The organism is Salirhabdus euzebyi (assembly GCF_014207435.1).
GTDB classification, from domain to species: Bacteria; Bacillota; Bacilli; order Bacillales; family Alkalibacillaceae; genus Salirhabdus; species Salirhabdus euzebyi.
Genome location: NZ_JACHGH010000002.1, coordinates 114,831 through 172,501 on the forward strand (window position 1 = coordinate 114,831; position 57,671 = coordinate 172,501).

The window sequence follows — 57,671 nt, forward strand, 5'->3', positions numbered from 1 at the left end:
TAATTTATTTTGAACCCATCCTTTTATCCCCATTTCATCTGCTTTCAGTTTTGTGTAATGACGAAATCCAACTCCTTGTACTCTACCAAAAACAATCAAATGGACATTTTTCATTTAAATACCTCCATCTTTATTTCTCTATTACAAGTATAACAAATGAAGGAGACAACCTCATTCGTAACGAATGTTAGTAAAAAAACGTCGTTTAGATGAGTAAGGTTAAAGGAGTGTTGTTGTTGAAAGTAATTTCTGTTCAAGACATAAATGGATTCAAAATTGGTCATAGTCAAGATGAAGAAGCAGCTACTGGTTGTACAGTCGTGATTTGTGAAAAAGGAGCTATTGCGGGAGTTGATGTAAGAGGTGGCTCTCCGGGAACAAGAGAAACAGATTTATTAGATCCTCGCAACTTGGTTGAGCATGTTCATGGACTCTTTTTATCAGGTGGAAGTGCTTACGGACTGAATGTTGGTGGTGGGATGATGGAGTTTCTGGAACAAAAAGGCGTTGGATTTGATGTACAAGTAGCCAAAGTACCAATAGTTGCAGGAGCTATATTATTTGATCTTTTTCCTGGAGACCCTACCGTTCGCCCAAATCATCAAATGGGGTATGATGCTTGCTTGAATGCTCTTGAACAAAAAGAAGATAAGAACGGTAACATTGGAGCGGGTACAGGAGCAACAATAGGAAAATGCTTAGGTCCAGAATTTGCCATGAAGGGTGGGCTCGGAACTTATGCAGTTCAGATTGGGGAATTCAAAATAGGTGCAGTTGTAGCCGTTAATTGTTTTGGTGACGTCATAGACCCTAGTAATGGTCAAATAATAGCTGGTGTGTATGACCGGCAGGCACAAGCTTTACTTGGATCAGAAAAACAGCTCTTAAAGCAATATAATCAAAAGGAAAAAACAAATCGATTTCAAGGGAATACGACAATTGGAACCATCCTAACAAATGCCTCACTAACGAAAGCACAAGCGAATAAAATAGCATCGATTGCTCATGACGGATATGCGAGAACGATGCGTCCATCTCATACATTAGTGGACGGAGATACCGTATTTACCATGAGTACAAATGAAGTAGACATAGAACTCAATGTGGTAGGTCAACTTGCTGTTACTGTAATGGAAAAGGCAGTACTTGCGGCAATAAAACAAGCAAAAAGTAGTTACGGATTACTGGCTTATCAAGATATTTGAAGTAGACTTCTCATAACTTTTCATCTATTTTTAGCAACATACTGTAAAATTCATGAAAATTTCAGTAAAATAACTATGGATGTGACAAACACAAAGGGGTTACAAAATGAAAAGTTATAGCGTGACAGAAAAAACTCAAAACAAACAAAATTTAGCACGTTTGTTTGAAGCGCTTGAAGGTAAAAACCAAATCCAAGCAGAAAAAGTTTTGGATCTTATTGATAAACGAGAAAAGGAAGAGTTAGTCATCGGTTTTGCTGGGCATTTTTCGGCAGGGAAATCAACGATGATCAATAACATTATTGGAGAAAATATTTTACCTTCTAGCCCAATTCCAACAAGTGCGAATTTAGTAAAAGTCAAATCAGGAAATGGTTATGCTCGGGTTTTCTACACGCATAACCCTCCTGTGGAATATAAAGAACCTTACGATCTAGATACCATTAAAGCTTTATGTAAAGATGGTGAATCTATCACTAAGATAGAAATCAGTAAACAAATGAGCGTTCTACCCAAACATGTGACCATCATGGATACCCCAGGAATTGATTCATCAAATGACGCAGACCGTGTCATTACAGAATCAGGTCTACATGTGGTGGATGTTTTGTTTTATGTAATGGATTATAACCACGTCCAATCAGAAGTAAATCTCTCCTTTTTAAGGGAAATGCAAAAGCGGGGAAAACGGGTATATATTGTTATTAATCAGATTGATAAACATCAAGAGGAGGAAATTCCTTTTCATGCTTATCAAGAAAGTATTCGCCATGCATTAAAAAGCTGGAAAATTGACCCGTTAGGTATTTATTATACGACACTCATAGAAACAAAACATGCGTTCAACCAATTTGAAGAATTGCAAAAACTATTCCTTCAGCTTACACAAGAGAAAGAGGAGATTATCGAACAAACAATAAGCCAATCCTGTCTCGTAATTCTAGATGAACTTAGTAAGCAGTTAAGGGAAGAAAAAGAAGCGGAAATAGAAGATTTAAAAGAAGACATGAACCATTTAAGAACGAGGTTAGGTGAGCTGGCATCAAGTAAAGGGTCAGTTGAAGATAAGATTAAGACTGTCACTGAATTCCCGAAGGAAGCAGAACAAACATTTAAAAAAGAATTGGATAGTATTTTTAAAAGTGCTTATTTAATGCCTTTTGAGAATAGAGAAAAAGCAAAAGCGTTCCTAGAATCGATGCAGCCTGGTTTTAAGATGGGTTTATTGTTTGCGAAGAAAAAGACAGAACAGGAACAAGAAAAACGATTAAATGAATTTTACAATGATTTAATGAAGACAGTTACATCACAGTTGGAATGGCACATTCGGGATTTATTTGTCAAATTGGCGAAGCGGTTTGATGTTGTCGAACCAAATCTCCTTCAGGAAATTCAACAGTTTACCGTGGACTATCCAAAAAGCGGTCTCAAGGACACAGTAAAAACGGGAGCTGAAGTGACTGGTGATTATGTTCTTGTTTATACGAATGATGTTGGAAATGATATAAAAGTGTATACAAAACAAAAAGCCTTACAAATTTGGTTCCAGATGAAATCGATTATGGAAAAACAATCAGAGGTAATAGCATCAGCTGAACAATCAACATTGAAATTACATGAACAATTAGAGAGTAAACAAAGAAGTCTAGAGGAAATTGAAAAGGACTTGACTAACACGATAGACAGTTTAAAAGACATTTTATTTGGATATTATTCTCATTCTGAACATGCAATGGAAAAAGTATATCTTGCTTTAACAGATAGAAAGAAAAGTATCCAGCAGAAGGTAATGAAGAAGGCAGAAAAGAAAGACATGACCAAGCAGGAATATGCTGTTTCTTCCCAGAAGGACATAATCGATGTGGATACTTCATTCTCTGTCGATGATATCATCAATCGCTTAGAAAAATCTGCGTCTACGTTGGCAGACGTGAGAGGATTTCAGACGATTAAACAAGACCTAATTGAAAAGCGGAATCGAATGGATAACCGTCATTTTACCGTTGCTTTATTTGGGGCGTTCAGTGCAGGTAAATCATCATTTGCAAATGCATTATTGGGAGAAAAGGTGTTGCCTGTTTCGCCAAATCCAACGACTGCAACAATAAATAAAATTAGTCCATCTTCTCAAGAAAATCCTCATGGGACGGTCGTTGTCCAATTAAAAGGGGAGCAACAATTAATAGAAGATATTTACCATGCTGCTGAGAAATTGCCAAAAGGTTTTACTAAATTGGCCGAGATAAAGACGTGGATGGATGCAAATGATGTATCAGAATACGTGCAAGATCAAGAATCTAAAAATGTATCCTTTTTACAAGCTTTTATCGACGGTTATGATGATGTTAAAGAGAAAATTGGTAAGCAAGTAACGGTTTCGATCAATGAATCATCCAGCTATATAGCAGAGGAAAAAAGAGCTTGTTTTGTTGAGTGGATGGAAATGTTTTATGATTGTGATTTCACCCAAAACGGCATCACATTAGTTGATACTCCGGGAGCTGATTCCGTTAATGCTCGACATACAGATGTGTCGTTTGAATACATTAAAAACGCAGACGTTATTTTATTTGTAACGTACTATAACCACGCTTTCTCTAGAGCCGACAGGGAATTTTTAATCCAACTCGGTCGGGTGAAGGATGTATTTAGCTTAGATAAAATGTTCTTCCTCATTAATGCGGCCGATTTGGCTAAGGATGATGAGGAATTACAGCTTGTCACGTCGTATGTCGAGGAACAATTATTAGCGTATGGTATTCGAAATCCAAGACTGTTTCCTGTTTCGAGTAAATGGGCTATGGAAGAAAAAGTGTCAAAAAAACTGTTTGACCAGAAATCAGGTATTCAGAAATTTGAAGAAGATTTCTACCACTTTATTGATGAGGAGTTAACAGGTTTATTTATTCAATCTGCACTTCATGATCTAAAAAGAGCAGCCAAATTGTTAGAGGAGCATGTGAAATCCGCATCCATGAATGCGGCAGAAAAAGAGAAGGTTAAAAATATTTATCAAGATGATTCCAAGAAAATGAAGGATTTTATATTAAACTTTGACATGGAAAGGCATGAAATTGCTGTTAAACAAGAGTTAGATGAACTCGTCTACTATATACAACAACGTTTATTTTTGCGTTTTATTGATATGTTTAAAGAAACGATAAACCCAGCTTATATAAAATCAAATGGCAAGAAAGGAAAAGAAGAATTAATTGGAGCGGTAAAACAACTTATCCAATATATAAGTCATGATTTAATTCAAGAAATTCAAGCAACTTCCTTACGAACGGAAAAATATATGAACAAAAATATAAAATCATTTACGGAAGAGTTAGAAAAACATGACTTGATGAAAAAATATCAGTTTTCTTTTCCTACAAAGGACGATTTTTCATTTGAGACGAAGAAGGGCCATAACGGGTTAGATTCTATTCCATTCTCGGCTTTTCATGGAGCCTTGTCTATTTTTAAAAACACGAAATCCTTTTTTGAACAAAATGAAAAAAATAAATTCCATGATGAACTTAAAGAGATTTTGCAACCTTTTGTTAAAGAATATTTAGACAATCAAAAAAGGGAGCTTATTACCTTCTATCTACCCCAATGGAATAAAGAAGTTGAACAGGTTAAGACGAAAATGATAAACGTTTTAGAAGAGTATTTCGATGGTTTACTATATAATGTTTCTACCGAAATAGATGTAGAAGAATTGAAAAGGAAACTAACAGAGGTTCAACAACTGGCAAATGAAAACTAGTGGTTTATCTCTCTATAAAAAAGGGAATCGAGTAATCCGAAGATGTCGGACTACTCGATTTTTTGTAATCATAGACTTTTTTGTTAAAATAAAACTAGCTTAAATAACCCAAATAGCTGTTTTTAACCTCATTTAGTTATTTTTTCTAGATTTTTCTTTCGTTTTCATTTAAAATTGCTAAAGTATGGAATAGCTACGGAAAAAAATTAGCTCACTTAATTTTTACTTGGCATGATGGAAAGTTGCTCACCAAAAAATATGGAATGAATGTTAAGTTGAAAAATTGGAAACATACTAAATGAAATTATAATTATAGATATAAGGAGATTGAGAAATATTGACTACGTTTAAAGAATTTGACATAAGTGAAGAAACAAGAAGTGCCATTTCGTCAATGGGCTTTGAAGAGGCTACTCCTATTCAAGCTCAAGCAATACCAGTAGGGTTATCAGGAAAGGATTTAATTGGACAAGCACAAACAGGTACGGGAAAGACAACGGCATTTGGTATTCCGCTCGTTGAAAAAGTAGATATAAAGGATAAAAACGTTCAAGGGATTATTTTAGCTCCAACACGCGAGTTGGCCGTTCAGGTTGCAGAAGAGCTAAACCGAATTGGAGGCAAAAAAGGTATCTTTACGCTACCTATTTATGGTGGTCAAGATATTAATCGCCAAATTAGAGCTTTAAAGAATAGACCACAAATTATTTCTGCTACACCTGGTCGTTTAATGGACCATATGAGAAGAAAGACCATTCGCCTAGATAATATTCATACAGTTGTACTTGATGAAGCGGATGAAATGTTAAACATGGGCTTTATTGAAGAAATTGAAGAAATCCTTGAAGCGGTTACTTCTGAGCATCAAACGATGTTATTTTCGGCAACAATGCCTGCAAAAATTGAAGCATTAGCACGTAAGTTTATGAAAGATCCAGAAATGATTAAAACAAAATCAAAGGAAATGACAGTTAAAAATATCGACCAACATTATATCGATGTGCAAGAGAAGCAAAAATTCGATCTTTTAACAAGACTTTTAGACATTCAATCACCTGAGCTAGCAATCGTTTTTGGACGTACGAAAAAGCGTGTAGATGAGCTAACAGAAGGTTTGAAAAAGAGAGGCTATTCTGCAGAAGGTATTCACGGTGATTTAACACAGTCGAAAAGAGATCACGTTATTAGACTTTTTAAAGAGCAAACAATCGATATTATGGTAGCTACAGATGTTGCTGCTCGTGGACTTGATATTACAGGTGTGACACACGTATATAACTTTGATATTCCGCAAGACCCAGAAAGCTATGTTCACCGAATTGGCCGAACTGGTCGTGCTGGTAAGAAAGGTTTATCCGTGACATTCGTGACACCTAGAGAACTAGATCATTTACGCGTAATTGAAAATGTTACGAAGAAGAAAATTGAGCGTAAATCTATCCCTACTTATAGTGATGTAATTGCTGGGAATAAAGAGTCAGCTATCGAACAGCTGAAATCAACAGCAAATAAGGATGATTTAAAAGAATATAAAATGGTAGCTGAGCAATTGTTAGAGGAAGTTGATTCTGTGACATTATTATCAGCAGCAATCAAGCTACTTACAAAAGAACCAGATAGAACACCAGTAAACCTTACTTCTGTAGCTCCAATCCGAGTGAAAAAAGGAAAAGGGGATGGAAACAGAAGAAGATCAAACGATCGAAAGCCAAGAGCTGGCGGCGACAGAAAGTTCAATGATCGGAAGCCTCGCGATAGAAGAGGAAAAGATCAACGCCCGAATGATCAACGAAAAAAACGTAATAACCGTAGTCGCAAAGAAAACTCATAATGATTAAAAAGCTGATGGATGATAACCATTGGCTTTTTTCATGTTTAGAACTATCATTTAGGTATAGAAAAATGTTATAATTTCTATTAGTGAATTTTTTAATGGAGGAAAATAAATGCTAAACGTAAATAATGTAAGTTTAAGATATGGTGATAGAAAATTATTTGATGAAGTAAATATAAAGTTTACACCTGGTAACTGTTATGGATTAATTGGTGCAAATGGTGCCGGTAAGTCAACGTTTTTAAAAATCCTTTCAGGTGAAATAGAATCCCAAACAGGAGATGTTCATATTACACCTGGGCAACGCTTAGCTGTTCTAAAGCAGAACCACTTTGAATATGAAGACCAAGAAGTGTTGCAAGTAGTTATGATGGGACACGCGCGCTTATTCCAAATTATGCAGGAGAAAAATGCAATTTATATGAAAGAAGATTTTTCTGATGAGGACGGAATGAAAGCAGCGGAGCTAGAAAGTGAGTTTGCAGAATTAAATGGTTGGGAAGCAGAATCTGACGCAGCAAGGCTACTAACTGGTTTAGGTGTGGATGAGAGCTTGCATTACAATAAAATGGAGGATCTTTCGGGTTCTGATAAAGTGAAAGTACTATTAGCTCAAGCTTTATTCGGTAAACCAGATATTTTATTACTTGATGAGCCGACAAACCACTTGGACATTAAAGCGATTCAATGGTTAGAAGAATTTCTAATTAACTTTGAAAATACCGTTATTGTTGTTTCACATGATCGTCACTTTCTAAACAAAGTTTGTACTCATATTGCAGATATTGACTTTGGTAAAATTCAACTTTACGTTGGTAACTATGATTTCTGGTATGAATCAAGTCAGTTAGCTTTGAAGATGCAAGAAGAAGAAAATAAGAAAAAAGAAGAAAAAGTAAAAGATTTACAAGAGTTTATTGCCCGTTTTAGTGCAAACGCATCTAAATCAAGACAGGCAACTTCTCGTAAAAAATTACTAGAAAAGATTACAATTGAGGATATTAAACCTTCCTCTCGTAAATATCCATACATTGCTTTCAAACCAGAGCGCGAAATTGGGAATGATTTATTAGTAGTGGAAGGATTAACGAAAACGATTGAAGGGGAAACAGTTCTCAACAATGTAAGCTTTACACTTAATCGAGATGATAAAGTAGCTTTAGTTGGTCAGAGTGAATTAGGAAACACAACTTTAATGAAAATCCTAATGGGCGAAATGGAACCAGATTCCGGTTCCTTCAAATGGGGAGTTACAACGTCACAAAGTTATTTTCCAAAAGATAACTCAAAGTTTTTTGAAAATAGTGATTTAAACCTTGTGGATTGGTTAAGACAGTATTCACCTGAAGATCAAACAGAAACATTTTTACGCGGTTTTCTAGGCAGAATGTTGTTCTCTGGTGAGGAAGCTAAGAAAAAAGCGAGCGTTTTATCTGGTGGAGAAAAAGTTCGTTGTATGCTTTCCAAAATGATGTTAAGTGGGGCAAACGTTTTACTATTGGATGAACCAACAAACCACTTAGATTTAGAATCTATCACATCATTAAACAACGGCTTGATCAAATTTAAAGGATCCATTATCTTTACGTCTCACGACCATCAATTCGTTCAAACAATTGCAAATCGCATTATTGAATTAACACCAAAAGGTATTATTTCTAAAGAGATGACGTATGATGAATATTTACAAGACAGTGAAGTAGAGAAAGCACAAAAAGCTTTATATTAAAAATTTTGAAAGAGGTTAACAATTATTGTTAACCTTTTTTTTATTGCTTAGGAAATTATAAAATTTCGGACTTGTGGATAAGTTAGTTGCACGGGGGAGCCACGTCTAGCTCCAGCACCTACCCCCTCGGGACATAAGTCAATCCCTTCTGTGGCAAAAACCTCCACGGCAGGTCTTGTCTTATGCCTGCCTTAGGCTGAGCAAGGCGCTTGCGCTTTTGTTCTAGAAAATATTCACTAATGGATTAGTTTTCCTTCGAATAAAATCTTCTTTTAGAAAAGAAAATTTCTATAGTTTTTACGTACTGACTTCTTAAAATATTTCGAACCAATTTTCTTATTTCGAAATAATTTCCCAATAAATGCAAAAAATATCTTTTATTGTAAATATTTACACCCCGCACTTTAACCTTTAATATATACTTAACTACGTAAGTACTTGTAAAAAGTAAGTGGGGATGCCAATTGGGAGATTCAATTAACTATTTGTTAAATAATGTTGTATTCGTCTTATTACCTTTATTATTTTATCAGTTATTTTTACGCGAAGAGGATGTTACGAGAAGGAACAAAACCTTTTCAAAATTCTTTTTTGTTTTGGTGTGCAGCTTAATTGTGACAATGAGCTTTCCGGCGCCACACATAAACGATTTTGATTATGATTTACATATCATTCCGGTAATCATTACATTTTTATATGCTCCCATTTTATCTGGCATTTCTGTTGTGCTGATAACGATCGCTTACTCTACCTATATAGATCCAACCGGAATTTTAATGAACGTGGTTAATTATTCAATTGCAGCAATCTTATTGCTGTTGTTAAAAAGACTTTACAATCATTCTTCACATGGTCGTAAAGTGTTGCTCCTAAGTGGTTTTTATATGTTACTCGCTACTTCTCGTTGTTACTATTTGTATTTATCGAACAACATAGATCAATTAATCTTTCAAATATATCTCTCTACTATCACATGGATCACCCTAATGTTTGTTGTTTATATTATTGAAAATATGGATAAGCAAGCAAAAATGAAACGGGAACTGCAAAACATAGAAAAAATAAATGCCGTTAGCCAGATAGCTGCTTCGGTTACACACGAAGTACGGAATCCATTAACAACCGTCAGAGGTTTTTTACAATTGCTAAGGGAGAGTAATCGTTTACAAAATAAAGAGAAAACATACATCGAAATAGCAATAGATGAATTAAACAGAGCCGAATATATACTTAGTGAGTTTCTGTCATTATCTAAACCGAAGCAAGGAAAGTATGAAGTGATTGATATAGCCCAAACAATTGAAGACATATCGATGATTATGAAGCCATATGCTACTTCTACCAAGGTAGCCATTGTAACATCGATAGATAAACCATTAAAAATATATGGATTTAAATATGAAGTTCAGCAAGTGATGCTAAATATAATGAAGAACGGTATTGAAGCAATGGAGGATGGTGGGAAATTAAAGATTTCTGCATCCCATAAAGAAAAGAAAGTAGAGATAACGATAACAGACAGTGGAAGAGGGATGTCGGAAAAAGAGTTAGAAAACATTGGGAATCCATATTTCTCAACGAAGCCTAACGGAACTGGACTAGGATTAAGTGTTACCTTTGAAATTATTAAAAGAATGGGTGGGAATGTAATTTTTCGAAGTGAGCAGGGGAAAGGGACTTCGTTTAAAATTATTTTTCCAACGGCATACCAAAACTAGATTTGCTATTATCAGACTTTATTTATATCATATCTAAAAGGACTATTTTCATTAATAGTCCTTTTTTATGTAATTTATCTTTTCTATGTCCTTTTCATCCAGTAGAATAATAGAGATACGTTTTTATTTTGAAAGGAAGGTAAAGTTGGAAAATATTTCACTCACTTCAGATCCAATCCTTTTATTTATAGGTATAATTTTAATCTTTATGGCTACGTACACCTCGGTGGACTTGTTTACGTTAATGAAATCATCTGAACGAAATAACCGCTTCTTATTCCTTGGTGCCGTATTTTCCATGTCTATCGGAATATGGATATTAAATTTTTTAATGATCTATTCCCAACACACAGAAGGACTTACATCCTATAATATCCCTCTTGCTATATTGTCGATTTTAATAGGGCTAACATTTACTGGAATTGCCTTCTATAACTTAATAAGAGAAAAAGTTACAACATTCCAACTAATAATAAGCAGTCTGTTTTTCACTTTGGCTGTTTTCTGTATATATGTATTAGGAATTTACACACTTAATTTTGGTCTTAGTCTAAGTCCGATTATCCTAATAATTTCCTGCCTATTAATTGCTATTTCTTTTTATATGCCATTATGGATTTTATATTCAAAAAACCTTTCAACAAATAGGCAAGGATGGTTTCGCCCTTTATCAAGCTTAATAATAACCGGTGGCATAACAGAAGGTTATTTTTTGCTAACAAAAACATCAGCACTTTATCCTTCTTCTGTGATCGGTCAAACACAGGATGACTTTCATCATTCGCTACTTTTTTACATTGCTTTATTTGTTTCCATTATAATCTTAACTGGCTTAATTATATCTAGTACGCTTGTGAATAAGCGATTAGAAAAGAGTGATTCAAATTTAAAAGATATTTCTGCAGCTTTGGATGCTTCCTCTATTGTTGCTATCACAGATCCTCGAGGAATCATCACATATGTAAATGAAAAATTTGTCGAGATTTCAAAACATGAGGAATCAGAATTAATTGGACAAAATCATCGAATATTAAATTCTGGATATCATTCAAAAGAATTTTTTAAAGAGTTGTGGCGTACAATTGGACAAGGCCATGTTTGGAAAGGGGAAATAAGGAATCGTGCAAAAGATGGGACGATATATTGGGTAAATACAACAATTGTCCCGTTTTTAAATAAGAAAGGTAAGCCTTATCAATATGTGTCTATACGAACGGATATTACAAACCGAAAGCTTGCGGAAGAAAACTTAAAACAAACGCTGAAAGAGCTAGAAGATGTCAAGTTTGCATTAGATCATTCTTCCATTGTCGCCATAACTGACCAAAGGGGAAGAATTACGAGTGTAAATGATAAGTTCTGTGAAATATCTAAGTATTCTCGAGATGAACTGATTGGACAGGACCATAGGCTGTTAAATTCAGGTTACCATACTAGGGAGTTTTTCCAAGTTTTATGGCGAACAATTGCATCAGGTGCCATTTGGAAAGGCGAGTTACGAAACAAAGCAAAAGATGGCACTTTTTATTGGCTGGACACGACAATCGTTCCTTTTATGAATGAGGAAGGGAAACCTTATCAATATTTAGCCATTCGAAATGATATTACCGAGAGAAAGAGAACGGAAGAAATAATCAATCGTCAGGATAAATTGGCCGCAATTGGTCAGTTAGCAGCAGGGGTTGCACATGAAATACGTAATCCATTAACATCCATGAAGGGCTATGCAGAGTTTTTAACGTTAGATGAAAAAGATGAGGCTAGAAGAGAATATTTAGATATTATATTAGATGAAATAGAACGAGTAGACTCAATTGTAGAGGATTTCATGGTACTAGCAAAACCGAAGCCAGAATTAATGGAAGTGAAAAATATAGTTCCGGTTATGAAAAACGTATTGTCACTTTTGGAATTTGAAGCGAAAAAACAAAAAATTAATATTAACTTTGAGTACAGGGAAGCGCTAATGAAGGTCGTAATCGATGAAAATAGAATGAAGCAAGTGTTGCTGAATTTTATTAAGAACGCAGTAGAAGCAATGCCGAATGGTGGTACAATCAACGTCTCTGCTTTCTTAGAAGACCAACAAGTTCATTTGTCAATAGCTGATACTGGCGTTGGAATTCCAGAAGAAAAGTTGAAAAAAATCGGAGAACCATTTTTCACAACTAAAGAAACTGGGAATGGTTTAGGATTAATGATTAGCTTCAAAATAATTGATAGTCATAATGGAAAAGTGTATGTTGAAAGCGAGTTAAATAAAGGTACAACCTTTCATATTCTTTTGCCACATCATAGTGATTAAACATAAATCCCGTCCTAGTTTGGACGGGATTTATGTTACATACAGCCTATAAATTGTTATATTGTTGTTTTACTTCATCGGCACCAAGCTGCTTGTTTGCAGACTCCATTCGCTTATGTTCTTCAACTGAATCACCTGGGAAAGTTTCTTGATAATCTGAGAGAACGTCAACAGTTGGTTGAACACTTAACTCACTTCTTTTAGGTGCGTTCGTTTCGATTTCACTTTTGGGATTTTTTTTAGGCAAATGCTTTCACTCCTTTTCCTTATTGTGTGGAAATGTCACAAAAGTAACCAAAGAAAGACAAGATATCATTAAAAGAAAGGTGTGTTTGTATGGTTACACTAAACCGAATACATGATGCAAGAAATAACATTATGGATACAGTAATAAAAACACCTATGTATACTTCTGAGCAATTAAACAAAATAAGTAAAAATAACATCTTTTTAAAAGGGGAGCATGTCCAAAAAACTGGATCTTTTAAAATTCGTGGGGCAACAAATAAAGTGAAACAAGCTGTTGAAGAAGGAGCAAAATATATTACTGCCGCATCCTCAGGTAACCACGGACAGGCGGTAGCCTATATAGCCAATAAATTAGGTGTTCCTTCAAAAATTGTTGTTCCTGAGGATGCTGTATTATCAAAATTAAACGCAATTGAATCTTACGGAGGCCTGATTGAAAAGTGTGGAACGACTTCTGCTGAAAGGTTACCTAGAGCAAAAGAAATTGCGAAAAAAGAAAATGGTATTTTTATTCCTCCATATGATGATCCGTTTATTATGGCCGGTCAAGGAACAGTTGGTCTAGAAATAATAGATCAAATAGAATCAGCTGATATCATCATCGTCCCTATTGGTGGTGGCGGACTTCTTTCCGGGATTTTAACAGCTATTAAGGAAACGAAACCGAGTATAAAGGTTATTGGTGTGGAACCTGAAGTAGCCAATGATACTTTTTTATCATTACAAGCTGGTAAGATTACCTCTATCCATGATGCACCTACTATTGCTGACGGTTTACGTACCTCTCAACCCGGGGATTTAACCTTCCCAGTGTTGTTGAAGTATTTGGATGATTTAATCTTAGTATCTGAGGAAGAAATAAAACATGCCTTTCAGTTTGTTTTAGAAAGAATGAAGCAATTAATTGAACCTTCAAGTGCAACAACGATTGCTGCTGCGATGTTTCATAAATTAGGAGTAGAAAATAAAAATATTGTTGCAGTAATTTCCGGTGGGAATGTGGATATAAAACAAATTAATCATTTTTTCTAAGTTAGCAAAAAAGTACCTTTATAGGTGCTTTTTTTGATGATCAATTATTTGTTTTTTTTCAAATCCCAATAATATATTTTGGGGATTCGTGAAAAAAACCAATATTCCTGGATTAATGTTATTGTCATAAAGGACAAAGATTTCCAATCAATCATTTTAAGCATAATTACGCACCTCCAAATCTAGGGGTTACTTACGTGTATTCAATTAGTTGTTTGTCTTAGTATGAAATAGGGAATCGTAATACTATAATTTCTATATTTTATGTATGAAAATGTTATCTGTTCTAAGGAATAGGTTTTTAGGGGTGGGAAGGGTTGTTTTTTCGAAAAGAATGGGAAAATAAAGAAGAGGAAATCCTGTCAACTGCAATCGAAACGATAGAGGATGGAATTATCGTAATCGATCAATATTCGAAGGTAGTTTATGTTAATCCAGCTTTTCGGGCGAAATATAATTTGCCTAATAAAAACGATAAAATAGAGGACTGGCTTAACCTTTGTAGGTTCTATCATGCTGATGGAAAAACATTAATAACAGAAGAGGAAAATCCAATAAACAAAGTTTTAAATAAATACGATGTGGAAGATATGGAAATCGGATTTAAATTACCTCAGTATCCGATGCATTTCTATAATATCAAAGGCAAAAGTCTTTACGATAAAAAAACGAATCAAGTAGTAGGGGCTGTATTCACGGCTCATGAAATTACCAAGAGAAAGGCAACGGAAGATGATTTAAATAAATCACGTGAAGATTTTCTTAACTTGTTTGAACATTCTCCTGAAGCAATGGTTATTCATCGTGAAAGAGTTATTATATACGCAAACGATGCTGCTGTTAGGTTACTAAAAGCTTCAAATGTAGAGGATTTAATAGGGAAAAGTCTGATGCATATGTTTCCTAAAGATATAAGAGAAGAAACAGAAGCAAGAATGATGCAAGCATTAAAAGGAGACGTTGAAACGAAAGAATATAAACTAAGGGCTTTGGATGGGTCTGACATTTATGTAGAACTAAATTTGAAGAAAATAAATTTTCAAGGAAAGCCAGCCTTATTATCTATTGGTAGGGATACTTCAGAAAAAAACAAAATGATGGAGAAAATTCAAGAAAGTGAAGAGCGGTATCGTTCTTTATTTATGAATCATTCGGATGCTATTATGACTTTTGATGAAAAAGGCAATTTCGTAAGCTGTAATCCTATGGTAGACGATATTTCTGGATATAAGCCTGAAGAATTAGTTGGTAAGCCATTCGCCCCACTTATTATTCCTAAAGATACTGAAAAAGTAAAGGAACATTTTCTTAAAGCCCTTCAAGGAGAAACCCAGCATTATGAATGTCAAATTAAACATAAAGATGGCCACATCGTTCAACTGCAATTAACTACTGTACCAATCATAATAAAAGGAAGAGTGGTTGGGGTTTTTGGGGTTGCCAAAGATATAACAGAACAGAAAGAAATGGAAGAAAAAATAAAGCATTTGGCATTTCATGACGATTTAACAGGGTTACCAAACAGAAAGTTGTTTACAGAAAAATTAGCGAAATCAATCGATAACGCTAAAAAAGAAAATGGAAAATTAGCAGTCGTTTTTCTCGATTTAGACCGCTTTAAATTCATTAATGATACACTTGGTCATTTAGCCGGTGACGAACTATTGATGAAAGTAGCAAACCGTTTAGAAGGTGTATTGTCTTTTGAAGATACAGTGTCTAGACTTGGTGGGGATGAGTTTATTATTCTTCTGAATAACATAAATGAAATAGATATAGATAAAATTGGTAAAAAGATATTGGAAAATTTTCAAGAACCTTTCTTTATAAACGAGCAAGAAATCCATACAACCCCTAGTATCGGTATAAGTATGTATCCCGATTCTGGTGCTGATATAGATACGTTAATAAAAAATGCAGATATTGCGATGTATGGTGCAAAGGAACAGGGGAAAAACAATTATCAATTTTATTCAAATAAGATGAATAAATTAATTCAAAGAAAAACACAGATTGAAAAAGGATTGAGAAATGCAATTAGCAAAGAAGAACTCTATTTAGTATATCAGCCTCAGTACCAATTAAGGACTAAAAACATGACTGGTGCAGAAGCCTTGCTACGCTGGAAACATCCTGAGTGGGGTCCTATATCACCTGCAGAATTCATTCCAATAGCAGAAGAAACGGGATTGATTGTATCTATTGGGGAATGGGTGATTGAAGAGGCTCTAATCCAATTAAGGTCATGGCTTGATCAAGGACATTTCCCAATGCGAATGTCTATAAATATTTCTGTGCGCCAAATACGTGAACAAAATATATATAGGTTCATTAAAAAGCTATTACAAAAATACAACATACCAGCAAAGCTTATATGTTTAGAAATAACAGAAACTGTATTGCAAAAGAGGGATGAAGCTGTACCTGTACTTCAGAAACTTCATTCATTAGGAATCTGTATATCAATTGATGATTTTGGAACAGGTTTTTCTTCGCTAAGTTACTTAAAACATTTTCCGTTAGATGTTTTAAAGGTAGATAAATCGTTCGTGGATGATATATCGAACGGTCAAAAGGATTATCCTATCATTCAAAGTATTATTGATTTAGGGAAAAATTTAAATTTGCAAGTAATAGCTGAAGGAATCGAAACAGAAGATCAACTCTTGCTATTAGAAAAAATGGATTGTGACATAGGACAAGGATATTATTTAAACAAACCCCTTTCAAGTGATGATTTCAAAATCATAATGCCGTAAAAGTGTCCCAGTATGGATAACATGCTGGGCTTTTTCATGAAATAAAAAAAAATTACATAAAAGGGTTGATTATGAAATAAATATTTCATATGATGTATTAAAAATAAACAAAAATTTCACAAAGGAGAAGTGAAAAGTGTTAAATGTAGAAGCTTCCTATGTTTCAGAAAGTAACCGTATGTCTGTTGAGCTTTATGAAAAAGCGTGTAAGGTTATGCCAGGTGGGGTGACAGCAAATATTAAATATTTCGAACCTCATCCAATCATGATGGAGAAAGGAACAGGAAGCAAACTGTATGATGTTGATGGAAATGAATATATTGATTATTTACTTTGCTATGGGGCCTTAATACACGGTCACGGAAATGAATATGTGATGAATGCAGTTTTTGATCAATTAAAACAAAGTGGAACACCAATTTTTGGTACACCACATGTATTAGAAATTAACATGGCAGAAAAATTAATTGAGCTGTATGATGGCATTGAGATGGTTCGCTACACTAACTCTGGTTTGGAAGCGACATTGCTAGCTGTTCGTTCGGCCATGGCATATACAGGTAAGCATAAAATAGCAAAATTTGAAGGGCATTATCATGGTGGCTCGAATCAATTTTTAGTTAGTGTGAACCCTGATGTAAGTCAATCAGGTTCTGCAAAATCACCAAATTCCATCCCAGAGTCAATCGGAATTCCTGATTTTTACGTAGAAAATACAGTTGTGCTGCCATTTAATGATTTAGGAGCAACAGAAGATCGTCTTCGAAAACATGCCGATGAAATAGCAGCTGTTATATTAGAACCCGTTCAAGGAGGTTTTATCCCAGCTGATATCGAATTCATGAAAGGACTCCGAAAAATAACAGAAGAACTAGGTATCCTGCTAATTTTTGATGAAGTAAAAACAGGATTTAGAGTAGCTTTAGGTGGTGCCCAACAAATATATGGTATAAAGCCCGATTTAACCGCGTTAGGAAAGGTTCTTGGTGGAGGTTTCCCGGTAGGTGCAGTGGGGGGCAAAAAGGAAATTATGATGATAAGTGCACCAAATGGTGGTAGAGATATTTTAACAGCAGGGAACTCAAACAATAATAAAAAAGAGGTTCTTTTCCACAGCGGGACATATAATGGACATCCAACTGTTCTAGCAGCTGGACTCGCGACAATAGAAATTTTAGAACAAAATGGAACGATGGGGAAATTAATCGAAAAAACAAATCGTTTACGTAACGGGTTAGAACATGTATATCACCAATATGGTTATGATATGCAAACAATAGGGATGGGTACAATCTTTAATATTTTACTAACAAGTGATCCGATTAAAAACTATCGAGATATGGATAAAGCAAATATGGATTTACGCAAGGTAATCGATCAAAAACTACTTGCATTAGGACTTTATACTAAGCCGCTAAATCGTTATTCCATGTCTACAGCGCATACAGAAGAGGATATAAATAGAACGATAGAATTGCATGAAAAAGCGCTAAAGATGATAAGGGGGAAATAGGCTACTATGGCAAATGTTTATCAATCAATCGCTGAAAAAATTCCAAGTATGAGTAAAGCACAAGAGAAGCTTGGAAAATATATCCTTCAAAATCCTAATAATGTTCCTTTTTTAACGGTTGGTAAACTAGCCAAAATCGTTGGAGTAAGTGAGGCAACAGTAGTTCGATTTGCGACATTCCTCGGATATTCAGGATTTCCCGAACTGCAAGAGGATCTGCAAGACTCGTTAAGGCAGCAGTTAACGACCTCAGAAAGGTTACAAATGAGTACACAAGTGTATGATGATGAACAGGAAAGATGGATATATGATATCTTTCAAGATGATATTTCCAACATTCGTTCCACGATGAAAAAATTAGATATAGAAGCATTTCAGAAAACAGTGAACCTCCTGTTAGACGCCAATAAAATATATATTGTTGCTAGTCGGAGTGCCATTTCTCTAGGAATGTTTTTGGAATACTACCTCCGAATTATGCTGGATAATGTGGAGTTTATAACATCGTCGGAATTAATTGCAGAAAAATTTTATCAGTTGAATAAGAAGGATGTTGTGATTGGAATTAGTTTTCCTAGATACACGAAATCGACCCTAAAAATGTTTTCATTTGCAAAGGAAAGAGGTGCCACTACTATTGCTCTAACCGATAATTTGCTTTCCCCACTTGTTCCTTATGCAGACATCCCGCTTACTGCGTCTAGTCGGATGCCCACTTTTATCGACTCCTTTGTTGCGCCATTAAGCTTAATAAATGCAATCATTACTCATGTAGGCGCAAGTAAAAAAGTTGATATAAGTAAAAAACTAGATGAGTTAGAAAGTAAATGGGATTATTTAGATATCTTCCACAAAAAAGGAGAAGACGGTTAATTTTGTAAAACCTTGCGAAAAATGGGTTTCATGCGTATAATGAGTTAAACTTAGTATGGAAAAATATCAATGAAGAAGAGAGTAATCTATTGAATATCAAAAGCGAGTCAGGGATGGTGTGAGCCTGATGTTCATCAATAGATGAAACGCACTTCCGAGATGCTTATCTGAACGGATTAGGATGAGCCGGGGTTAAACTCCTCGTTAACAAAAGCAAAGTAGGTTCTGTAATAGAACAATCAGAGTGGTACCGCGGGAAACTTTATGCTCTCGTCTCTTTTTTGAAGAGACGAGAGCTTTTTTAATTCCTACAACAAGCCTTACTTAGCAACGCTAGCTGATATGGAAAGTGGAAACAAAAAAGCGAGTCAATCATGATGTTTTACATATTGTCAAAACAATTTGGAGGAGGATTATGATGAATGTAAAAAATAATTTTGCTAAAATCTTATGGGAACAGTTGAAAGACGATTTGGATGTGCAGGAAATAGAAGGATTAATCGAAAAACCAAAACATACTGACTTTGGAGACCTTGCCTTTCCATGCTTTTCATTGGCAGCAAAACGAAAAATGGCTCCCCAAAAGATAGCAGAACAAATCAGTAAAAACATTAATTCGTCTCTATTTGAAAAGATAGAAGTGGTAGGTCCTTATGTAAATGTGTTTCTCAATAAATCTCAAGTTTTCACCACAATTATTTCCGAAATTTTATCGAAAAAAGAAAGCTATGGTTCTAATAATATAGGAAAAGGAGAAGTCGTTACGATTGATATGTCTTCTCCAAATATCGCAAAGCCTTTTTCCATGGGCCATTTGCGCTCAACGGTTATTGGAAATGCGATTGCCCTTATTCATGCAAAGTGTGGATTCAAACCGATAAAAATTAATCATTTAGGTGATTGGGGAACACAGTTTGGAAAATTAATTGCTGCATATAAGCATTGGGGTGTCGAAGAAAAAGTTAAACAAAAGACAATCCAAGAATTACTTGCCTTATATGTGAAATTTCATGAGGAAGCAGAGAACAATAAACAATTAGAAGTAGAAGGGAGAGAATGGTTTAAGCAATTAGAGGACGGTCATGAGGAAGCAACTTCACTCTGGAGTTGGTTCCGAGAAGAATCGTTAAAGGAATTTAATCGTATTTATGAAATGTTAAACATACAATTTGATTCTACAGCTGGGGAGGCTTTTTATAACGATAAGATGGAGTCTGTCGTGGAACTATTAGAAAACAAAGAGTTGCTTACAGAATCGGATTCAGCAAAAGTTGTTTTATTGGAGGATGAACAATTACCACCGTGTTTAATCAAAAAATCAGATGGAGCAACTCTTTATGCTACTAGAGACTTGGCTGCTGCTTTATACCGACAGCAAACATACCAATTTGCTAAGTCACTATATGTGGTAGGGAATGAGCAAACACTTCATTTCAAGCAATTAAAAGCAGTATTGCAGAAATTAGAATACGATTGGGCTTCAAATCTTCATCACATTGGTTTCGGTATGATGCTTAAGGATGGCAAGAAAATGTCAACACGAAAAGGAGAAGTTGTCTTTTTAGAAGATGTCTTACGAGAGTCTATTTCCCTTGCTCAAGACAATATTGAAAAAAAGAATCCGACACTAGAAAATAAAAGCCAAGTTGCTCATATGGTTGGAGTAGGGGCAATCGTTTTTCATGATCTTAAAAATTATCGAATGAATGATATCGATTTTTCCTTAGAAGACATTACCCGTTTTGAAGGAGAAACAGGTCCTTACGTGCAATATACCAATGCAAGAGCTTGCTCTATTTTGAGAAAAGCAAACAGGGAAACTATACAAACTCCAACTTTATTTACTTTACGTCATGATTCTGAGTGGGAATTAGTTATGTTACTGCTAGAATTTCCAACTGTCATTCAACATGCACTACAAAAATATGATCCATCCTTGGTAGCTAAATTTATCGTTGACCTTGCCCAAGCATTTAATAAGTATTATGGGGAAGTTAAAATTTTATCTGACGATGAACAAAAAGAGGAGCGAATTGCACTTGTCGCAGCAACTAGTACTGTTCTAACAGAGGGTCTTCGTTTATTAGGTATGAAAGCACCTATACAAATGTAATAGAAGGCAGGAAACGATATGAAGAGAAAATTTCACTGCTGTGCAACATGCACGCATTTCCTACCAATTAAAGAGGAAAAAGGGACACGTTATACATGTAAAAGGTTAGGATATGACACGAAACCCACGTATCAATTTAATTGTTGGAATCCAAAACCGCATGTAAAGAAATTAATGGAGAAAGAGAAGTGATAGGTTGAACGCTTTGCCGAAGCTTAACATGTAAGTGATTTTCCTTTATTCCAAGTTATCCACTATGTATAATTGGGATAAGGAGGGGTGGAGTTGGGTATTCCAAAACCTTTAGTACAAACGAATCAATTGTTCATTTTTGTATGTGTATTATTGTCTTATGCTTTTCATTTCACTATTTTAATTTTACCGTTAGTGATAGGGTTAATTACACTTGTTACGAAAAAAAATGTAGTAATCTTATTGGGCAGTAAACTTTTGAGAAAACCAAAAGATGAATATATACAAGAAGACAAGGAGCAGCAATTATTTAACCAGTGGATTGCAACAACATTAATTGGGTTAGCTTTAGTTGCTTATCTAATAGACTTCTTCCTTTTGGGACACGTATTCTCCGCTATGGTTTTATTTGCATCGGGTATAGCTCTATTGGGTTTTTGCATTGGTTGTTTTGTTCGCTATAGATGGATACTGTGGAAATATAATCGTCAAAACTAAAAGTATTTCTTAGCCTTTTTTCAAATTGAGAAAAGGTTTTTCTTAATTATGGTAAAATAAGAAGATAATAGTTTAGGTAGGAGAGAGAAGTATGAACTGGTCGATTAGGGAACTGGTAATAGAAGATGTTCCTGCATTGTTAGAGTGGTACAATAATGAAGAGTTACATAATACAGCAAATGCTAAAGAGTTCAAGTCCTATACCCTTAAACAACTTAACGAATATTGGAAGGGAAAATTAGCCCGTCCTAATGCTAAATATTTTACCATTATTGTTGATGAACAAGTTGTTGGCAGAGTGGGATTAAAACAGCAGAAAAATAAAGATATTTTTGAATATTCCATTTTAATAGGCGTCCAGAAGTTGTATTCAAAAGGGTTAGGCACAGAAGTTACAAAATATTTTGTCGAAAAAGTATTCTTAGATCCTAATATTTCGTCTGTATACCTAGAAGTACGGGCAGATAATAGAAGAGCTATAAGATGCTATGAAAAAGTGGGATTTCAAATCAGTAAAACTTTTGAGGAGAACAAAGTTACTATGTATGGAATGGATATCAAAAGAATCGGATGAATCTCCGTTCTAAAAAACGGGCATATTTAGTTCATATTTTTTTCCGACAGGTTAAAACTATACATAACTAAAAAACAATGCCATTATAGGAGAATTAAAATGACGTTATTTCAACTTGGGTATGTTGCTATGAGTGTTCACTTGAAAAACAGTTCCCCCTCACAGACAATGACTTTCAAACGGTTCAGTCAATTTGAAAATAGGGAAGCAGCCATTAGAAAGTTAGAATTAATTGCTAAGTCCAACTTAGAAAATTGCTTGCGTTTACTAAAGCATAATAAAGCATACGACATTACCTTTTTTAGGCTTAGTTCTAGACTAGTACCGCTTGCTACCCATGAGGAACTGTCTAATTGGGACTATATTACTCCAATTAAGGATGAACTAAAGGCAATAGGTGAGTTCGCTACAAAACATGATATGCGTGTCGGTTTTCATCCAGATCACTTTGTTATTTTAAATTCACCTAAAAAAGAATTACTTCAATCAGCAATAAAAAATTTAAAATATCATTATAATCTCTTAACTGCTATGGGAATCGATCCCACTCACCGATGTGTATTACACTTAGGTGGAAAATATGAAAACAAAATGAAATCACTTGAACGATTTATTGAAAATTGGGCGTATATTCCACCCCATCTTCAAAATATGATTATGCTAGAAAATGACGATAAAATTTATACCACTGATGATTTACTTTATGTTTGTGAAAAATTAAATATCCCTTTTGTCTTTGATTTGCATCACCACAAAGCAAATCATGAAGATTTTAATTGGGAAAAGGATTGGAATCGCATTGTTGATACATGGTCTCATTCGCCATTACCAGTAAAAATGCATATTTCAAGTCCAAAAAGCGAAAAGCAATTTCGTCATCATGCAGACTATATAAATGCAGATATGTTTAGAGGATTTGTAGAGGCAGCTAATGGAAGTACCGAAAAGATTGATTGCATGATTGAAGCAAAGAAAAAGGATGAAGCACTTATTCAGCTAATGAATGCATTGGAAAGACATCCTCAAATTGAAAAAAATAATGCTGCCTCCTTTTATTTTAAAACGTAAAAAGATCTCATAGTTCCTCTAGAAAAATGGAATGATAAAAAGGAGCATATTGCTCATGAGTCAATCTGAAGGGGGACTGGAAAATGGGTAGAGCAAATCATAATCGTCATGCACGAGATAAAAATAAAGCAGATTTACCACAAACACCGAGAAGAGAAATTGTTTCGGATGGAAGAGATATAGAATTTTCACTGGAGCTTGCAGATAATGAGGATTTAGAGGCTTTAGAAAGATCAAGAGCAGCTGACCGTCGGGCTAAAGATAAATAACTAAAAGGAAGATGCCTCCTACGCGGGGCATCTCTTTTTTGAAATAAGATCTTTTCGCAGTATCCTTAAACTCCGAAGTAATTTAAAGCTTTTCCGCGAGGAGGCTGAGGCCGTGTTCGTGGAAAGCGAAGTATTCTGCCGAAGCGGCTGAAAGCACCCAGCTGCTTTCAAAGTTACGTCGCATTTTCTATCTAATGTATTAAAATACATCTACAGAAAACAGTCTTGATTTATAATAATGAAGAGGTGAGCAATATGATAAAGGCGGTTTTTTTTGATTTAGACGGAACTTTGTTAGATCGGGATTCTTCTTTAAGCCATTTTATAAGTAGTCAGTATGAGCGTTTTTATGAGCATTTTTCCCATATTGATAAAGAAACATTTATGACAAAATTTATTGATTTAGATTGTAATGGTTACTTATGGAAGGATGTAGTCTATCAGGAACTTATTAAGCAATTTAATGTAGAAAACCTAACAATAGAACAGTTATTGGCTGATTACATACACATGTTTCCTGAACATTGCATCCCTTTTCCGAATGTCAAAAGACTCCTTGCAGGACTAAAGAAAAAAGGGATAAAAATTGGAATAATTACTAACGGAAAAGAACTTTTTCAACAGAAAAATATAGATTCCCTACAAATAAATACTTTTTTTGATAGTGTGTTAATTTCGGAAAAAGAAGGACTAAGGAAGCCAGACCCACGGATTTTTCAAAAAGGATTGACTGATTTAAACGTAAAAGCAGAAGAAGCCCTTTTCATAGGAGATCATATTGAGAATGATGTGTATGGTGCACAACAGGTTGGAATGCTAGGAATTTGGAAGAGAAATAATAAGGAGCAACGGAGTATTGTTTCACATTATATAGATGATTTAATGGAAGTACTAACCTACTGTGACGAAAGTCTCTATGTATAAAGAAAATAAATACTCACCAAACTATAGAAAACGTACACGAGGGATGGATGAGTTGTGGTTGAATACGTTGGACAAGTTGTACAGGGGGAACTAAATACAGTAGAGGATGAATTTATCCTAACGAACATCAAACATTTAATAACTCAATCTGTTATTCAACATAAACAGCTTGATCTTTTACAGCAATACTTACAGTCAAAGGCAGAACAGAAAGAGTCTTGTATCTTAACTGTGAATGATCAAATACCTGTCAAATTAAATGAAGGCGAAGTTCTCCTCCTTATCAAAGAATTGGCAGAAATACAACAAAAGCTCTCTTAAAAACGCAAAAGCTAAGGCGACAAAAAAGTTGCCTTAGCTTCTTTAATTGGAGCTAACTAATAAAGTTTTTAACAAGAAAGAAAACTGTGAGACAAAAGAATCCATGTTTTCAACCATCATATACTTATTGTTATACATTGCTTCCATCATCTTTTCTTGTTCTTGCGATTGGCTACCAATTTGTACACCAATCGTATGAATCCCTTTATTCTTCGTTTCTTGAATGGCTTCCTTCGTATCCATTACGCCATTTTGATAATAGTCAAAAGCAGCAGGTTTTCCATCTGTTAAAACAATTAAAAATTTATGCTGTTCCCCTTGCTTGGAAAGCGCCTCAGATATATAACGAATGGCAAAACCATCACGATTATCTTCCTCGGGTTGTAGCTGCATAATTTTTTCTCCAGACTGCTTTTTCAAACTATCTACAAAAGAAATAACTGGTAAAAAGTAATTCGGTTGGTACTTTTCATCACTTTCGATTCCATCTTCCCAAAAGCCAGTAACAGCATGTCGAATGTTCATCTCTTTAAGTGTTTCGTGAAATAATACAACAGCTTCTTTCGTTTTATCCATTTTATCCATCATAGAGGAGGAGCAGTCCATTAATAAGGAGAACACACAGTCAAACTGTTGGTCTTCCTCCTTTTTAATAAACATTTTTGGATTATCACTTGTGAAAAATCGGACTAGTTTCCGATCAAGTTTACCATAATGTAACCGGCGAAAATTTTGCTCCCTTTTTCTTTCTAATAAATCAGTTAACAATTTTTTTAGCTTTTTTTGCTCAAAGGAAATTTGGTTTTTTACAAATTCATACTCAGCTTGTTCTTGTTCAGATGGAGTTGTTGGTTCCTGTATTTTTGCAACAGCAAATCGGTTTGCCTTTCCTTTTGAGAAATCATCGTCAGAATCAACTTGTTCTGCTGACGCCTCGGAATGGTCATTTTGGTCACTTTGCTGTGCCTGGCCTTGAACCATAGCCATTACTTGGTCTGTTGATTCACTTTCACGTCCTGTATTATCAAATTTCATATCCTGATGCTGACCATCAACATCAAACTGCAAAAAAGTTTCTTTTGTCTCTTTCTTACGTTCTCTATTCCATGTGGGGAATACCTCGTCTAGAAATTCATCTTCATCTAAATCTGATTCTTTCACTTCTTTAATTTTCGGTAATGTGAAATAGGGATTAATCATATCCATTGAAAGTTCGTGTTCTACTAATAAAAATATTTCCCATGCAAGAGAAACAACATCATTCGTTTCCTTGCATTCAAAAACGGTGAATAATTTTTCTTTCACTTTAGTTAATACACTGGGAGAAAGGGAGAGAGTACCGTCCTCGTAATAATCCATTCCTTGTAACAAAACGAGTGCTAGAAAGCAAAATAATGTATCCCCATGAAATGCTCTAGAGCGATTAACTTTTAATTGGTCCTTAAAGAAATCCATATACATTTTTCTTCTGTAATCAAAAGCCTTTTTCGTCCCTGGACGATATTGTAGTATGGCTGCCTCTAGCCGAATATCCTCTAAAAACGCAACTATTTGTTTTGTGAAAGAAGGTAAGGTACTGGATTGATTCAGTTCTAAAAAGGTTTGTAAAGCCTGCCGATCACTCAAGTGATAATTCCCGAGTGCTCTTAGGTAAATATCACTTTTTTCACCAAGATGACCTATTGACTGTCGGTTTTCCCAAAAACTTGTAATTGTTACTTTTGGTTCATAGATATCTAAAAAGGATACTTGATTATACTGAATATCCATTGCCTTATTAGTAAAGGAGTATGCTAAGTCACGCAATTGCATGAACATAAAGTAATTCATTTCTTTTTCAATAAAACTCATGCTTATCAATCCTTAAAATAAGTTTCCGCAAGATTTAGGACGAAGCTTTTTTCTCTTTCATCTTCTAGTTTTTCTGCGATCGCATGCTCAATCGCCGTTAATGGTGTCAGATAAACAGCTAGGTCACATGCATCGAGTAGTGCTCTAGTAGAAGCTGCTTCTTCCGACACTTTCCCTTTCTTTGTTTCCTTAATCAACTCATCCGCAAGCTTTACCATATAATTAATTGTATTTTCGTTTTTTAAAGCTGTTTGGGATTTTATTACTTGTTTTAACTTATCTCCACTTAAGTAGCCAACTTGAAAGATAATAAAGCGGTTTTTTAAGGCTTCGTTTAATGGCGTTGTACCAACATAACCTTCATTAATGGCTGCAATAACCCGGAAATCTTTATGGGCTTTAATCACTTCATTTGTAAATGGGTTAGTGATTGTTTTCCGGTAATCTAAAACGCCATTTAATATTGGTAACGTTTCTGGTCTTGCCATGTTAATTTCATCAATATACAAGGTGTGACCGTTTTTCATTGCTTGCACAACAGGACCTTCCACAAAATGTATTTCTGTTTGCCCCTCTTTATTTTCAATCGTTTTAAAACCGAGTAAACTTTCTGCATCAAGATCAATGGAACAGTTTATGCTATGCATTGGCTTTTGAAAATAAGCAGTTAACGATTCTGCTAACTTGGTTTTTCCGCTTCCAGTAGGACCTTTTAATAAAATATTTTTACCCATGTAAAGCGTAATAATTGTTTTCTGAATAAGTTCATCTGATTCAATATAACCTCCAGAAGTGTATAAATGTTCAAAGTTTTCATCTATGTTAGATGATTGTTCAAGAAATTCCTCTATTTCTTTTGGAAGCTTTATATGATTTGGCATAAAAATCTCCTTTTCTAAATCCAATTCTTACGAATGAAAAATGAGTGTTCAACTATATATTGTATGGTTTTCCCTTCATATAGTAAATGAATTAGACCCCGCTGTAATAATTTGGTCACTAATTTTCCAGTTTTTTCATTGACTATAATTCTTTAAAAATGAAAAAAATGTTAAAGGGAATATTGTTGACAGTTCCTAAAGGTTACTAGCCCTTCAAAGATGTATAAATTCATCATTACTTGGTAAAAAATGGAGGTAACGATTAAGAAGGAGGTTATACATTATGGCAGAAAACAAAGATAAGAATGGTTCAAATGGAAAAGATATGGATCGTGATACATTGACAACTCGTCAGGGACATCCTGTTTATGATAATCAAAACATCCGTACTATTGGCGATCGCGGTCCAGCTACACTAGAAAATTATCATTTCATTGAAAAGATTTCCCATTTTGATCGGGAAGAGGTACCAGAGCGCGTTGTACACGCACGTGGATCCGGAGCATTTGGATATTTTGAAACGTATGGAAAAGTTGGAGATGAACCAGTAGAAAAGTATACGCGTGCAAAAGTATTCTCTGGAGCTGGGAAGAAAACGCCATTAATGGTTCGTTTCTCTACTGTTGCAGGTGCGAAGGATTCGCCAGAAACAGACCGTGATCCTCGTGGCTTCGCAGTGAAAATGTATACAGAAGATGGAAACTGGGATCTCGTTGGGAATAACTTAAAAATATTCTTTATTCGTGATGCGATGAAATTCCCTGATATGATTCATGCATTTAAAAAAGATCCGGCTTCAAATGTTCCCAATCCACAACGGATGTTTGATTTCGTATCCCGTACACCTGAGGCAACACACATGATCACATTTCTCTTTTCACCATGGGGAATTCCAGCTACATATCGTCACATGCAGGGATCTGGTGTAAACACTTATAAATGGGTGAATGACAAGGGTGAGGCAGTGTTAGTAAAGTATCACTGGGAGCCTAAGCAAGGAATTCGAAATTTAACCCAAGAAGAAGCAAGTATGATTCAAGCAAAAAACGTGGGTCATGCCACACAAGATTTATATGAGGCAATTGAGCGCGGAGATTATCCGGAATGGGAATTATTCGTTCAAATCATGGAGGATGATTACCATCCAGAACTTGACTTTGATCCGCTGGATGATACGAAACTGTGGCCGGAGGATAAGTTCCCGTGGTTACCAGTAGGGCGGATGGTGCTCGATCGCAATCCCGTAGATTTTCATGCCGAAATCGAGCAAGCTGCCTTTGGTACTGGAGTTCTTGTGGATGGGATGGACTTTTCTGATGATAAAATGTTGCAAGGACGTACTTTCTCTTACTCGGACACACAACGCTATCGTGTAGGAGCAAACTATCTGAAATTGCCTGTAAATGCGCCTAAGGCCCCTGTTCGAACTAATCAGCAACGTGGCCAAATGGATGCACGTGACCTAAAGGAGAATGGTGAAAATCCGCATATTAATTATGAACCATCTATGATTGGTGGCTTTAAGGAAGCTGAAAGAGAAGGTCGTACTCCTCACCAACCAATGTATAATGCAGCAGCAATGAGTGCACCCATTGATCGACCTAACAACTACGGTCAAGCTGGCGACACATACAGAAGGTTTGAGGATTGGGAGCGGGATGAGTTAATTAAAAACCTTTCTGATGCACTGGCTATATGTGACAAGAGAATTCAAGATGCTATGATTGAACACTTTACCCAAGCCGATGAAGATTATGGTCGTCGTGTGAAGGAAGGTATTGAAATGAAGATGAAAGAACTAAAAGAAATGGAGACAGATGGGGTGCCTGGTCGAGAATCAGGTATATCCAAGTATGGTGAAGGCACATCGGCAGCAAATGAAGCAACAAAAGATGCTGTTAAGAAAAGTCACGAAGCCGATCCTTATTAAGTTGTTGATAAGAAAGGTCGCCCGAAAAATCCAGGGCGACCTTTTTAGACGTTAAGAAAATATACAATTCTTCAAAGGAAAAGTCGGCGTAGAACAAAATTTTGAAGTATGAAGTATAAGTAAAACTAACACATTTGCAAAAGCAGGGTGAACGCGTGTGTTATTATGAGAAAAATGTAAATTTTAACCTGTAACATAGGTATATACAATACAGTAAGATGTACAATTACATAAATTTTTATTATAATAAGTGAAGGTAGAATCGGATGTAAAAGGATGAGGAACTTGAATGCTGAAAAAGCTCTACACGTGTTAAAAGAAAATGGTTTTAAACACACAAAGCAGAGAGAAAAGTTAGTCGAAATCTTTGAAGGCAAAGACCAGTATTTACCTGTTAAAGAAATATTGCAAGAATTCCAGGAAAACTTTCCAGGTGCTAGTTTCAACACGGTGTACAGAAATTTATATACGTTAGTTGACTTGAAAATATTAGAGTCAACAATGTTAAATGGAGAACAGCTTTTTCGATTACATTGTGATACGCACGGACATCACCATCATTTTATATGCACGATTTGTGGAAAGACTAGTCCAATTGATGTTTGTCCAATGGATGAGGTAAATAAATCTCTGCAAGGTTATCAAATCCAAAATCATAAGTTTGAAGTATATGGCACATGCCCAAGTTGTCATTAAGGGCTGACTTTTATCAGTAATCATGGAGATCACTTGATAAAGAGTCAGCTTTTTTCGTGGATAAAATAGTATTCCTCCGAATACAATAAAACTTTTTCTTAAATAGTAATAATTACTGTTTACAAATCGTAATCATTACTATATAATCATTTTCGAGACATAGAAGCGGGGGAAACAAATATGAAAAAATTAAAACGATTAACCTATTTCATGATTGCATTATCTATATTTTTATCAGCATGTACAGATGAAAAAACTGCTACAGAAGATAACGATAATAGACTCAAAGTGTACACAACACTGTATCCAATAGAAGATTTCGTAAAAAAAATTGGTGGAGAACATGTCGAAGTGGAAACGATTATTTCTCCAGGAATGGATATCCATACTTATGAGCCAACCTCTAAAGCAATTGTGAACATCGCAAAAGCTGATTTATTCGTATATAGTGGAGCTGGATTAGAAACATTTGCAGAAAAAATATCAGAAGCTGTTAAAGCTGAGAAAGTTACAATATTAGAAGCTTCAAAAGGAATCGAATTGTTAGATCATGTCCATGATCACAGTCAAGAAGAAGAGCATGCACATGAAGAAGAAGGAACGCATGAAGAAGAGCATGCACACGAAGAAGAAGGAACACATGAAGAAGAGCATGCACACGAAGAAGAAGGAACACATGAAGAAGAAACGAATGAAGATGCGCACAGTCATGATGACGGACATAATCATGGTGAAACAGATCCACACGTTTGGCTAGATCCAATTCGTTCTATTAAGTTAGCAGAGAACATTAAGGATACATTATCAGTATTAAGTCCGGAAAATAAAGAGGAATTTGAAACTAATTTCGAGCAGTTAAAAGAAGATTTAGAAGAACTAGATGAAGAGTTTCATAGCCAAATTGAAACAGCTAAGTTCAACAAAATATTAGTTACGCATGGAGCATATGGTTATTGGGAAGAGGCATACGGACTGGAACAAATATCTATAACAGGTTTATCAGTAGAAAATGAACCTTCTCAAAAGGAGCTAGCCGAGCTAATAGAAACTGTTACAGAGCATGGTATTCATTATCTTATTTATGAGCAAAACATTGAACCAGAAGTCGCAAAAATAATTGAAGATGAAATTAACGCTACACCTTTATTTTTGCATAACCTTGAAGTATTAACAGAAGAAGATATTCAAAATGGAGAAGACTATTTTAGTTTAATGCGTAAAAACCTCTCTGTATTAGTAAAAGCATTAAACTAAGAAAATTTTAATAAAAGACCACCACCATTTGTTGAACATCAAACAATTGGAGGTGGTTTTTTATTTAGCTATAGTTTACTAATTTTTCAATAATATCATTTACAATCTTAGGATCCTCCAAATGAACAGAGTGGCCTGTTTCCACTTGAATATGTTCCGTGTTTTGGGTCAACTTTGTTAAAAGATGTTGTTGCTTTTTCCACTGTTCTGATTGGTTCTTCGCACTAATGACAACAACAGGTAAATCTATGGGTAAAGGTATAGCATTTATTAATTGTTTTGCAGATAAGGTTGAATCTCGGTACTCTCGATAGGCAGTTTGATAAGCACCTAATGTATATCCGGTATACAATACAGATTGATTCATTTCTTTAGATAAAAAATTTCTTCCAATATTTTGTTTAAGTATTCGAGGTAACCCTATTAATGATGTCACATAGCCTATAGTTACGAGTCTTTGAAAGGCAGTAATATGTTTTTTATTTTCCTTTAAAGGTAAATACTGAGTCTCATGCACAGAATCTTCTAATAGGAGTCCGCAAACGTCATCTGGATACATACTAGCAAAGAGTCTCATAGAAAGTCCCCCAAATGAATGGCCGACTAAAACATATGGTGGCTTTATTTTTAGTTTTTCAAGTACTTCTTTTATTTCTTTAACACTATCAAAGGAAGTCATCGTCTTTCTTTTTGTTCTACTCCAGCCGTAATTACCTCGATCATAAGAAATAACCCGGGCAAACTTAGAGATTTCAGGCTGAGTGTAACACCAATCAATCGATAGAGAACCAAATCCCGATTCTAATATAACCGTAACAGGACCTTCACCAGACACCATTACATGAACATCAGAATGAGTTGTTTTAATAATTTGCCCAGGTGGTTTTACTTTATTTTTTTGAATCATTAGTAGGTTCCAAATGGTAAGCGGGAATCCAATAATCCCTAATGTATTTCTTACAACAGTTGATAGCTCCATGATTAGCCTCCATTATGTTGTGTAAGTCGAAACAGGCCAATTTAAAAGCTGTTTTTGCTTAAACTGCAACGTAACTTATGTGTGTGAATCCTAGCCGCTACGGAAATACACTACGCGCACCTTAGGGCTCGCGCTGAGCATGTGCTTTCATTCTTTTTTCAATTCAAGGTACTAGAGATTGGAAATGCATATAGATCGCTTTATGTGAATCACTACTCTTTAATCAGAAAAATACTATTAGCGTAGGCAGAATACGCAGACTCCTGCGGGCCAGCACGTGTCTGAAGACCCCGTAGCGGCGCTATTCCGCGAGGAGGCTGAGGCCGTGCCCGCGGAAAGCGAAGTATTCTGCCGAAGCGACGGTATAGCACACAGCTGCTTCAAAGAGTATATCCGTCAAAAAATTTACGTCGCGTTTTCTATCGACTGTGCACAAATAACTATAATTTTTCCGAAAAAAGCCAATTTAAAAGAATTCAATAAAAAGATAATAAAATCCTCCTGATTTTTGGGGGAATTTAATACGTGACAAAATCGAAAATTTCACATTTAAATGGATAATTTTTCTACTATTTGACATCCTAAAACTGAAATCGGAATTTCTCACTGTCGAATGAAGAAAGGAGACATACATAATGTCCAATGTGAATTTAGCTATCATTTACTACAGCTCAACAGGAACAAATTATAAGCTTTCGAAGTGGGCTGAAGAAGCAGGAAAAGAAGCTGGGGCTAATGTGAAGGTTTTAAAAGTGCAAGAACTTGCTCCACAGTCGGCTATTGACCAAAATCCACACTGGAAGGCACATTTGGAGGCTACACAAGATGTCCCGACAGTATCCAATGATGATATTGAATGGGCAGATGCCATTATATTCAGTGTTCCTACCCGTTTTGGTAACATGGCTGCACAAATGAAACAATTTTTAGATCAAACAGGTGGACTATGGGCTACTGGTAAAACAATCAATAAGGTTGTAAGTGCTATGTCATCTGCTCAAAACCCACACGGTGGACAGGAAGCAACAATTTTAACCTTATACACGACAATGCATCATTGGGGAGCAATTATTGCTTCACCTGGTTATACAGATCCTGTCTTATTTGCTGCAGGTGGTAATCCATATGGAACAAGCGTCACTGTCGATCAAGATGGAAATATTAAAGAGGATGCGGAAGGCGCAGTAAAGCATCAAGCAAAGCGGACAGTACAAATTGCGGAATGGGTGAAAAAAGCTAATCAATAACCTATTTTCAAAAACGGAAGAGAGAAACTCTCTTCCGTTTTTTACGTTCCAAATACCTGAATTTTACACGTCTCTTTCCATTGGTCAAAAAATGGGTGTGTGTTATAATAAACATTAAGGAATCTAATTCATAGTATACCAATAGGAATTATAACCTTTTAAATAGGGGTGGAGAAAAATGGGAAGAGAATTTATTGAATTATTTAATGAATGGTCAGAGTCCTATGATGCAACAGTTAGTGGCCATGATATAGAATATAAAGCGGTTTTTGAAAATTATGATGAAATATTGAAGGCTGTTTCTACTAGAGTTAATGGACATATCATTGAATTTGGTGTTGGGACAGGAAACTTAACCAACGCCTTGTTAAAGAATGGTAATGAGGTAACGGGTGTGGAGCCATCTCCAGCGATGAGGGAAATTGCAATTGAAAAAGTTACAAATGCATCCATTCATGACGGTGACTTTTTACATTTCCCAACTAGTGAAAAAAAGATAAATGGTTTTGTGAGCTCTTACGCTTTTCATCATTTAACAGACGAGGAAAAAAAAGAGGCAATTAAACTATACCGTGAACTTTTACCGAAAGATGGTAAAATTGTTTTCGCAGACACAATCTTTTTAAATAATGATGCTAAATCTGCTATGATAAAAAAAGCTGAAGATCAGCATTTTCTTAATCTAGCGACAGATCTTAAAACAGAATACTATACAACAATTCCAGTATTAAAGGAAATGCTAGAGGAATATGGTTTTGCTGTCACGTTTACACAAATGAATGATTTTGTGTGGATTATAGACGCAACGAAACAATAAAAAGGAGCGATTGATAATGAAAAAAATGAATGTAGAAAGCTTTAACTTGGATCACACAAAAGTAAAAGCACCATATGTAAGGCTTGCAGGTACTACTGAGGGTACGAAAGGTGATACGATTTACAAATACGATATTCGATTTTGCCAACCGAACAAAGAGCACATGGAAATGCCTTCTCTGCATTCCTTGGAGCATATGATGGCAGAATTTAGTCGTAATCATCACGGTCAAGTAGTAGATATTGGACCAATGGGCTGTCAAACTGGTTTTTATTTAGCTCTTTTAAATGATGATAATTATGATAACGTAATTGATCTATTAGAAAAAACGCTAAATGATGTGTTGGAAGCGACAGAAGTTCCGGCTTGTAATGAAGTACAATGTGGTTGGGCAGCTAGTCATAGCTTAGAAGGTGCAAAGGACTTAGCTAAAAGAATGCTTGCTAAGAAAAACGAATGGACAGAAGTATTTGCTTAATCCAGGAGGAGAAATATGAAATACGTTCGTGATGTACAACAATTAATTGGGAATACTCCTCTTATTGAGATACACCAATTTAAAATCCCGGAAGGTGTTCGGATTTTTGCAAAGCTCGAATATTTTAATCCGGGTGGCAGTATAAAAGATCGTCTCGGAATGAAATTGTTACAAGATGCACTTAATAGTGGGAAAATTACAAAGGATGGCACGATTATTGAGCCTACTGCAGGTAATACAGGGATTGGTCTAGCGCTAGCAGCTGTAGGTACAGATGTGAATGTCATCTTTGTTACGCCGCAAAAGTTTAGTGAAGAAAAACAGGAACTTATGCGAGCTTTAGGTGCAAAAGTAGTGAATACACCTACAGAAAAAGGGATGAAGGGCGCTATTGAAAAGGCGACCGAATTAGTAAAGGAAATTCCAAATTCCTATGCCCCCCAACAGTTTGCTAATTTTGCAAATCCGGAAACGTACTATGAAACATTAGGGCCAGAAATTCATGAGCAGCTAGACGGGAATGTTCATATGTTTGTTGCTGGTGGTGGTACTGGTGGCACGTTTGCGGGAACAGCAAGATTTTTCAAGGAAAAAAATGCTTCCATCAAAACCGTTATCGTTGAACCAGAAGGATCCATTTTAAATGGGGGAGAATCTGGTCCGCATGATACGGAAGGGATTGGTATGGAATTTCTTCCTCCGTATATGAATACAGACCATTTTGATGCTATTCATACAATTTCAGATAAAAGAGCTTTTGAACGGGTGAAAGAGCTATCTGCTAAAACAGGATTATTAGTAGGAAGTTCATCAGGAGCAGCTTTCGACGCTTGCTTAATAGAAGCTGAAAAAGCATCCCCTGGAACAAATATTGTTACTATTTTTCCGGACAGTAGTGAGCGTTATTTAAGTACCGGAATATATCGCTATGATAAATAGACAAAGGAGGGTTTTATTTGCGAAAAAAGACGAAGCTTATTCACGGTGGTATTACAGGTGACGAACTAACAGGTGCAGTTAACGTACCAATTTATCAGGTTAGTACGTACAAGCAGGAAGCAGTAGGAAAACATAAAGGGTTTGAATATTCCAGAACAGGAAACCCAACACGCCATGCATTAGAAGAACTGATTAAGGATATTGAAGGTGGAACAAGAGGTTTTGCTTTTGGCTCTGGTATGGCTGCTATTACATCAGTATTTATGTTATTTAACGCAGGTGATCATGTCATTATGACAGATGATGTATATGGTGGGACGTACCGAGTTGTTTCCAAAGTATTAAATCGTTTTAATATTGAGACAACACTTGTCGATACCAGTTCTATTGAAGAAATTAAAAAAGCATTAAAACCAAATACAAAGGCTGTATATGTGGAGTCCCCAACGAATCCGTTATTAAAAGTGACAGATTTAAAAGCTACAGCAGAGCTTACGAAAGAACATGACTTACTGTTTATCGTCGACAATACGTTTAGCACACCTTACTGGCAAACACCAATTGAGTATGGTGCAGATATTGTGCTTCACAGTGCAACAAAGTATATTGGTGGACATAGTGATGTTGTGGCTGGATTAGTTGTCGTAAACTCTGAACAACTAGGAGAAGACCTACACTTTATACAAAACTCTGTTGGTGGTATTCTTGGACCTCAAGATTCTTATTTACTCATTCGTGGTATTAAGACACTTGGTGTAAGAATGGAAGAAATCGAAAGCAATACGAAGCGCGTCGTTGAATTTTTACAGCAACATCCAAAGGTTACAAAAATCTATTACCCAGGTTTAAAAGATCATCCAGGCTACGCTGTTCATATTGCTCAGGCGACAGGTTTTGGTGGTATGTTATCCTTTGATGTAGGAAGTGCAGAAAAAGCCGATCAAGTATTGGCAAAAACGAAGTATTTTACACTCGCAGAAAGCTTAGGAGCAGTAGAAAGCTTAATTTCTGTACCAGCAAAAATGACACATGCTTCCATTCCGAAAGAAAGAAGAGAAGAGCTAGGTATTACAGATGGTCTTATTCGAATTTCAGTCGGCTTAGAAGATGCAGAGGATTTAATTGAAGATTTACAAGAGGCTTTACAATAATATGTATTAAAAAATGTCTAGGTCAGCATTTTAAGACCTAGACATTTTTATATTCGTTCAATCCTTTTAAAGCTTTTTTCCACTTTAATTTTCTCTTAATTTTTCGTTTTCGATGAAACACTGTAATAAAGGCGGAAAATATAACGAGGAAAATTCCTAATAATTGAATAGAAGTTAATCTATCTCCAAAAACAAAAACCCCTATTAAAACAGCAACAATTGGTTCCATTGATGCCAGAATAGAAGCTTTACTCGATTCAATATAAGCAAGACCAAACGTGTACAACGTATAAGCGAAAATGGTAGATATAACTGCAACTCCTCCTATATTCAGAAGAACATCAAAGGTGAAGATTAAATCAGTTTTTTTCCATATTTGACTCGTTGGAAAAATAAAAATAGTTCCAGCTAATAAAGTATAAATGGTAATCGTTAAAAAGTGATAATAAACGGTAACAAATTTACCGATGATGCTATATATTGCGCAGAAAAAGGCCGAAAGTAACCCAAGTATAATGCTTACAAAAGGGATATTTGTCCCGCCAAAAGGTATTAATCCTATGACGAAGGAACAACCAACAATCGTTAATACAAGGGCAACAACTTTTTTCTTAGTAATTGTTTCTTGGAAAGTGATTCGAGACAAAATCGTCACAAAAATAGGAGACGTATATAACAAAACAACCGCAACTGGAATGGATGTTTGCTCCATAACCTTAAAATAACACCAATTAAACAAAACAATACTTAAGACACCTAAACCAAAAAAATGTGGTATATGCTTCCCTTTAATTTTTAAGTGTTTCGGTGAAAAAAAGATAAGGAAAAGGAATAAAAGTAGCGTAGCTGTCGTTAAACGAAGAGTTACGACTTCCCATGGTGTGAAGCCATATCGATATAGTGCCTCCACAAATAACCCCGTTAGTCCCCAAAAACTTGCTCCTAAAATAGTTAAAAAATAAGCAGTATAACTTTTCATACTTTCACCTTCTTTTCTCTCTATATAAAGGCTTCTGTAATGGATTACTAGATGTATCCACCGGCATTATAACATATGTGCTTTTATATAAAAGGGTTATAAAAATTTTTTTCAAAAAGCTACTGATTATAAAATAAAAAGATTATAATCAAGCTAGTACAGGAAAAGATTGTGAGGAGAAAAAGATGAAAGAAAGTGCTTTAAAAAAATTAGAAGACATAGAAATTACCTATTTACAATCCTTCACGAAAGGATACAAAAGAGAATGGGGGTATTTGTTTTTAAATGAGGATCACCCAACTTATTATGATGCGAATCACGCTCGTGTAACAAATGATCCTAGTAATCCGGAACAAGTAGTTGAGGAAGTAACAGCCTTTTATCGATCCAAAAATATTATTCCAAGGTTTTACATACCTGATGCAAAGAAACTTCCTGCTTTAACAAAGGCTCTATTAGAGAAGCAATATCAAATAGAATACTTAGATGAAATTGTCCAAAAGTGGAACGGAACGCTAGTTGAAGCTCTCGAGATGAAAGAGATAAAAGTAGAAAAAGTGAATGATGATACATATAAGTATGCGTTAGACATTGAGTGCACCATTAAAGAATTTGGTGGAAGAGAAGTAAGGGAAAAAGCTTTTTGCGAGGAATATTCCCATCCAAATTACACGTACTATTTGCTAACGTATAAAGGTGTACCCTGTTCAACAGCTTGCATTTTTCAAACAGGTAAAGATGCACGTTTAGAACATGTAGCTACATTATCAGAATATCGAGGAAAAGGATTAGTCGGTCACCTTATCCATCATATTCAAAGAGAAGTAAAGAAGTTAGGGCTGGATACTTTATGGACAATACCTATTAATGAGCAGGTTGAAAACGTATATTTGAAGTATGGGTTTGAAACCTTTAGAAAAGGCCAAATGGGTCATGCCTTTTTAGGGGGAAAGAGTATACAAGAAATTCGGGAATCATAATCTTAGTTTGTCGATGAGCTAATAAGCGAACGAAACTTATTGTTGTTTCGTTCGCTTTTTCAATACTAGATGATACCTAAGTTCCTTCCATATTGTAAAAGTTCAATATAGGGATCTCCTTTTAGTTTTAAAACCTTACAAAATGCTGCCTCCGTCTTATAACCCCTATTTTTATAGTTTAAAATTTCTTCTCTTATATGTGGGTTTTCTTTCAATATATGATTTTCGATTATCATGTGGAGGTAAGCAAACTGCTCATGAACTGGCTTCGGCTGGCCAAATAACTCAAATTCAAAACCACCGTAGATAAAGTTGGCTTTTATTACAGGAATTTCTCTAATAACACGCCTTTTTAATTTGAAATTTTCTTCTTGCCTATATAAAGACTTCACCTTATCTTCAAATTGGTCAAAATCAACAACCCTCATAATAATATCTAAGTCAGAACCTTCTAAATCAATCCCGATTGGCAAGGTGCCACATAAGATTGGGGTATATTCCTTTAGATACTCTATTATTCTCAGTCCTCTTATGGCATTATAAGCAAGCCTTTGTTTCTCGTTGCCATACTGTAAGTAATCTATTGTTTCAAACATAAACTATCACCCAGACGTTTTTTATTCTCTACAAAATAGTTAAACTAAAACTTAACTTAATGTGTATAATCCTAGCCGCTACGGAAATACTTGATGCTTTCCTCGGGCACTCACTGAGCCTCCTCACTCGGAAAGATCGCTAGCTGTTGGAAAGAACGTGTGTAGCCGTCGTTTTTTCCACGAGGATGCTTGTTCGTGCCATAAGATGTGCAAAGTATTTTGCCGAAGCGGTTGTATAGCACTTAAAACAAAAAAGTAAAGCGATAGTTAGTTTAAGGAACAGCGAATAATAGGTAACAACTATTACGACAAGAAACATTTTTAAATTATTGCCAAAAATTTATTCTGGCTTTTTGTTTTCTGATGCCTTTTTTCTTTTATTAACATACCATAACAGTGCAATAAGGAGACCTATTATGAAGATAAACGGTGAATAACCAATGAAAAAGACTGCTAGTGCGGAAAACATTTTAGCCATCATGTTAAGTGATTGGACAAATGCTTCTTTTATTTTCTCTCCTGTTTGAAGGTCTTCTTCTGGGACGTCGGGTATGGATACAGCCACATCAATTAGAGAAATGTTTATTTCGGCATAGTCCGTTTTATTTTCCAAAAATTTTTTTCTACCTTCTAGTTGCTCGATTTCTTCTTGAACAGTAGATAGATCTTTAGAGATTTTTAAAAGATCCTCTGTTTTCTCTGCGTCCTTCATAAAAGCTAGTAAACGTTCTTCTACAGCTCTTTTAGCTTTTAATCTGGATTGCAAATCGTTATATTCTTCAGTAACATCTTGCCCACTAAGTTGCTTCTCCCTTACTTTTGAACTAATAGATTCAACATCAGTTAAAAAAGTATTTAGTATGTCATTTGGGATACGCACCTTCATGTGGGCAGACAACTGATTACTATTATTTGCTATAAATGATTCAACGATATATCCATTTCCACTAGCTGTTTTTTCTGTAATTTGGTCGACTGCTTGTTTGATATCTTTCACTTCAATTGTTAAATTTGCGTTGTACATAACCATTCTTTTTTCTGTTTCCATGCTTGCTGTTACTGTGTTTTTGTCGCCTTGATCCATACCTATTTCATTCATATCTGTACTTTGATAAGATTCTTCCTGTCCAGTTTCTTCATAGCTGTTATCATCTGCCAGGTCCTCGGAACCAGATTCATTCGAACTACAGGCCATAGTAAAAAAAACGACCAATAACAGCAACAAATACATTTTTTTGTTCATTTTGGAACCCCCTTGTTGGCTCTTTTGTTGATTAGACGTATGAGAATGAAAAAAGTAACAGAAAGAATAAACTTTGCTACAATCACTAAAAAGAAAGAATAATAATGCGAATTAATTTGTCAAAGGAACATAAAGAAGAAATAAAGGATAGAATTAACAGAAGGAGGGGAAGAATTAGGGGAATTAAAAGCCAATCAATTACTCCATTTTGTCATCAAGGAAATTGCCCCATATATATAATAAGAGAATATGGACGCGGGCACACAATTTATCCAACAAATGACAAATATAGAGGAAGACATAAGATCATTAGAAATACTTATTAGACAGGGACGTGTAGAAAAAAAACAACCGATGTTCACATTTCTTTTACGCTTATAATATATTATCTTGGGGGTTTTTTATGTATCCGCTAGATAGAGGATTATATCGAGAGGTGAAAACATGCGTTATTCAATAACGAGAGATTATATAACATTAGGTAATTCTAGGTCAGGTGAAGCATTACAGTCAGTACAATTTATTGTAGCCCACGATACAGGAAATCCAGGATCAACTGCATATGGCAACAGAAATTATTTTGAGACTGCGGACCCATTGGCATCTGCTCATACGTTTATAGATGATAAAGTGATACTTGAAATTATCCCACTTAATGAAAAGGCATGGCACGTTCGTTATAACGTGAATACAGATAACCAGCGTTATGGAGAAGATGCGAACGATGCTGCAATTGGTGTAGAGCTTTGCTGGGGTGGAAGTATTAATTTTGATGAGGCCTATAATCGCTACATCTGGTATCATGCATATTTAGTGAATGAATTTAATTTAGACCCTAGAAGGGACATTGTAGCCCACAGCACGCTAGATCCATCTAGAAGAACAGATCCACAAAACGCTTTAAATCGTTACGGTATTTCATGGAACGATTTTATTAATGACGTCGTAGAAGTTTACAATACACAATTTGTACAACAATCTGACGGCGATGTAGAAACATCCGAACCAGAAACAGTTATAAAAGGTGCATCTGTTCAATTACCTGTATCTATTGGAGACGAGGGCGAATTCGTAAGAGAAATTCAAAGTGATTTAGTAAGTGCTGGATTTTCTTTACCTCAATATGGGATTGATGGGATTTTTGGTCCCGAAACAAGACGTGCAGTAATGAGATTTCAAAAAAGATATGGTTTAATGGTCGATGGTTTAGTAGGAAGTCAAACACTGAACAAACTAAAGGAAGTGCTCAATACGAACAAACCTATCAATGAATTCCCACTACCTGATGGCATTTTACAAGAAGGGGATGAAGGAGAAGGCGTAAGACAAGTGCAGCGGGCACTGAAACATTTAAATTATGATCCAACTTATATTGATGGTATTTACGGACCCTTGACCGAGGATGCAGTCAGAAGATTTCAATCGATGTATAGTGCCTTAGCAAATGACGGAATCTATGGCCCAAATACACGAGAATTTATAGAAATGGAGTTAGTTGATGATCTATCATAACTTAAAGCCGTACTTGTACGGCTTTTTTCTTTGATATATGCAGGGCAATTTGGTAAATATTTCACTTAATATGTTTAACTCCTTGAAAGATAGGGAAAAGGAAAGTCGATTATAAAATTATTCTACTATTATTTATCTTGTTTACAATTTTTTACAAGATGTTATGATTAGTATAGGACGACGGTAAAAGGAGCGGAGTATCTTGGCATCAAGAAATAATGAACTTGATTTCGTTCAAGTTGTAAACAATTCCATGAGTGCCACTATTATTTTAAACGATAACGGGATTATATTTGCTAATCCTTATTGTTATGAATTATTAGGTTATAAAGATACGGAAACCTTAATTTGGCAGGAAATACTACATCCGGAATTCCATGATATATGTAAAGAAAGGCTATTGAAAGTTTTTACAAATAAGCAAACAGTACATGTTATGGAACAGAAAATGATCAGAAATGATGGGGAAATTATTGATGTGGAAGTATTTGCAACTCCGTATATAGATAAAAGTGGGGAAGTTTATGCTCAAATTCATTTCAGAGATATTACTAAAAGAAAACGTTATGAGGAAGAATTAAAGAAAAGTGAAGAAAAATATCGCCTAATGAGTGAAAATGCATCCGACATTATATCAGAACACGATATGGAAGGACGTATACTTTATTTATCTCCATCCATTAAAGAAGTGCTTGGGTTTGATTCGGAAGAACTTTTTCACCTAACACCTTGTGATTTCATACATAAAGACGATTTAAATAGGGTTAGATACTGTTATGCGAAAATACTTCATACTGGTGAAACTTCAACAGTACGTTATCGACTGATGGACAAGGACAAGAAGTATATTTGGGTAGAAACGAGAAAAAAGCTTGTCTTATATAAAAAGGAGAAAAAAATCATTGCGATTACTCGAGATGTTGATGAACAAATACAGACGGAAAAAATGCTCATGCAATCAGAAAAATTAGCTCTCCTTGGGGAATTAAGCACAGGCATTGTACACGAAATTAAAAATCCGTTAACGTCGATTAAAGGTTTTTTGCAACTAATGAAGGCCGGAACTATTAATATTAAGGATTATTTAACGATATTAAACTCCGAAATTGAACGAATAGAATCTATTGCGGGGGATATTTTGTCCTTTGCGAAGCCTCAGGAGAAATTAGAGAATCTTGATATTACAAACATAATTGATGATGTAATGTTGTTAATGGAAGTACAAGCATCCAAAAAGGACATCGAGCTACAATGGAATCCAGTTAAGCGCAATATGATTTTATCAGGGGACGAAACGCAGTTAAAGCAAGTGTTCATTAATTTAATTAAAAATGCTATTGAGGCAACCAGCAATGGTGGAAAAGTTAAGGTTGCCGTTGAAGAAGAGGTTTCATCTATACATATACAAGTAATCGATAACGGCGAGGGTATTCCGGCGGATAAACTAGATGAAGTCGGCCAATCGTTTTTTACAACGAAGGAAAAAGGAACTGGATTAGGGTTAATGGTTACAAATAAAATTGTGAAAAATCACCATGGTAAAGTATTGATTGATAGTGAAGTTGGAAAAGGGACTACATTTACTATTCAACTCCCAAAAGTTGAAAGTTATTCTAAGGTTGTAGACAATATATAACGTTTCGTTTTGTTTGCATTATTCTTAATTCTATTTGAAAATATATAGTATAGAGTGAAGGAGGTAAGTGACATGCGACTTCAAAATAAAAAAGTTATACAAATTGTAAGCGATGATTTTGAAGACTTAGAGCTTTGGTACCCTGTCTTAAGGTTAAGAGAAGAAGGGGCAACCGTTCATATTGTAGGAGAAGAAGCAAACAAAAAATATATCGGAAAATATGGAGTGCCAGTAGAATCTGAATTCTCCTTCCAAGACATAAGTCCCAACGACTATGATGCTATTTTAGTACCTGGAGGATGGTCTCCAGATAAATTAAGAAGATATGAAGAAGTATTGAATATGGTAAAGACAATGGATGAAAAACAAAAGCCAATCGGACAAATTTGTCATGCTGGATGGGTGCTTATCTCAGCCAATATTTTACGCGGAAAAAAAGTAACGAGTACACCCGGTATTAAAGATGATATGATCAATGCAGGAGCAACATGGTTGAATGAGCCTGTTGTAGTGGACGGGCACATCATTTCTAGTCGCAGACCCCCTGATTTGCCTGATTATATGAAAGCCTTTATCGAGGTTCTCTCAAAATGATTAATGAAAAGGATGTACCTAAGAGGGTACATCCTTTTTCTATGCAAATCGGTAATATATAAGTAAAAAAGTAGATAGCGTGAAAATAAAGTTTAAGGAAACGAAAATCACTTTATTTAAGATGTTCGTATGCATCGCAACAGGCGGGTGATAAAAAGATACCCCTTCAATAATAAAAATTAACAACACGATATGAATCATAAAATGACCAACTACTTCTGTATAGCCAAAAATAGTTGTTGTTAAAACAAATAAGATGGTGACGACAACTGATAAAACCCGGTTTAATATACCGACAACTAACAAATAGCCAACAATAAATTCTATAAATGCAGCCATGACAATAAAGACCTCAGGCTCGAATCCAAATGTAGGGACATGATGGTGATGGATAATCTCTACGGTTAAATGAGGATAAACCCATTTTTCAACGGCTACCCAACATAAAGAAAGTCCTGTCCCCAAATATAACAATGGAAAACCCCATTCTTCTAATTTTGTTTTTCCTATTAATAACACACCAATTATAGCCAAATAGTATCCATAATCTAAAATGTGAAATAATCCTACGTTACCTAAAACTTTGATAAATAAAACCAACAAAGATAAAGAAGCTATTTTCGTCGCAATATGGTGTGGAATAACTAGTATGGCAATTGTTATCCAAATCCAGTAAATCTCCCACATTGTCGTTACTTTAAATTCAGGTGCAAAAACAGAGCTCGATAATACTTGTAAAATAAGTGCTATAGCTGTTCCGTACTTTAAAATATATCTAGATAAATGGCGGTAACTTGCTAGCTTTTTTTCTGTTTTTTGTATCCATGCAATTTTCATTAGTTTTGGTAATACTTGCGTTAACAAACCGAGTAAAATCGCGATAAAAAGGGCAAAAAGTAAAAAGAAAGGAGTTAAAATATTTTCTATTGGTTCCTTAACGGGTGTTTGTGTCGCAAACCACTTAACATGGCCTAATGCTGTCACGGGTGTAATAATAAGTATAAGGAATATAGCAGGTATAATTTGTTTTTTCTTCAATGAAATCCCACCTCTTGATTTTATCTATTCTTAATATGTAACGTAAAAGCAAGATTATTAGTTATTACCATTATTATTTTCACATAGAAAAAATCTTTGGACATTTGTAACAGAAAATGACCTCCCAACATATAATTATTGCGAGTTGTTTATAGGGAGGTAATGTAATGTTTTATCATATTAAAGAACTACAATATGAGTCTAAGCCGTCATGTCCAGATCCCGTTTATGCAAAAAAATTACAAGAAGTATTAGGTGGTCAATACGGTGAAATAACAGTTATGATGCAATATCTCATGCAAGGGTTTAATTGCCGAGCAGATCCTAAATATCGTGATTTACTTTTAGACATAGGTACAGAGGAAATCGCACACGTAGAGATGCTTGCTACATTAATTGCTCGTTTGTTAGATAACGCACCAGTTGATCAACAAGAAAGAGCAGCTGAAGATCCTGCTATTGAAGCTATTTTAGGAGGTATGAATCCTCAACATGCTATCGTGTCAGGCTTGGGGGCAATGGCTATTGATAGTGCAGGTTATCCTTGGAATGCAAAATATACGATTGCAAGTGGAAATCTATTAGCAGACTTCCGTGCAAACCTAAATGCAGAATCCCAAGGAAGACTGCAAGTAGTCCGTTTGTATGAAATTGCTGATGACCCTGGGGTAAAAGATACCTTATCCTTTTTAATTGCACGTGATACAGCTCACCAAAACCAATGGAAAGCAGCCATTCATGAGCTAGAGACAAGAGAGAAGGATATTGTCGTTCCAACAACCTTCCCGCGGGAGCTAGAAAAACAGGCAGTATCGTATGACTTGTATAATTTGTCTCGTGGAGATGCAAGTTCTAAAGGTAGGTGGGCCCAAGGTCCTGCTCCAGATGGAAGAGGTTACTTTCAATATATTCAATCACCACAGCCTTATGGTCCTCAACCACATCTGATTCCAGCACCTATTTATATTCATGACACATTACCAATGTCAAAAATGTAAAGATAAAGACAGCCTAGGATCCATTCAGGGCTGTCTTTTTGTGCCTCTTTTCCTGCATGAAAAATTTGTTTAATGGAACGATAAAGAAGGAAATAAATGCGTGAAGAGGTGCTTTAAATGGAAATGAGTTTAATTTGGAATTCCTTATTACTAGTATTTGCGGGTGTGTTGCTACTAAGAATTGCTGGAAGAAAGTCTATTTCTCAAATGACGTTAGCACAAACAGTTGTTATGATTTCTATTGGGTCTATTATCATTCAGCCAATTGTGGAAACAAGTGTTGCTCGAACACTGGTAGCTACAGCAATTTTTATTTTGGCTTTAATTATTATGGAATATTTGCAATTGAAGTTTAATGTTATAGAAAAATTTATCTCTGGTAAATCAAAAATAATGGTTAAAGACGGAAACATTAACGTAAAAGAGATGAGAAAAATGAGATTTACAGTTGACCAGCTTGAAATGAGATTAAGACAACAAGGTATTTCAAGTTTTTCTGATGTAAAAACTGTTACCTTAGAACCCAATGGGCAAATCGGTTATGAGCTTGTAGAGGATGCAAAGCCTTTAACCGTTCGAGAATTTAAAAAACTAATGAATATGTATGATGAACAACCAGCAAATTCTAAAAACATTTTTGAAGAAATATCGGACCCACAGGAACAAGAGAATCCGAAAAATTTGCACTAATTAAGGATATGAAGAGTTACTTAAATATAAAATTGTAAAAAGGCTTTTCCACTCGGGAAAAGCCTCTTCTTTTTATATGCTCTTTTCTAATAATTGTTACTAGGCTGTTTATTTAAACTACGGGTAACTGTAGCTATGGATGTTGAGTGCTATACCGCCGCTTTGGCAGAATACTTCGCTTTCCACGGGCATGGCCTCAGCCTCCTCGCGGAAAACCACCGCTGCGGGGTATACAGACACGTGCTATCTCGCAGGAGTCTGCGTATTCTGCCTACGCTAAGATTGATTTTCTGATTCAAGGATAGTGGTAAACCATATAGGCATGTTAGATAATTCTTCCTTATCAATACGACTATTTTTTCTACTTTCTTTTTCCCAATTCGTCCGTACATTAAAGATAAGCACATACTTAGTGTATTTCCGTAGCGGTGGAATTCTGACACATTAAATTACGTCACATTTTCTATCTAATGTAACAAACAACACTCTATTAGAAAACAGCCTCTTTATTGAAAATATTGTGATTAAGTTACGAAAAATAGGCGACTAAACCTAGCCAAAACCATGCTTTTAAGGCAAGGGTTGCTAAACCGAGAATGAATCCTGTTATAGCCATACCTTTACTTTGATTCATACCAATTGCACCGAAAACAATAGCTAAAATGGCAATAGGATATGGAATGAGCGGAACCCAGTAAAAGACTAATCCTATAATTCCTAAAACAAGGGCGGAAATTGCCAAGCCTTTGCTCTGATTCTGCCGACCATTTTCCATAACTTGATTATGATTTCCCATTTTGATCACTCCCATAAAATAATTTTCCATTCATTATACGTAAGGGATGGAAAAATTTTCTGAGGAATTTATAAATCGAACGCCCATTTTAGCTAATCAAGTTGACAAAGTATTTTCTACATATAGATTGGAAATAATCTTTACCTAACGAAGACAACAATTTTTGGTATGATAGAATAGTAGTAAACTGTAGATAGAAGGGAATTTTAATTTATGCAATCATACAAAAACAACGTCATGCTAGTTGATGGTATGGCATTATTATTTAGAGGTTTTTTTGCCACGTCTTATACAGGCAATTACATGATGACAAGTAAAGGTGTACCAACAAATGGAATATATGGATTTTTAAAGTATTTTTTAGATGCAATTGAAACATTTGAACCCAGCCATGTCATATGTTGTTGGGATATGGGAAGTAAAACGTTCCGTACGGAAATGTACGATCAATATAAGGCAAATCGTGACGAACCTCCTGTTGAATTAATTCCACAATTTGAGCTAGTGAAAGAAGTGGTAGAGGCTTTTGGTGTTCCTAATGTTGGAATTGCAGGCTATGAAGCGGATGATTGTATTGGTACACTTGCACGAGAATATAGCAAAGAGAATGACGTGTTGATTTTGACAGGTGACCAAGACATTTTACAGTTAGTAGATAATCAAATTTCTGTAGCAATTATGAAAAAGGGACAAGGAAATTACCTCGTATATCAAGAAGATAATTTCCTTGAAGAAAAAGGGTTGTCCCCTTTACAAATTATAGACATGAAAGGCTTGATGGGAGATTCATCTGACAATTATCCTGGTGTAAAAGGTATCGGTGAAAAGACAGCTCTTAAGCTGTTACAGGAATACAAAACAATTGAAGGGATACTAGAAAATTTAGATCATTTGTCAAAGGGAATTAAAAAGAAAATTGAAGAAAATCTTGATATGTTACATTTATCAAGGACATTAGCTAAAATACATTGTGAAGTACCTGTATCTTGCTCACTAGAAGAAGCTTTATGGAAGATGGACAACGAACAGGTCCTTCGTAAATTTGACGAATTAGAGTTTAAAAGTTTAATGAAATTGATTAAACAAGTAGGATAAGAAGCATTATCCTACTTTTTCTTTACCCATATTTTCATCCTGAAATAGGCTTATCAGAAATTTCTTCCCCATCAGAAATACCGTCTTCATAGCCACAATCATAAGACTGCTTTAATGATTCTTCTAGAAGGTGTCTAACTTCTGTAGGCAAGCTAACTTGTTTAACTTGTAGTTCTTCGAAGAGTTTGTTTTTAATTGCGTTGAATTCTGGTTGGAAGGACATATGTATCAACTCCTAAAAATGCTATTCGTATTATTTGAAAAAAATTATTAAATATACGAAAGGTAATAATACAGCATTTTGGATAAATGGCACTTTATTATACAAAATAAGGGGTGGAGGTGTTGCAAATGGGAAAACATAATAAAGAAGACCGTGACAGGGGCCAAGCTGCGCCAAGTGTAAATCCTCAAGGCTTGTCAGAGGATGTAGCTAATCAACGACCTAAGTCTCAGTTAGAACAACGTGCTAAAAAGAGAAACACAAAAATTTAAGGCTATGGAATCCCATAGCCTTTTTATTTTTTAAAAAATCTTTTTAAACGGTAAGATGATTCCGCTAACTGAATCCATAATCATTGTTTTGCGGAGACGGTTATTTCTTGTCTTGGCATATGGTGCATATTTCTCGCGGTTGCGTGAGCCACAACAAAGTATGTTCCTTGTTCATCAAAAATAGTATTAATAGAATATACGCCATCCCCTTGATGGATGGATTCCATCATCTCTCTGTCATCTTCACCAGAGCGCCATACTTCAAAAACTACTTCATCAGCATTTTCGACAAGATCATCACCTTGTGTAACAAGTGCCTCTATCGTTACCTCTTCATCTGCAGTAACAGTTTCGGGAACACGTATAAGTACATCCAACATTTCTGAAGTAGCACCTTTCACTTGGGTATCTGGGTCCTCATTTGAATTATTGGAACCGTTACAGGCTGTTAAGATAAAAAGAAGACACCCGAAAAGAAACATAAACTTTTTCAACATACTCAACTCCTAATAAATTTTTTACTATTATTTCCACCTGGATCAAAAATAGTCAAAAAATTTATATTTTTCCCTAAAGAGTTGTAATTATGTAGAAAAAGGGTTTATTTTAATGGAAACTCATCAAGCTTTGCAAAACGAAATCCCTCTTTTATTAGTATTGGGATAGCTAATTTCACTCCTTCAGCTGTCTCACTATGGGGTTGATTCATGTGGAGTAAGGCAATTGAACCAGCATGGGAGTTTAGAAGGGCATGTTTAACTTGTTCTTTTGAATAGGTGGCACCAGCGTCCCCTAAAATAGAATAGTTAACAACTTCCATACCTAAATCCTCAACAATTTGAACGCTTACATCATCGTAAAAAGCAGTACCAGAACGAAAATATTTAGGTGTCTCCCCAGTCATTTGTTCAATTAGTTGATTATTTACTAATACTTCTTCTACAACTTCAGCAATACTGGTAGTGCCCTTTATACCCCATGCAGTGTTTCCATTGATCGATAAAGGTTTATGATGAGTGCCATGATTTGCTATGCTGAAAAGGGGATTGTTATATAATGCTAAAAATAATTCTGGATTCTCATTTATCCACCTACTATTGACAAATAAAGTTGCAGGAATGTGTTGTGTGATCAAGTAATCTAGTAATTCCTTATCATATTCACTTCCGTAAGGTCCCCCGCAAGCATCTAATGTTAATGCGATCACTTTTTCTGTTGTGTTTAATTGTGTTTTGACTCCTGTAACCGTTTCTCCCCATTCTACAGGTAGATAGTTGGGAGCTTCATATTTTGATAAAATGAAGTTTTTTACATGCTTTTCTGTAAAACGGGAGAAATCTTTTACATGTTTATGTTTTAACAGCACGGGCACAGTTGATAGGTATTTCTCATTATGGTTTGCTGCTTTCTCTACTATATAGGAGCTTTCAACAGAATGACTACAACCAAACATGAGAAGTAGACAACCAATGACTAGTATACGCATATAAACTCCTCCATAAATAAACAGTTCAGATAAATTTTACCATTAGTCTAAAGCGCAAGAAATAATTTTTTGACATAAAAAAACGGTTAAGCGAAAAGCTTAACCGTTTACAATTAATTACTTGGAGGAATGTAGTTGTTTTTCTACCATATTACCAATTAGAGGTAGCTTAAATCTTTTTCCTTGGTAAGCTTTTACCATCAATAAGATCCACAGAGCAATAATGAGTGGGTAAATTAGGATATAAACGAACCATCCTAAAATTGGGATCATACCTAACACGATGCTGAGGACGAATAACCCTCCAAATACAAATATAGATTGTAGAGCATGAAATCTAATGAATGAACTTTCCTTTTCAATAATGTAAAAAACAATTCCGGTAATCAAACCTACCAGATAACATAGTAATCCTGCTACGTTTAGATCCATACCTGTAGATGATTTTTCTTGATGGAATTCCTCTTGTCCGCTGGTTTCCTCTTTTTCCATGAACATTAACCTCCTCTTAATTATCTTTGTCTTACAGATGAAAAATGTTGTAAAATTTACCAAAAATGTGACATAAATATGGAATTATAAAAAGATATTTATAAAGTTGGTAAGAAATTGTAGAATAAATGAGTTAGATAATTTAAAGATGGAGTGAGTTTATTGATAGATATTTTATTATGGATTGCTATTGTTGCATTATTTGCATTTAGCTTTGTGGGAATTTTATTTCCGATAGTGCCGTCTGTTTTGGTGTTATGGGGTGGTTTTTTAGTCTACCATTTCTTTATAAATGACCAAACATTATCAGTAGTTTTTTGGATAGTGATGGGAATTTTTACCGTTATATTATTTGTTGCGGATATAATCGTGAATAGCCATTTTGTTAAAAAATTTGGTGGGAGTAAATGGGGTGAAAGAATAGCAGCAATTGCTGTTATATTCGGGTCTTTCGTCTTCCCTCCAATAGGAATTTTAGTTATTCCTTTCGTTGCTGTTTTCGTTACCGAAAAATTACAGAGAAAAAGCTTGGGAGAATCAATGAAGGCCGCTTTTGGCTCACTTGTCGGCTTTTTAGGTAGTTCTTTTGCTAAGGTAGTCATTCAATTTGTGATGATTGTTTGGTTTTTCTTAGATGTTTGGATTAATCTATCCTAAGAAGCTTACAAAAAGCGTCTTTTCTCTATGATAACAATTTTTAAATCATGTAGATATTATACTTTCGTATACATTTTGTGATTTATGTTAGGAGGCATGGTTTGTCTACATTAAAATGGAATAATAAAAAGGTAAAGTTAGAGAAAGCAAGAGAGTGGATAAAAGACTCCTTCGATGAGTGTGTAGAGGTGATAGGTCCCATAGAAATATTTCGGTCCAATGATTGGGGTATTACTTCTCTATTTGAAATAAAGACAGGACAAGATACTAAGTCAGTTGTGCTAAAAATAGGCTTTTTATCCATTTTCAAGCCTTCTGTATCCATATATGAAACATTAAGTAAGCTGCATTCAAAACATTTGCCTACATTTTTATGTGGGGAAACAAAAGAAAATTTTACGTGGTTAGTATTCGAGAAGTTTGATGCTCAGTTAGTAAGGGAATTAGATAGTCGAAGCGCATATAGGAAGATGGGAAAAACAATGGGCAGGATCCAAAAAGAACTTGCACCTATAGTGAAGCTAGATGACAAAATTCCGAGTTTACCTATTGGGAAATTGGCTGTATTATTGCCCGACTTTGTAAAGGATAAATATGCAAAGTATAAGGGTGTCTGGAAGGATAAACTTTCGAACCAGGATGTAAAAGTAATAATAGAGAACGTTACAAAAATACTGAGTCAATTGAATGAAAAATTGGTCTCCATTCATCATTTAGATTTTCATGGGAAAAATGCAGCAATAGACAATCGAACAGGAGAGGTTATTCTTTTTGATTTTGAAGAGGCAGTTATTACCCATCCATTCTTTACTCTTGATAAATTACTTAGAGAGGTTAAAGAATTAGACAAGGTTACCGATAAAAATAACGGATGGACATCTGTGCAACAGGATATTATTCATGCTTATTTGGAGGTATTTGGTAAAAGCCAAAAAGAATTCGATTTAGCTATGGTTGTTGCACCAATAGTGGAAGCTTATTTAGGGTCTTTCTTTATTAAAGAAGTAGGCTGGGAAAATCTAGAGCCTGATTTATACTTAGACAGCTTTATGATTACAAAAGAAAGATTGTCTCTTTTATCATAAAGTACCTAAAAAGATGTATAAGAAGAAAAAATACGTTAAACGTATGAAAGAATTATAACGTGGTAAAATTTTAACAAATGCGTCGAAATACTTTAACGAGGGGAACACATTTATGAAAAAGATTGCTTGGATTACAGATAGTACTTGCGGTTTACCAGAAGAATATATTAAAGAAAAAGGGATTTTCGTCCTACCAATGAATGTAATTTTAAATGGCATCTCTTATAAAGAAGACATTGATTTATCTAAAGAAGAAATTTACGAAAAATTACAGGTTTATGGTGAAGGGGCAAAAACAAGTCAGCCTTCCTACGGTGAATTTATTGAGGTCTACGAAAAAGTAAAAGAGGAATATGATTGTGGGATTGCTATTCATGCATCGAGCGAATTAACTGGGACTTATCAAAGTTCAGTGAGTGCTTCTCAAATGACAGGTTTTCCTGTAGAAGTTATTGATTCTAGAATTGGATCTTATCCACTTGGTAAAATGATTCAAAATGGTATAGAAATGCAAGAATCCGGTAAAAGCTTTGAAGAAATTGTAGAAATAATGAAGGCATATCCACAACAAACAGATTTATATCTTTTGCCTGCGAGTTTTGATCAGTTGAAAAGAAGTGGACGAGTCAGCACTGCTCAAACAGTTTTTGCTAATTTGATGAACATCAACCTATTATTGAAGTTTGATGATGGGAAAGTTGTCGTTGACGAAAAAATTAGAGCGAAAAAGCGTGCAAAAAGAAGAATTTTCGATATCGTTGGGGAAGCAATCCAACAATATCAACTGAAAGAGGTTTGTGTGTTACATGCAGGTGTAGCGGATATGGCACACGCTTGGAAAGAAGAGTTGGAATCTATTCATCAAACAATTAAATTTAAGGTAGAAACACTTGTACCAGTTGCAGGAGTTCATACTGGTTATGGAACGATGGGTGTTGCTTGGTTAAAAGTGTAAAGGACGTGTAAACGTCCTTTTTTTTATTATTCGTTCAAGTATGCGAATCCTTATGAAAGAGTGTATAATGAAGAACAAATAAAAGTGAAGGAGTCTAATTATGGTAGAAAAAGTGATTAACTATTTGCATGAAAACCGAGAAAAACATCTTGAAAAGCTGAACGATTTTTTATCCATTCCAAGTGTAAGTACGGATAGCATACATAATAACGATGTAGAACAAGCGGCAAAGTTTGTGGCTGATTACTTAAATGAATTAGGATTTAGCAGTGTGGAAGTGATGCAAACAAAAAAGCATCCCCTTGTCTATGGTGAGTGGATGGAAGCAGGTGAAAATGCACCAACAGTCCTCTTATATGGCCATTATGATGTACAGCCAGCCGATCCATATGAACTATGGGATAGTGAACCTTTTAAGCCAGAAGTAAGAAATGGGCGCCTTTATGCTAGAGGTTCGAGTGACGATAAAGGCCAAGTTTTTATGCATTTAGCTGTTTTTGAAGCATACATAAAAACAACTGGTACTCTTCCTCTAAATGTGAAGGTTTGTATAGAGGGTGAAGAGGAAATAGGAAGTGAAAATTTATACGAAATACTTGAAAAACAAAAAGAAAAGTTTGATGCCGATTTTGCTGTCATTTCAGATTCAGGCATGGTAGACAGCGGACAGCCAACAATCTTATATGGATTAAAAGGCTTTACAGGTTTAGAGTTTACCGTTAAAGGCCCATCTCGTGATTTGCATTCTGGTATTTACGGTGGGGCTGTAAGAAATCCAGCTATGGCAATGGCTCATATTCTTTCCACTTTAAAAAATATGGATGAAGTTGTTACGGTTGATGGCTTTTATGATGGTGTGGAGGAGCTGACTAGTGATGAACGTGAGCTCATAAAAAATGTGCCTGGTGAGGATTTCGTGAATTCTACTGGAATCCCAGAGACGACTCCGGAGCAAGGGTATACAGCAAAAGAGCATACGATGGCAAGACCAACTTTAGAAATAAACGGATTATATAGTGGTTATCAAGGGGAAGGGACAAAAACGATTATTCCATCGTCAGCGACTGCAAAACTAACATGTCGTCTCGTTCCAGGCCAGAACCCAACTCGTATCCAAGAACTTCTAGTAGAGCATCTAGAAAAAAATGTTCCAGCAGGTGTCACAATAGACATTAAAAGAGAGCCTCTTTCTGCAAAAGCTTATAAGGTAGACCCTAACCATCCATTGATAACAAAAGCCGCCAAAAGCTATTCGGAAGCATTTGGTAAAGAAACGGTTTACGTTCGAATGGGTGGTTCTATCCCTGTAGTAGAGTTAATTGAAACAATTTATAACATTCCAATTGTTTTACTAGGATTCGGGACACCTGATGATAGACTACATTCTCCAAATGAAAGCTTTCCATTAGAAAGCTTTGATAAAGGAATGGAAACATTAGTTTATTATTGGAATGAAGTAAGAAGTAAATAGAATGTAATTATAAGGGAAACACATGCTATTGTGATAGCATGTGTTTCTTGTTTTCATCAATTATGAAGTGGAAAACAAAATCAAATTTGAAAGTATCGAGTACTAGGAAATTAACTCCCGGCATAGAATTTTGTTATAATATTTCGTATACGAAATAATCGTTTGCGAAACGTTTAAGGAGAGGTAAAGGGATATGAAAAGTGGATCACAAATAGCTTCATTAATAAGAGACATTAATTCACAGATAAACGTAAAGCTAAGAATAGCTTTTAAAGACCTTGAATTAACCCCACCTCAAATGATGATTATGCATATGCTCTGTGAAGATAAAAAGCTAAAAGTAAGTGATATAAGTAAAAAGATGAGTCTAGCAAATAGTACGGTGTCTGGTATTTTAGACCGTCTAGAAAATCGTAATTATATAAGTAGAAAAAGAAGTGAGAAGGATAAACGTATTGTCTATGTTTATCCTTCACAACAAATCGAGGATCTACATACTACTCTTCATAACCGAGTATCGACTTTTTTAGAATCTATTGTCGAGCATGCATCCGATGAAGAAATGAGAAATATTTTAACCGGTTTACAAACGTTAAAAAAATTATTGTAAGGATAGGGGAAGAGAAGATGTCCAAGATTGTAGAAGTAAAAGGACTTAAAAAAAACTATAAAGACTTTGAGGCAGTAAAAGGCGTTGATTTTCATGTGGAAAGCGGAGAAATTTTTGGTTTTCTCGGTCCCAATGGTGCTGGAAAAAGTACAACTATTAATATGTTATCCACTATTGTTAAGCCCTCGGAAGGAAAGGCTTTCATAAATGGATTTGATATTGTTAAACAGAAAAACAAAGTACGTTCTAGTATTGGACTTATTTTCCAGGAATCTACGTTAGACGAAAAATTAACGGCAAATGAAAATTTAATGCTCCATTGTAAATTTTATGGAGTTGAGAAAAACTTACGAGAAGCACGAATACAAGAAGTTTTAGAAATAGTTGATCTAACCGATAGGCGTACCAATGTAGTAGAGACGTTCTCAGGCGGCATGAAAAGAAGGTTAGAAATTGCAAGAGGTTTGCTTCACTATCCTAAAGTATTATTTTTGGATGAACCTACGGTGGGGCTTGACCCACAAACGAGAGCCCATATTTGGGAATATATTTTAAAGCTAAAAGAAAAAGCTGGAATTACAATCTTTTTAACAACACACTACATGGATGAGGCAGAAATTTGTGATCGTGTTGCTGTAATGGATGGTGGGAATTTAATTGCATTAGATACGCCTGATGAATTAAAAAGGAATGTTGGTGGAGACATTTTGGAAGTGACAACGGAAAACAATGAAGAAGCCAAAAAGTTAATTAAAGCAACCTATCTTACAGAAGTAAAAGAGCTTGAACAAGTTCTCTCTTTCCACGTAACAAAAGGAGATGAATTTTTAGTAGAGTTTATTAAAACATTTAACATTCCGATTAAAAGTGTAAACTTACGTCGCCCAACATTAAATGATGTGTTTTTACAGTTAACAGGTCGAGAAATTAGAGAGGAAGTTATATCCCAAAAAGACCGTATGAAAAAGCAGCTACGACAGGGAAGGAGAGGGCATTAGATGGAAGCGATATACGCGATTTGGCAACGTGATATTTTAAAATTTTTTCGTGATCGAACCCGCTTAGTGGGCTCCTTTGCAATGCCATTTATGTTTCTTATTTTATTTG

Annotated in this window: 54 protein-coding genes, 1 pseudogene and 1 other annotated feature (2 of these 56 cut by a window edge); of the genes and pseudogenes, 41 read left to right on the forward strand and 14 right to left on the reverse strand. The window is 35.2% G+C overall.

What is annotated here, in order from left to right; genetic code table 11:
* Positions 1–114, reverse strand: the 5' portion of a protein-coding gene (locus tag HNQ94_RS03660) for an acylphosphatase (RefSeq protein WP_174495025.1). The gene continues 165 nt to the left of window position 1, outside the view; the window shows 114 of its 279 coding nt (coding positions 1–114); its start codon is at positions 112–114; the stop codon falls past the left edge of the window.
* Between the two features lie 113 nt (positions 115–227).
* On the opposite strand from HNQ94_RS03660, the gene HNQ94_RS03665 reads away from it, so the two are divergent.
* The 6 genes from HNQ94_RS03665 to HNQ94_RS03690 all read left to right on the forward strand — a co-directional run bounded on the left by HNQ94_RS03665 (position 228) and on the right by HNQ94_RS03690 (position 12,548).
* The gene (locus HNQ94_RS03665) at positions 228–1,205 is read left to right on the forward strand and encodes a P1 family peptidase (protein ID WP_311771617.1); all 978 of its coding nucleotides are present in this window, start codon (positions 228–230) and stop codon (positions 1,203–1,205) included.
* Between the two features lie 106 nt (positions 1,206–1,311).
* Positions 1,312–4,962: a dynamin family protein gene (locus tag HNQ94_RS03670; protein ID WP_174495023.1), complete on the forward strand. Its 3,651-nt coding sequence runs from the start codon at positions 1,312–1,314 to the stop codon at positions 4,960–4,962.
* A 337-nt stretch (positions 4,963–5,299) separates the two neighbouring features.
* A complete protein-coding gene (gene cshA / locus HNQ94_RS03675; RefSeq protein WP_376697727.1) occupies positions 5,300–6,793 on the forward strand; it encodes a degradosome RNA helicase CshA in 1,494 nt (497 codons plus the stop codon).
* Between the two features lie 115 nt (positions 6,794–6,908).
* Complete coding sequence (locus HNQ94_RS03680; RefSeq protein WP_174495022.1) at positions 6,909–8,525, forward strand: ABC-F family ATP-binding cassette domain-containing protein; 1,617 nt, start codon at positions 6,909–6,911, stop codon at positions 8,523–8,525.
* A 464-nt stretch (positions 8,526–8,989) separates the two neighbouring features.
* On the forward strand, positions 8,990–10,243 hold the full coding sequence (locus HNQ94_RS03685) for an ATP-binding protein (protein ID WP_174495021.1): 1,254 nt from the start codon (positions 8,990–8,992) through the stop codon (positions 10,241–10,243).
* Between the two features lie 208 nt (positions 10,244–10,451).
* Positions 10,452–12,548, forward strand: a complete 2,097-nt coding sequence (locus HNQ94_RS03690) for a PAS domain S-box protein (RefSeq protein WP_174495167.1) — start codon at positions 10,452–10,454, stop codon at positions 12,546–12,548.
* Between the two features lie 46 nt (positions 12,549–12,594).
* On the opposite strand, the gene HNQ94_RS03695 is transcribed toward HNQ94_RS03690, so the two are convergent.
* A complete protein-coding gene (locus tag HNQ94_RS03695; RefSeq protein ID WP_174495020.1) occupies positions 12,595–12,795 on the reverse strand; it encodes a hypothetical protein in 201 nt (66 codons plus the stop codon).
* An 89-nt stretch (positions 12,796–12,884) separates the two neighbouring features.
* On the opposite strand from HNQ94_RS03695, the gene HNQ94_RS03700 reads away from it, so the two are divergent.
* The 11 genes from HNQ94_RS03700 to HNQ94_RS03750 all read left to right on the forward strand — a co-directional run bounded on the left by HNQ94_RS03700 (position 12,885) and on the right by HNQ94_RS03750 (position 24,933).
* Positions 12,885–13,829 (forward strand): threonine ammonia-lyase, encoded by a 945-nt coding sequence (locus tag HNQ94_RS03700; protein WP_174495019.1) that lies wholly within the window; start codon positions 12,885–12,887, stop codon positions 13,827–13,829.
* Positions 13,830–14,146: 317 nt separating this feature from the next.
* Positions 14,147–16,588 carry an EAL domain-containing protein gene (locus HNQ94_RS03705; protein ID WP_174495018.1) on the forward strand — a complete coding sequence of 814 codons (2,442 nt, stop codon included), beginning with the start codon at positions 14,147–14,149 and terminating at the stop codon, positions 16,586–16,588.
* Positions 16,589–16,766: 178 nt separating this feature from the next.
* The gene (locus HNQ94_RS03710) at positions 16,767–18,101 is read left to right on the forward strand and encodes an aspartate aminotransferase family protein (protein WP_174495166.1); all 1,335 of its coding nucleotides are present in this window, start codon (positions 16,767–16,769) and stop codon (positions 18,099–18,101) included.
* Positions 18,102–18,107: 6 nt separating this feature from the next.
* Positions 18,108–18,974: a MurR/RpiR family transcriptional regulator gene (locus HNQ94_RS03715; RefSeq protein ID WP_174495017.1), complete on the forward strand. Its 867-nt coding sequence runs from the start codon at positions 18,108–18,110 to the stop codon at positions 18,972–18,974.
* A 60-nt stretch (positions 18,975–19,034) separates the two neighbouring features.
* Positions 19,035–19,255: a binding site (T-box leader), on the forward strand.
* Positions 19,256–19,392: 137 nt separating this feature from the next.
* Positions 19,393–21,087: an arginine--tRNA ligase gene (gene argS / locus HNQ94_RS03720; RefSeq protein ID WP_174495165.1), complete on the forward strand. Its 1,695-nt coding sequence runs from the start codon at positions 19,393–19,395 to the stop codon at positions 21,085–21,087.
* Between the two features lie 285 nt (positions 21,088–21,372).
* The gene (locus tag HNQ94_RS03725; RefSeq protein ID WP_174495016.1) at positions 21,373–21,777 is read left to right on the forward strand and encodes a DUF4395 domain-containing protein; all 405 of its coding nucleotides are present in this window, start codon (positions 21,373–21,375) and stop codon (positions 21,775–21,777) included.
* A gap of 91 nt (positions 21,778–21,868) precedes the next feature.
* Entirely contained in the window at positions 21,869–22,351 is a 483-nt protein-coding gene (locus HNQ94_RS03730) for a GNAT family N-acetyltransferase (RefSeq protein ID WP_174495015.1), read from the forward strand.
* Between the two features lie 99 nt (positions 22,352–22,450).
* Positions 22,451–23,419 (forward strand): UV DNA damage repair endonuclease UvsE, encoded by a 969-nt coding sequence (uvsE, locus tag HNQ94_RS03735; RefSeq protein ID WP_174495014.1) that lies wholly within the window; start codon positions 22,451–22,453, stop codon positions 23,417–23,419.
* A gap of 83 nt (positions 23,420–23,502) precedes the next feature.
* Positions 23,503–23,688, forward strand: a complete 186-nt coding sequence (locus HNQ94_RS03740; protein WP_174495013.1) for a YfhD family protein — start codon at positions 23,503–23,505, stop codon at positions 23,686–23,688.
* Between the two features lie 255 nt (positions 23,689–23,943).
* Positions 23,944–24,612, forward strand: coding sequence for an HAD family hydrolase (locus HNQ94_RS03745; RefSeq protein WP_174495012.1), 669 nt, complete (start codon positions 23,944–23,946; stop codon positions 24,610–24,612).
* A gap of 54 nt (positions 24,613–24,666) precedes the next feature.
* On the forward strand, positions 24,667–24,933 hold the full coding sequence (locus HNQ94_RS03750) for a hypothetical protein (protein ID WP_174495011.1): 267 nt from the start codon (positions 24,667–24,669) through the stop codon (positions 24,931–24,933).
* Between the two features lie 42 nt (positions 24,934–24,975).
* Here the strand turns inward: HNQ94_RS03750 and HNQ94_RS03755 are convergent, their stop codons facing one another.
* Positions 24,976–26,784 carry a vWA domain-containing protein gene (locus tag HNQ94_RS03755; protein ID WP_174495010.1) on the reverse strand — a complete coding sequence of 603 codons (1,809 nt, stop codon included), beginning with the start codon at positions 26,782–26,784 and terminating at the stop codon, positions 24,976–24,978.
* A 5-nt stretch (positions 26,785–26,789) separates the two neighbouring features.
* Positions 26,790–27,665, reverse strand: coding sequence for an AAA family ATPase (locus HNQ94_RS03760; protein WP_174495009.1), 876 nt, complete (start codon positions 27,663–27,665; stop codon positions 26,790–26,792).
* A 283-nt stretch (positions 27,666–27,948) separates the two neighbouring features.
* Between HNQ94_RS03760 and HNQ94_RS03765 the strand changes: the two genes are divergently transcribed.
* The 3 genes from HNQ94_RS03765 to HNQ94_RS03775 all read left to right on the forward strand — a co-directional run bounded on the left by HNQ94_RS03765 (position 27,949) and on the right by HNQ94_RS03775 (position 31,545).
* A complete protein-coding gene (locus tag HNQ94_RS03765) occupies positions 27,949–29,595 on the forward strand; it encodes a catalase (protein WP_174495008.1) in 1,647 nt (548 codons plus the stop codon).
* A 285-nt stretch (positions 29,596–29,880) separates the two neighbouring features.
* Positions 29,881–30,291: a Fur family transcriptional regulator gene (locus HNQ94_RS03770; protein ID WP_174495007.1), complete on the forward strand. Its 411-nt coding sequence runs from the start codon at positions 29,881–29,883 to the stop codon at positions 30,289–30,291.
* Positions 30,292–30,471: 180 nt separating this feature from the next.
* On the forward strand, positions 30,472–31,545 hold the full coding sequence (locus tag HNQ94_RS03775; RefSeq protein WP_174495006.1) for a metal ABC transporter solute-binding protein, Zn/Mn family: 1,074 nt from the start codon (positions 30,472–30,474) through the stop codon (positions 31,543–31,545).
* 64 nt (positions 31,546–31,609) lie between these two features.
* Here HNQ94_RS03775 and HNQ94_RS03780 read toward each other — a convergent pair whose 3' ends face one another.
* Entirely contained in the window at positions 31,610–32,524 is a 915-nt protein-coding gene (locus tag HNQ94_RS03780; RefSeq protein ID WP_174495005.1) for an alpha/beta fold hydrolase, read from the reverse strand.
* 635 nt (positions 32,525–33,159) lie between these two features.
* Between HNQ94_RS03780 and wrbA the strand changes: the two genes are divergently transcribed.
* The 5 genes from wrbA (at position 33,160) to HNQ94_RS03805 (ending at position 37,156) form a co-directional block, all read left to right on the forward strand.
* Positions 33,160–33,771 carry an NAD(P)H:quinone oxidoreductase gene (gene wrbA / locus HNQ94_RS03785; RefSeq protein WP_174495004.1) on the forward strand — a complete coding sequence of 204 codons (612 nt, stop codon included), beginning with the start codon at positions 33,160–33,162 and terminating at the stop codon, positions 33,769–33,771.
* A 178-nt stretch (positions 33,772–33,949) separates the two neighbouring features.
* A complete protein-coding gene (locus HNQ94_RS03790; RefSeq protein WP_174495003.1) occupies positions 33,950–34,588 on the forward strand; it encodes a class I SAM-dependent DNA methyltransferase in 639 nt (212 codons plus the stop codon).
* A gap of 16 nt (positions 34,589–34,604) precedes the next feature.
* A complete protein-coding gene (locus HNQ94_RS03795) occupies positions 34,605–35,066 on the forward strand; it encodes an S-ribosylhomocysteine lyase (protein ID WP_174495002.1) in 462 nt (153 codons plus the stop codon).
* Positions 35,067–35,081: 15 nt separating this feature from the next.
* Entirely contained in the window at positions 35,082–36,005 is a 924-nt protein-coding gene (locus HNQ94_RS03800) for a PLP-dependent cysteine synthase family protein (RefSeq protein ID WP_174495001.1), read from the forward strand.
* 17 nt (positions 36,006–36,022) lie between these two features.
* Positions 36,023–37,156, forward strand: coding sequence for a bifunctional cystathionine gamma-lyase/homocysteine desulfhydrase (locus HNQ94_RS03805; RefSeq protein ID WP_174495000.1), 1,134 nt, complete (start codon positions 36,023–36,025; stop codon positions 37,154–37,156).
* A gap of 37 nt (positions 37,157–37,193) precedes the next feature.
* On the opposite strand, the gene HNQ94_RS03810 is transcribed toward HNQ94_RS03805, so the two are convergent.
* Positions 37,194–38,135 carry a DMT family transporter gene (locus HNQ94_RS03810; RefSeq protein WP_174494999.1) on the reverse strand — a complete coding sequence of 314 codons (942 nt, stop codon included), beginning with the start codon at positions 38,133–38,135 and terminating at the stop codon, positions 37,194–37,196.
* 185 nt (positions 38,136–38,320) lie between these two features.
* Between HNQ94_RS03810 and HNQ94_RS03815 the strand changes: the two genes are divergently transcribed.
* Positions 38,321–39,115 carry a GNAT family N-acetyltransferase gene (locus tag HNQ94_RS03815; RefSeq protein ID WP_174494998.1) on the forward strand — a complete coding sequence of 265 codons (795 nt, stop codon included), beginning with the start codon at positions 38,321–38,323 and terminating at the stop codon, positions 39,113–39,115.
* Positions 39,116–39,180: 65 nt separating this feature from the next.
* Here HNQ94_RS03815 and HNQ94_RS03820 read toward each other — a convergent pair whose 3' ends face one another.
* Together HNQ94_RS03820 and HNQ94_RS03825 are read right to left on the reverse strand one after the other, a co-directional pair.
* Entirely contained in the window at positions 39,181–39,711 is a 531-nt protein-coding gene (locus HNQ94_RS03820; RefSeq protein ID WP_174494997.1) for a DUF4269 domain-containing protein, read from the reverse strand.
* Positions 39,712–40,051: 340 nt separating this feature from the next.
* The gene (locus HNQ94_RS03825) at positions 40,052–40,954 is read right to left on the reverse strand and encodes a DUF4349 domain-containing protein (protein ID WP_174494996.1); all 903 of its coding nucleotides are present in this window, start codon (positions 40,952–40,954) and stop codon (positions 40,052–40,054) included.
* A gap of 444 nt (positions 40,955–41,398) precedes the next feature.
* Between HNQ94_RS03825 and HNQ94_RS19570 the strand changes: the two are divergent.
* From HNQ94_RS19570 to HNQ94_RS03845, 4 genes and pseudogenes are all read left to right on the forward strand, one after another.
* Positions 41,399–41,911 (forward strand): annotated as a pseudogene (locus HNQ94_RS19570) (peptidoglycan recognition protein family protein); the annotation flags it as partial.
* Between the two features lie 93 nt (positions 41,912–42,004).
* Entirely contained in the window at positions 42,005–42,466 is a 462-nt protein-coding gene (locus HNQ94_RS19720) for a peptidoglycan-binding domain-containing protein (RefSeq protein WP_311771618.1), read from the forward strand.
* Between the two features lie 202 nt (positions 42,467–42,668).
* Positions 42,669–44,102 carry a PAS domain S-box protein gene (locus tag HNQ94_RS03840; protein WP_174494994.1) on the forward strand — a complete coding sequence of 478 codons (1,434 nt, stop codon included), beginning with the start codon at positions 42,669–42,671 and terminating at the stop codon, positions 44,100–44,102.
* Between the two features lie 72 nt (positions 44,103–44,174).
* A complete protein-coding gene (locus tag HNQ94_RS03845; protein WP_174494993.1) occupies positions 44,175–44,696 on the forward strand; it encodes a type 1 glutamine amidotransferase domain-containing protein in 522 nt (173 codons plus the stop codon).
* A 39-nt stretch (positions 44,697–44,735) separates the two neighbouring features.
* Here HNQ94_RS03845 and HNQ94_RS03850 read toward each other — a convergent pair whose 3' ends face one another.
* Entirely contained in the window at positions 44,736–45,734 is a 999-nt protein-coding gene (locus HNQ94_RS03850; RefSeq protein ID WP_221452482.1) for a DoxX family membrane protein, read from the reverse strand.
* 167 nt (positions 45,735–45,901) lie between these two features.
* Here HNQ94_RS03850 and HNQ94_RS03855 point away from each other — a divergent pair, with 167 nt between their 5' ends.
* Entirely contained in the window at positions 45,902–46,732 is an 831-nt protein-coding gene (locus tag HNQ94_RS03855) for a manganese catalase (RefSeq protein WP_174494992.1), read from the forward strand.
* 123 nt (positions 46,733–46,855) lie between these two features.
* Entirely contained in the window at positions 46,856–47,422 is a 567-nt protein-coding gene (locus tag HNQ94_RS03860) for a DUF421 domain-containing protein (protein WP_174495162.1), read from the forward strand.
* Positions 47,423–47,951: 529 nt separating this feature from the next.
* Here the strand turns inward: HNQ94_RS03860 and HNQ94_RS03865 are convergent.
* On the reverse strand, positions 47,952–48,218 hold the full coding sequence (locus HNQ94_RS03865; protein ID WP_246199925.1) for a DUF4190 domain-containing protein: 267 nt from the start codon (positions 48,216–48,218) through the stop codon (positions 47,952–47,954).
* A gap of 213 nt (positions 48,219–48,431) precedes the next feature.
* Here HNQ94_RS03865 and HNQ94_RS03870 point away from each other — a divergent pair, with 213 nt between their 5' ends.
* Complete coding sequence (locus tag HNQ94_RS03870; protein ID WP_174494991.1) at positions 48,432–49,313, forward strand: 5'-3' exonuclease; 882 nt, start codon at positions 48,432–48,434, stop codon at positions 49,311–49,313.
* 34 nt (positions 49,314–49,347) lie between these two features.
* Here the strand turns inward: HNQ94_RS03870 and HNQ94_RS03875 are convergent, their stop codons facing one another.
* Positions 49,348–49,536 carry a hypothetical protein gene (locus HNQ94_RS03875; protein ID WP_174494990.1) on the reverse strand — a complete coding sequence of 63 codons (189 nt, stop codon included), beginning with the start codon at positions 49,534–49,536 and terminating at the stop codon, positions 49,348–49,350.
* A gap of 128 nt (positions 49,537–49,664) precedes the next feature.
* On the opposite strand from HNQ94_RS03875, the gene sspL reads away from it, so the two are divergent.
* A complete protein-coding gene (gene sspL, locus HNQ94_RS03880) occupies positions 49,665–49,808 on the forward strand; it encodes a small, acid-soluble spore protein L (protein ID WP_174494989.1) in 144 nt (47 codons plus the stop codon).
* A gap of 80 nt (positions 49,809–49,888) precedes the next feature.
* On the opposite strand, the gene HNQ94_RS03885 is transcribed toward sspL, so the two are convergent.
* The 3 genes from HNQ94_RS03885 to HNQ94_RS03895 all read right to left on the reverse strand — a co-directional run bounded on the left by HNQ94_RS03885 (position 49,889) and on the right by HNQ94_RS03895 (position 51,786).
* On the reverse strand, positions 49,889–50,302 hold the full coding sequence (locus HNQ94_RS03885) for a FixH family protein (protein ID WP_174494988.1): 414 nt from the start codon (positions 50,300–50,302) through the stop codon (positions 49,889–49,891).
* A 107-nt stretch (positions 50,303–50,409) separates the two neighbouring features.
* Positions 50,410–51,294 carry a polysaccharide deacetylase family protein gene (locus HNQ94_RS03890; protein ID WP_174494987.1) on the reverse strand — a complete coding sequence of 295 codons (885 nt, stop codon included), beginning with the start codon at positions 51,292–51,294 and terminating at the stop codon, positions 50,410–50,412.
* 117 nt (positions 51,295–51,411) lie between these two features.
* A complete protein-coding gene (locus HNQ94_RS03895; protein WP_311771614.1) occupies positions 51,412–51,786 on the reverse strand; it encodes a DUF4870 domain-containing protein in 375 nt (124 codons plus the stop codon).
* A gap of 153 nt (positions 51,787–51,939) precedes the next feature.
* Between HNQ94_RS03895 and HNQ94_RS03900 the strand changes: the two genes are divergently transcribed.
* The 7 genes from HNQ94_RS03900 to HNQ94_RS03930 form a co-directional block, all read left to right on the forward strand.
* Positions 51,940–52,443, forward strand: a complete 504-nt coding sequence (locus HNQ94_RS03900) for a DUF456 domain-containing protein (RefSeq protein ID WP_311771615.1) — start codon at positions 51,940–51,942, stop codon at positions 52,441–52,443.
* Positions 52,444–52,544: 101 nt separating this feature from the next.
* Positions 52,545–53,528, forward strand: coding sequence for a hypothetical protein (locus HNQ94_RS03905; RefSeq protein ID WP_174494984.1), 984 nt, complete (start codon positions 52,545–52,547; stop codon positions 53,526–53,528).
* 112 nt (positions 53,529–53,640) lie between these two features.
* Positions 53,641–54,483: a fatty acid kinase binding subunit FakB gene (locus tag HNQ94_RS03910; protein ID WP_174494983.1), complete on the forward strand. Its 843-nt coding sequence runs from the start codon at positions 53,641–53,643 to the stop codon at positions 54,481–54,483.
* Between the two features lie 100 nt (positions 54,484–54,583).
* On the forward strand, positions 54,584–55,954 hold the full coding sequence (locus tag HNQ94_RS03915) for a dipeptidase (RefSeq protein ID WP_174494982.1): 1,371 nt from the start codon (positions 54,584–54,586) through the stop codon (positions 55,952–55,954).
* A gap of 193 nt (positions 55,955–56,147) precedes the next feature.
* Entirely contained in the window at positions 56,148–56,564 is a 417-nt protein-coding gene (locus HNQ94_RS03920) for a MarR family winged helix-turn-helix transcriptional regulator (RefSeq protein WP_174494981.1), read from the forward strand.
* A gap of 17 nt (positions 56,565–56,581) precedes the next feature.
* Positions 56,582–57,562, forward strand: a complete 981-nt coding sequence (locus tag HNQ94_RS03925; protein ID WP_174494980.1) for an ATP-binding cassette domain-containing protein — start codon at positions 56,582–56,584, stop codon at positions 57,560–57,562.
* Positions 57,563–57,671, forward strand: partial view of an ABC transporter permease gene (locus HNQ94_RS03930; RefSeq protein WP_174494979.1) — the beginning only. 722 nt of this gene lie beyond the right edge of the window; only the first 109 of its 831 coding nucleotides appear in the window; the start codon lies at positions 57,563–57,565; the stop codon falls past the right edge of the window.

Excerpts from the sequence above, each read along its gene's own strand:
- HNQ94_RS03755 (WP_174495010.1), bottom strand. The coding sequence starts at position 26,784 with ATGAGTTTTATTGAAAAAGAAATGAATTACTTTATGTTCATGCAATTG.
- HNQ94_RS03870 (WP_174494991.1), top strand. The coding sequence starts at position 48,432 with ATGCAATCATACAAAAACAACGTCATGCTAGTTGATGGTATGGCATTA.
- HNQ94_RS03780 (WP_174495005.1), bottom strand. The coding sequence starts at position 32,524 with ATGGAGCTATCAACTGTTGTAAGAAATACATTAGGGATTATTGGATTC.
- uvsE (WP_174495014.1), top strand. The coding sequence starts at position 22,451 with ATGACGTTATTTCAACTTGGGTATGTTGCTATGAGTGTTCACTTGAAA.
- HNQ94_RS03690 (WP_174495167.1), top strand. The coding sequence starts at position 10,452 with ATGGCTACGTACACCTCGGTGGACTTGTTTACGTTAATGAAATCATCT.
- HNQ94_RS03740 (WP_174495013.1), top strand. The coding sequence starts at position 23,503 with ATGGGTAGAGCAAATCATAATCGTCATGCACGAGATAAAAATAAAGCA.
- HNQ94_RS03825 (WP_174494996.1), bottom strand. The coding sequence starts at position 40,954 with ATGAACAAAAAAATGTATTTGTTGCTGTTATTGGTCGTTTTTTTTACT.
- argS (WP_174495165.1), top strand. The coding sequence starts at position 19,393 with ATGAATGTAAAAAATAATTTTGCTAAAATCTTATGGGAACAGTTGAAA.
- HNQ94_RS03810 (WP_174494999.1), bottom strand. The coding sequence starts at position 38,135 with ATGAAAAGTTATACTGCTTATTTTTTAACTATTTTAGGAGCAAGTTTT.
- HNQ94_RS03895 (WP_311771614.1), bottom strand. The coding sequence starts at position 51,786 with ATGGAAAAAGAGGAAACCAGCGGACAAGAGGAATTCCATCAAGAAAAA.
- HNQ94_RS03815 (WP_174494998.1), top strand. The coding sequence starts at position 38,321 with ATGAAAGAAAGTGCTTTAAAAAAATTAGAAGACATAGAAATTACCTAT.
- HNQ94_RS03730 (WP_174495015.1), top strand. The coding sequence starts at position 21,869 with ATGAACTGGTCGATTAGGGAACTGGTAATAGAAGATGTTCCTGCATTG.
- HNQ94_RS03680 (WP_174495022.1), top strand. The coding sequence starts at position 6,909 with ATGCTAAACGTAAATAATGTAAGTTTAAGATATGGTGATAGAAAATTA.
- HNQ94_RS03715 (WP_174495017.1), top strand. The coding sequence starts at position 18,108 with ATGGCAAATGTTTATCAATCAATCGCTGAAAAAATTCCAAGTATGAGT.
- HNQ94_RS03795 (WP_174495002.1), top strand. The coding sequence starts at position 34,605 with ATGAAAAAAATGAATGTAGAAAGCTTTAACTTGGATCACACAAAAGTA.
- HNQ94_RS03875 (WP_174494990.1), bottom strand. The coding sequence starts at position 49,536 with ATGTCCTTCCAACCAGAATTCAACGCAATTAAAAACAAACTCTTCGAA.
- HNQ94_RS03710 (WP_174495166.1), top strand. The coding sequence starts at position 16,767 with ATGTCTGTTGAGCTTTATGAAAAAGCGTGTAAGGTTATGCCAGGTGGG.
- HNQ94_RS03920 (WP_174494981.1), top strand. The coding sequence starts at position 56,148 with ATGAAAAGTGGATCACAAATAGCTTCATTAATAAGAGACATTAATTCA.
- HNQ94_RS03670 (WP_174495023.1), top strand. The coding sequence starts at position 1,312 with ATGAAAAGTTATAGCGTGACAGAAAAAACTCAAAACAAACAAAATTTA.
- HNQ94_RS03890 (WP_174494987.1), bottom strand. The coding sequence starts at position 51,294 with ATGCGTATACTAGTCATTGGTTGTCTACTTCTCATGTTTGGTTGTAGT.
- HNQ94_RS03760 (WP_174495009.1), bottom strand. The coding sequence starts at position 27,665 with ATGCCAAATCATATAAAGCTTCCAAAAGAAATAGAGGAATTTCTTGAA.
- HNQ94_RS03790 (WP_174495003.1), top strand. The coding sequence starts at position 33,950 with ATGGGAAGAGAATTTATTGAATTATTTAATGAATGGTCAGAGTCCTAT.
- sspL (WP_174494989.1), top strand. The coding sequence starts at position 49,665 with ATGGGAAAACATAATAAAGAAGACCGTGACAGGGGCCAAGCTGCGCCA.
- HNQ94_RS03765 (WP_174495008.1), top strand. The coding sequence starts at position 27,949 with ATGGCAGAAAACAAAGATAAGAATGGTTCAAATGGAAAAGATATGGAT.
- HNQ94_RS03845 (WP_174494993.1), top strand. The coding sequence starts at position 44,175 with ATGCGACTTCAAAATAAAAAAGTTATACAAATTGTAAGCGATGATTTT.
- HNQ94_RS03865 (WP_246199925.1), bottom strand. The coding sequence starts at position 48,218 with ATGGGAAATCATAATCAAGTTATGGAAAATGGTCGGCAGAATCAGAGC.
- HNQ94_RS03700 (WP_174495019.1), top strand. The coding sequence starts at position 12,885 with ATGGTTACACTAAACCGAATACATGATGCAAGAAATAACATTATGGAT.
- HNQ94_RS03855 (WP_174494992.1), top strand. The coding sequence starts at position 45,902 with ATGTTTTATCATATTAAAGAACTACAATATGAGTCTAAGCCGTCATGT.
- HNQ94_RS03860 (WP_174495162.1), top strand. The coding sequence starts at position 46,856 with ATGAGTTTAATTTGGAATTCCTTATTACTAGTATTTGCGGGTGTGTTG.
- HNQ94_RS03745 (WP_174495012.1), top strand. The coding sequence starts at position 23,944 with ATGATAAAGGCGGTTTTTTTTGATTTAGACGGAACTTTGTTAGATCGG.
- HNQ94_RS03800 (WP_174495001.1), top strand. The coding sequence starts at position 35,082 with ATGAAATACGTTCGTGATGTACAACAATTAATTGGGAATACTCCTCTT.
- HNQ94_RS03820 (WP_174494997.1), bottom strand. The coding sequence starts at position 39,711 with ATGTTTGAAACAATAGATTACTTACAGTATGGCAACGAGAAACAAAGG.
- HNQ94_RS03910 (WP_174494983.1), top strand. The coding sequence starts at position 53,641 with ATGAAAAAGATTGCTTGGATTACAGATAGTACTTGCGGTTTACCAGAA.
- wrbA (WP_174495004.1), top strand. The coding sequence starts at position 33,160 with ATGTCCAATGTGAATTTAGCTATCATTTACTACAGCTCAACAGGAACA.
- HNQ94_RS03925 (WP_174494980.1), top strand. The coding sequence starts at position 56,582 with ATGTCCAAGATTGTAGAAGTAAAAGGACTTAAAAAAAACTATAAAGAC.
- HNQ94_RS03915 (WP_174494982.1), top strand. The coding sequence starts at position 54,584 with ATGGTAGAAAAAGTGATTAACTATTTGCATGAAAACCGAGAAAAACAT.
- HNQ94_RS03775 (WP_174495006.1), top strand. The coding sequence starts at position 30,472 with ATGAAAAAATTAAAACGATTAACCTATTTCATGATTGCATTATCTATA.